Origin of the sequence: Streptomyces sp. NBC_01017 (genome assembly GCF_045162795.1) — a bacterium.
GTDB lineage: Bacteria > Actinomycetota > Actinomycetes > Streptomycetales > Streptomycetaceae > Streptomyces > Streptomyces machairae.
The window spans coordinates 11,047,774-11,105,444 of the sequence record NZ_CP108683.1 but is presented as its reverse complement, the minus strand read 5'-3'; the positions used below and the strand labels follow the sequence as shown (position 1 = coordinate 11,105,444).

Here is a 57,671-nt window from a genome sequence, read left to right as displayed (position 1 = left end):
CCCTGATCCGGCAGTCCGCAGCCTGCGGGCCACTCGAGCCCGGCATCGTCTGCCGACGACGGACCGCGATTCACCGCTTTGCAGGAGCAGTCCGGGCGCCCTGAAGACGGAGCGTCGCAGTGAGGCCGACATAGCGCACCACGACCGCCGGTAACCGCAACGGCCACGCCCGCTTCCCCTGCGCATTCGGGGCGCCTCGGGCCTTACCTGAAAGGCATACTGCTGCTGATGACGAGCCAGCGCATCCTTGACCTCGCTGCGGCGGCACCGGCCAGCCAGGACGAGGATCTGGTGCGGCTCCTGAGCGAGGCGAACGAGTTGTACCAGCGCGGCCTTGAGGATCTGCACCAGGATGTGGCAGCGCGTCTCGCCGGCTGCCCACCACGGATCTAATGCTCGCCGCGCAGACAGCCGGCATGCCGTGTGATGCCTCGCAGGACCGCGACGAGGTAATCCTGCTGCTGGCCCTGGTCGAGTGGGAGATGACACCGGCCGCCATCGCCTACGCGGAGATGGCCAAGGACGCCGCGCGCCGCGGTATCTGCTTGATCCCCGAGGAGTAAGGCGAGCCGCGAGCGCAGCCCCACGGCAACGACCTTGAGCCGCGGGCTGGACGCCCAACCTGAACTCCTGCCATTATTTGCTTTGCGGGTCGGGCTGGCCGGCTCGCTGCTGACAGGACGGACGGTTCTGCCGTGACCTCGGGCGATGAGCCTCGCCTGGCTGACGCTGCCGAGATCGCGGCTGAACAGGGCCTGACTCCCTCCAGGATCAGCGGCCTCTACACCGGGCAGGAGCAGAACGCGGCCGGCGAGACCTTCCCCGAGCCCGTCGACAAGCGCGGCCGCGCTCGCCTGTGGGACCACGCGGAGGTCACCGAGTGGTTCGCGCACCGCGCGCCGGCACGGCTCGCTGAACACACACCGCCCTCTCTGGACCCGGAGACGCTGCTGAACGCCGCGGACGCCTCGAGGTATCTCGGCTACAAGAACTCCAACCAGGTCACCACCTTCGTGCGCGACCACCCCGGCTACTTCCCCGAACCAGACGTCGTCGAAGTGAAGGGCACGGCCGAGAACCCCTACCGCCGGCAGCTGTGGAAGGTGCAGACCCTCAAGGAGTGGATGGCCACCCGGCCCGGCCGCGGAAGACGCGCCGGGGCCAAACAGTCGCCGCCCCTGCCCGACGTTCCCGTCGACGGCGACCCCGACGAACTCCTGGGAGCGAGCCAGGCGGCCGCCCTGCTGGGGTTCAAGAGCATCGGCTCCTTCTCCAGCAGCCTGTCCCAGGGCAACCTTCCGCTGTTGAAGACCACGGACGGTGTCACCGAAGCAGGGCGCCAGAAGGGACGCCGGCGGTGGACACGCCGGCGCATCCTCCAGCAGGCCGCCCAGCGGTCCAGGAAGTAGAACCTGCGGTGAACGCGCCTGCGCTCACCGCCCCAGATACGCGGCAGCCGGTTTGGGGAGTTGGTCCCTTGCGGGCCGGATGTCGCACGATGGCCGGCATGGCGTGGCTCGCCACCACGCCCCGCAGCAGCATCAGCTGCTGCGGACCGGCCATCGCCAAACTTCCGACATCGCCTCCGTGGGCGCATCCGCCGCGGTCACGATGTCCCATCGCGCACTCTCGTGGCCGGCGGTGGGCACGCCCGACCACCGCCCCGACCACGCGATCGTTCTTGTGTCGTAACCGTGGTCGGGGTCTCTTGGTCGGGGCTCGGGTCGCAGTGGACGGGTTGCCTGCTTCCCATGACTCGTTCCCCATCACGTGCCCCGGCCGCAGAGTTGGCCCCCAGCCCTGCCGAACCGTTGCGCCTGCAGGTCCTGACCGCGCTCGCCCTGCACCGCATGGCCACGACCAGCCAGCTGCGCCAGATGCTCCGGCCGGACAGCTCCCGCCAGCTGTTCTCCCGCGTGCTGAACAAGCTGCGGGATGCGGGCTTCGTCGACCTCACCCCGCTGTCGGGCAAGGACCGTTCACGTACGCACGCCTGGTACCTCACCCCCGAAGGGGCACGCCTGACCCGCGACCTCCCTGCCCTGCGGGGCCGCCCGCCCTACCCCATCACCTCAACCACCGCAGCATCGCTGAAGACGCCCCACACGCTCACCGTGGTCCGCACCCATCTGCCCTTTGCAGCAGACGCCCGCAGACTCGGACACGAACACGGCCCGTGGGACTGGACCCCGGAAGTAGCTCACCCCATCGGCGAAGGAGAACGGCTCGTAGCCGACGCCGTCATGCACTACACCGTCACCGGCAGCGAACACCGGCTGAAACTGCGCGCGTTCGTAGAGGTCGACCGCACCACCATGAGCAGCGAACGCCTGGCCGTGAAACTGATCGAGTACGCCAGACTGTTCCGGTACGAAGCCCAACCCGTCGGCCGCCACAGGCAGGCTTCCGCCGGCCCGGCGTGGCTGCGCTGGTACCCCGTCTACCCCCGCGTCCTCTTCATACTCACCGGCGCCCCCCGGCCCAGACTGAGGAACCGGATCAGCGATCTACAGGCGATGACCGCTCAGCACCCACTCGTCGCCGCCCTCGCCCGCGAAGTCCCACTCGGAGCCACCGTCCTCGAAGACATCGAACACCACGGCCCCTCGGCGAAGATATGGGTACCGTTAGCTGGGGGCCAGCCCCGCCCCTGGACCCACTTGTGATCACAAGGCCCCACGCCAAGAAGGCCACCGACGGTTTCGGATATGCCTCACTCCTGCTCGGGAGACGACGACTCGTCCTGCAACAGCCACTCCCCACGCCGCCCGCTCCTCATCCGTAAGCCGCCCGCCCGGATGCGGCCAGAGCGCGCGAACGTCCTCGTTCACAGCCGCAGCAGAGCGCAAGACGCCCGGGCGCTGAGAGGAGGGGGACATGGCACAAGGCTCTCGCCCCGGGCACCGGATCACTTACGGCTGTCATGGCCTTTCCGCAATCCGTTCGGCGGCGTCCAGCGCCAGGTGCCACGGGTACGCATTCGGCTTCCCCGAGCCCGGCTGGTTCGGCACGAACCCGCCCTCCCCGAACAGGACTTCGACGCCCATCTCCCGCAGCTCGGCGACGCTCCGCTCGAAACGACGGTGCTGCACGTAAGCGGCATTCACACACGGCATCGCCACCATCGGGATGCCCTTGCCGATCCCCTCGGCGACAACCCCGACGACGAAGTCTCGAGTGATGCCGAGCGCCCACGCGTTGACGGTGTTGAAGGTGGCCGGCGCCACCAGGATCACGTCCGCCTTCGGCCACACGTCCGGCTCACCAGGCTGCTTGTACTCCCACCGCACCGGGTTCCCCGTCAGAGCGGCCAGCCCGTCGAGGCTCTCGTCCAGCCAGCTCGCCGCGGTCGGCGTCAATCCGAGGCACACGTCGAAGCCGCGACGCTGAGCGTCCTCGACAACCTTCGCCACGTCGAAGACGGGGGGCGCAGCCGAGCCGAACAGGTACAGAGTCCGTGAGGTCATGCGGGCAGTGGATCACATGCAACCGCCCCCGATCCAGATGGAGTCGAGGGCGGACGCCTGCCCCGCGCCCTGCTGCGCGGGTACCGTTCCAAGTGGCCTTAGGAACGGAGACGAGTATGCCCAACCGGGACGACGACAGCACGGGCGCCCGCATCCGCGAACAGCGGAAACTGGCCAGGCTCACGCAGCGCGAACTCGCCGACCGCATCCCCTATTCGTATGGCCTGCTCAACTCGGTCGAGTGCGGCCTGCGCCCAGCAACCAGCGACTTCGTTGCCGCCGTCGCTCACGCCCTCAAGATCGACGTCACCACCCTCACGGGGCAGCCCTACGTGACCGAATTGCAGCGCGACCGGCTCGCCGAGCTCGTCCGGCCGATTCGTGAAGCCCTCGACCTGTACGACCTCGGAGTGAACCCAGACCTGAGCACCCGGCCGACGCCCGCGCTCATTAAGGAGGCGGACCGGCTGTGCTCCGAAGTTCGGGCCACACATCTGCGCAACGCCGCACGAGCACTGCCGGGAACGATCGCCGAACTCACCTACACCGCCTGGGCGCAGCCGTCCACGGAACTGTGGCAAGCTCTCGCGTCGACGTACCGCACCGCCCACGACATCACCGTCAAGCTCGGCTACTACGACCTATCTGCCGTCGCCCTGGACCGGATGGCGTGGGCCGCCGAACGCGCATCCGATCCCTGCCTGGGCGCGGTCCGCCAGTACATGCGCGCGCTCGTCTACTTCCGGGAGGGCGAGTACACGATCGGGCAGCGCCTGATCTCCTCAGGCCAATGCATCGTCGGTGCCGCGGACCCCACCCGCGAGGCGCTCGCCGTCACCGGCCAACTGCACCTCGGAGCGTCCGTCATCGCGGCGCGGGCCCGGCAGACGAGCACCGTCGTCGACCACATCTCGGAGGCCCGGCAGATCGCGACGCGGATCGGCGACTCCTCCGACGTCCACTGGCTCAGCTTCGGCCCGACGAACGTCGCGCTGCACAGGATGTCTGCCGCGGTGGAGATGCGCCACTACGACGCCGCACTGAAGCAGTCCCGGAAGATCAAGCTTCCGCCGTCGCTCGCCACCAGCCGGCGCGCCCACTTCTTCATCGACCGGGCGCGCACGGAGATGGAGACCGGACATGCGGAGGCCGCGCTGCGGTCCCTTGTAGACGCCCGGCATGCGGCACCGGAGCAGACCCGCTATCACCCCGGCGCCCGCGAGACGATCAGCGGCCTGGTGCATCTGTCCCGGCGGACGCCGGACACGCTCCACCACATGGCTGCCTGGATCGGTTTGTAGGTGCGCCTACAACGCCTACATATGTGTAGGCGTTGTGCCCCATGCCAGCCCCTACGGTCACAGATGTTGAGACAGACCACGCGTGACCGGGGAGACGTGCGCATGAGCGACCACAGCGAGCAGGCGTTACGGCCGGTACAGACCGCGCCCGGGATCCTCGTTCACCCTGCATCAGACCGACGCCTCGCGGTCGAACACTGGCTGCTTTCCACGCTCCCCGCCACCGGCCGCGCTCGAGCCCGTGTGGCATGGCGAGAGCAGGGCGTCGCCATGCTGCCGCTCGGATGCCTTTTCTCAGCCGTCCGACTCCCGGGCCCCCTCGTCATGGCCCTCGCCAACACCGTCGTGCCCCACGAAATCGACGCCTTCCTCAACAGCGCGCTCGACGGCGGCCCGGTCATCTGCGACCCGCGCAACCCCCGCTACTACGCGCTCGTGCCCGCCAGCACACCCCGCACGTACCGCGAGAAGGCAGACTTCGACGACTGGCGCGCCATGGACGTCGACGTCCTCGGCAGCGGCACACTGCTCGGCGTACCACCCGTCGATGCTGAAGAGTTGGACGCTGCCACCCGCGCCTCGTACTGGTCGGTGCCGATGGAATCGGCCTCAGTGCTGTGCCGGCCGCTCCTCGTCGGCCGTCTGATCGGCGCAGGCCGGGAGAAGCTCGACGAGGGGCTGGACGCATGAACCGCCCTACGGCGAGCGCCACACGGTGCGCACCGAACAGTCCGCTGGACGGACCGCGGGCTACTGCTGGGCGGAGCAACCGACCGAGCCATTGCGGTGCACGCAGCCACCTGGCCACGAGGGCCACCCGCACTGGCACACGTACACCAAGACGAGTTGGTTGTGACAGCTCAGCCGCTGTGCCATGCAGCGCAGGCGTCTATACGCCACTCCCACCGGCCTCGATGTGACCGAGGCTGCCACCGACGAGCCCCAAAACCCCAACAGAATCCAGGTAATCGAATGACTGCGATTGACGACTCGACTGTTCGCGAGCCCGACGCACTACGTGCGGACATGGTCCGGGCGCTCCGTGACCAGGACGCGATCACGTCCGAGCCTGTCGCCGCCGCCTTCGCCGTGGTTCCCCGGCACCTGTTCGCACCGGCCGCGCCCCTCGGCCTCGCCTACGACCTCCACAGCACCGTTGCGGTCAAGAAGGACGAACACGGCCTGGACATCAGCGTCATGTCCGCCGCTCATCTCCAGGCCGTGATGCTGGAGCAGGCCGGCATCGAGCCCGGCATGAAGGTCCTGGAGATCGGTTCCGGCGGCTACAACGCCGCGCTCATCGAGGAACTCGTAGGCAGCGACGGCGTGGTCACCACAGTCGACATCGACCATGACATCGTCGACCGCGCCCGCCTGTGCCTGGACGACGCCGGGTACGGCCAAGTGAAGACGGTCCTCGCCGACGGCGAGACCGGGGTGCCGGACGGCGCCCCGTATGACCGGATCATCGTCACCGCGGCAGCGTGGGACATCCCTCCGTCGTGGATCAGCGAGCTCAAGGACAACGGCCGGCTCGTCGTCCCGCTGACCGTACGCGGCACCACCCGCTCGATCGCGTTCGACCGCGACGGCAAGGACCTGATCAGCCACTCCTACCGTCTGGCGCGCTTCGTACCCATGCAGGGTGAAGGAGCCGCCAAGGAAGAACGCAAAGCAATGCTGCGGGACGGCGTCGCCGTCCAGACCGACGACGAGCAGGTACTCCTCAACACGCAGGCACTGAACCGCGCCCTGGACACTCCCAGGCTGGAGCACTGGTCGGGCGCGGCCTACGACCTGCCCGACGAGCTGGAGCTGTACCTCACGCTCAACCTGTCGAGCACCGCCCGGCTGCACGCGTCCAAGGACGTCGTCGACAGCGGGCTCGTCGACGCATCAGCCCTGCTCGGTGTGCCAGCCCTGGTCAGCCAGGACAGCATCGCGTACCGCACCCGCCGCGAGAACCAGGACACCGGGGGCTTCGAGAGCGGCGTGGTCGCCCACGGCCCGCAGGCCGAAGCTCTCGCGGCCCAGTACACAGGCCTACTCCGGTGCTGGGCCAAGAACCACCGCCGTCGGGGAGCAGCCACGATCAGGTACCTGCCGGGTCCTGCCCCGTCATCTCCGCTCCAGGTCACCGTGCAGAAGCGGCACGGCATCCTCGCGGTGTCCTGGCACTAAGCCTCCGGGGCCCACTCCCGGGCCCCGGCACGCACCATCCCCTAATGCCGAGGAGGCATGCATGACCGTTCAACTGGACCACCCGATTGCTCCGCCGGTCGCCGGACAGATAGCGCCCGGACCAGACCCCTTCGAGCTGGACATCACGATCGTCGAAGGCGGCCCCGCCGCTGACCAGCTCATCCGTCTGACCAACGACGGCTGCGGCTCGACGTGCGCGTCCGCATGCACGAGCTGCCCGTAACAGCACCAGACCGCGATTCTCGCGGTGCCCGGCCGCGCCTCAGTCATGGGCGAGGCCGGGCACCGCTCACCCACAGGAGGGTGTGTGTATCGCTTCGTTGATGCAGCAGTGATCCGGGCGGCTGCGTGGAACTACGACCATCCGGTGGTCTGGCCGGAGCTGACCGGCCCGTCGGCGAACACGGAGACGTGGCGGGCGTGGCTGCAACAGACCTGGCAAATCGCCGACTTCGCGACCGCCGTCGAAGCCGCAAGCCCCGACCTTGCGAGGCGAGTGGGCCAGATCTGTGCCGGCCAGCCGCTGGCGGGCTCTTCTGTACGCCGCACCGTGCTCGCGGCCCTCCGCTACCTGCTGCGGGCCCACACGCGCGCCACCCCGTTCGGTCTCTTCGCCGGGGTTGCAGCCGCACGAATAGGCACCACCACCGCGCTACGCATGGGAACCGAGCACCAGGCATCTACCCGACCCGACGCGACATGGATCACGGCCCTCGTCGACCAGTTCGAGGAGCACAGCGGACTGCGGCCCCACCTAATGCTGCTCGCCTCCAGCCTCATCGTCGAGCGCGACGAGTGCGTGGTGATCGAGCATCGTCCCAGCGGCACACGCGACGGCGTTCCGGAACACGTGCAGCTACGGGTGACAGCACCGGTCCTCGAAGCCCTGAACAGCGCGCGGACTCCGATCCTCTGGAGCGACCTCGTCGCCAAACTCTCCGCCAGTTTCCCGACCACGCCGCTCGCCACGATCGAAAAGCTCCTCGGGGGCTTGGTCAGGCAACGATTCCTGATCACCAGCCTCCGCCCGGCAATGACGGACACCGACCCGCTCGCCACCCTCCTCACCCACACACGGCGTCTCGCGCCCGATGAGACAGCAAATTTACGCGAGGCCCCAAAGACCGCGCTCGACCTGCGGATGGACTGGGACCTGGTCGTCCCGGAAACGGTGGCCCAGGAGGCGGCAGCGGCAGCCAAGGCGCTCACCCGTCTCGCGCCCCGCCCGGCGCTGACCGGATGGGCCGAGTGGCACGGCCAGTTCCTCGAGCGGTACGGGCCAAGGGCGGCCGTCCCCGTCGTGGACGCCATTGACGCGCTCGGGTACCCCTCCGGGTATCTCGGTTCCACCTCCACGCCAGCACCTTCCCCCCTGCCCGACCGTGACAGACGACTTATCAAGCTCGCCCATGCCGCCGGGATGCAACGCCGCCTTGAAGTCGAACTCGACGATGCCGCGATCGAGGAGCTGGCCACCACAGATCCCGGCCACGCCGTCCAACCGAGCACAGAGGTGACCGTCCGCATCGACGCAGCGAGCGTTCCGATGCTGGAGCAGGGGGAGTTCACGCTTCACGTCGTCGGGGTGGCACGCTCGGCTGGCGCGACCACCGGCCGCTTCCTGGGCCTGCTGGACGACGAGGACCTCCGCCGCATGACCAAGGTGAGCGCCGGACTGCCCGGTGTACACAAAGGTGCGCTCGTCGCGCAGATCAGCTCCACCCCGCTGTCCGTGCGTGCTGAGAACGTCGCGCGTGCCCTGCAGGCGACCGAGTTGGTGATCTCACTCGGTGACTACCACGGCTCGGACACCAACCTCATCCCGGTAACAGACCTCGCGGTGACCGCCGACACCGAACGGCTTCACCTGGTCTCGCTCTCCCGCCGGCGCCCGGTGCACACGCTGCTGCTGAACGCCGTAGACCTGGGCTACCACTCGCATCCGCTGGCCCGGTTCTTGACCGAGGCACCCGTCGCACTGGCCGTCCCGTGCACCGGGTTCGTGTGGGGCACCGCCGCCTCCAACCTGCCGTTCCTGCCCGCGCTGCGCTACGGACGCACGATCCTGTCCCCGGCCCGCTGGCTCCTCGCCAGTGACGACCTCCCCGCCGCGCCGACACCCTGGCCGCAGTGGGACGAAGCCCTGGCCCAATGGCGCCGCGACGTGCAGCTGCCTGAGCGGGTGTACCTGAGTGAGGCCGACCAGTGCATGGCCCTCGACCTGATGGAGCCCTCACACCGGGCCCTCCTGCGCACGCACCTGGACCGCGACGGCACGGTAACGCTGCGCCCCGCGCCGGCCCCCGAGGATCTGGGCTGGACCAGCGGTCACGCCCACGAGGTCGTCATCCCCCTGGCCACAGAGCAAAACGTGGTCCCCGTCCAGGCAGGGGGCCACGTTGTCAGCCGAGAGCACGGCCACCTGCCCGGCTGCGGCAACCGCATCTACCTCCAGCTCCACGGACACCGCGGCTGGCAGAACCCTCTCCTGACCCGGCACCTGCCGACCCTGCTCAAAGAACTGGGCCACCCCCGCTGGTGGTTCGTCCGCTACCTGGACCCCGACGACCACCTTCGCCTCCGTCTGATCTGCGCGCCCGGCACCGTCGGCTCGGCCATCGAGCGCATCGGGGAGTGGACCCAGCAGCTTCGGCACAGCGGCCTGATCACCCACGCAGGCGTGGAGACCTACCACCCGGAGACCGCGCGGTTCGGCGGCCCCGCAGCGATCGACGCGGCCGAGCAGTATTTCGCCGCCGACTCCGCGGCCGCTCTGGCCCAACTCGCCGCCCAAGCCGGAAGGGACGCCCCGGACGTCCGCGCGGTGACCGCCGCGAGCATAGTGGACATCGCGATCGGCCTGCTCGGCGACGACGCCGCGGCGATGCAGTGGCTCATAGACCACACACGCACCGATCGGGCCGCTCCGCCCCGCGCCATCTACCGGCAAGCCGTCGACCTGATGAACTCCGACCCTCCGGTCCTGGACGAGCGTGTCACCGCGGCCTGGTCCGCCCGGCGCGCGGCACTGGCTGCCTACGCCCACACGCTCACCGTCACGGCCACACACCCCCACGACGTGTTGCCGGATTTGCTGCATCTCCACCACGTGCGGATGAGCGGGCCCGGACTGCCCGAGGAACGCACGCACCTGCACCTGGCTCGAGCTGCCGCCCTGAGCTGGACGGCACAAGCAAGGAGGACAGCGTGACCACGACAGCCCCCATCCCGACTGTGCTGGCGACCGCCGACGAGCTGGCCGGCGCACTATCCGCCCCGAGCGCTGTGTGGCCCGGTGGCCGGCCCGAAGGCGTGCGGGCTTGGCCGCAGTCGCTCGCCGGCGGAGCCTCGGGGATCGCCCTGCTGCACGTCGAGCGTGCCCGGACCGGCCGCGGCGACTGGGAGACCGCGCACACCTGGCTGGCCACGGCCGTGCACGGCGAAGTCAGCGCAGCGGCCAACGCGAACCTGTACTTCGGCGCTCCCGCCCTCGCGTTCATCACGCACCGCGCGGCCAGCGCATCGAGCCGGTACCTGCGCCTTCTGCAGAAGCTGGACCAAGCGACCCTCACCGTCACCCGGAACCGCCTGACTGAGGCTCACCGGCGCATCGACCGCGCTGAGCGGCCTCCCATGGAGGAATTCGACCTGATCCAGGGCCTGTCAGGGCTGGGCGCGTATCACCTGAGTCGGCACCCCCACACTGAGATCACCCGGGACGTCCTGACTTACCTCGTGCGCCTGACCGAGCCCCGGCGCGATCCGGCCGGACTACCGCCATGGTGGATGAACGTCGCACCCACTGGTTCACCCCACGCCGACTACCCCGGCGGGCACGGGAACTTCGGCCTCTCCCACGGCATCGGCTCCGCCCTGTCCGTTCTGTCCCTGGCACTGCTGCGCGACCTGGCCGTGCCCGGCACGGTCGATGCGGTTGAACGGATCTGTGCTTGGACAGACCAATGGCGTCAAGGCGACGAGACCACCTCTTGGTGGCCGGGCTATATCTCAAGGCAACAGGCGGCCGACAACCACGTCCATTCCGCCCTTCGTCCCCGCTCCTCCTGGTGCTACGGAGTCAGCGGTACGGCTCGCGCCCAGCAACTGGCGGGACTTGCCCTCGAGGACTCAGCCCGCGTGTGGGCTGCGGAGAACGCGATACTGGCGACCCTACGCGACCCGCTTCAGCTGGACAGACTCCCCGAGATCGGGCTGTGCCACGGCATGGCCGGCCTGCTGCAGGCCGGGTGGCGGATGGCCACCGAGACGGGTAACTCCGAGATCACTGCGGAGCTGCACCATCTGGCCGACCGTCTGATCACCGCGCTCGGCAAGGACGACCACGACCCGGAACTCCTCGACGGAGCTGCCGGAGCGGCCCTCGCCCTGCACACCGTCGGCACAGGCAGCGCGCCGGCACCGCACTGGGACACCTTCCTCGCCCTGGCGTAAAACATCACGGAGACCCGCCTCATGAACTCATCGACCTGGTGCCAGGCCAACGTGGCGTTCCCAAACTGGGAACGCGCCGAGACCATAGCCTTGGCCCGACTCGCCCCGCTCCTGCTCACGGCCGAGGACGAAGGCGCCCTCACCTCGTGGTTCATCATCCGTAAGCGCCCCTGTTGGCGCGTGCGCTACGCGTCCGCTGCCGGCGGGCTGGACCGCATCGGCCAGGGCCTTGGCGTGCTGATCGCCGAGGGGGACATCACAGCGTGGACGGAGAGCATCTACGAACCCGAGGTCCACGCCTTCGGCGGAGCCGAAGCCATGGCGTCCGCCCACCGTCTCTTCCACCGCGACAGCCGGTGCCTCGTCGATTTTCTCCGGAGCGACGCCGGCGAACATCGACGCGAGACCTCCCTGATGCTGTGCAGCCTCATGATGCGTTCCGCCGGACTGGACTGGTACGAGCAGGGCGACGTCTGGGCACGCGTCGGCGCGCACCGCGCACTGCCCGCCGATACCGGACAAGCCAACCAACACCGCCTGCACCGCGCCGTGCACCGACTGCTCTCCGTGAACGGAGAGGACATGACGCGCGCGGGTGGACCGCTGGCCCACGCCGCCGAATGGGCAAGCGCCTATACAGACGCCGGAAAAGAACTGGCCCACCTCGCCAACTCGGGGCAGCTGCGCCGCGGCCTGCGTGACGTCCTGGCCCATCACGTGCTCTTCGCCTGGAACCGGATCGGCCTGCCCTACGCCACGCAGGCCACCCTCGTGGCCGCCACCAAGTCCGTCATCTTCGGCCCCGACCCCACCGCCGAGAGGAGCGCCACAGACCGTGTGGAAACTCCCTGACTCCGTTGCCCAGCGCTTCCCCCTCGTTGCTCGTCCTCGTCCGGCCTGCCGCTCCCTGCACCAACGAGTACGTGACCTGGCCGAAGCCGCCGACATCGCAGCAAGGCGGAACGACTCGACCATGGCCTCCGTGGTCTACAACCAGGCCGCATTGATAGCCTCCGATGCCGGAGAGCCGGACACCGCCCGCGCCATGTGCCACCAGCACGCCGCCGCCTACCTACAGGCCGCCCCCTTAACCGGCAGGGCCGCGATCCGCGCACTTGAACCGGCCGTTAACCTCGCGCGCCTACACATCCGCGCCGGCCAGGCCCACGAGGGTCATCAACTCCTCCTGACATTGTTCGACGCGGTCAGTACCGACTCCCCCACTCACGTCGAGGACATCTCCATACCGGCCGGCCTCACCAAGACGGCCGAAGACCGCCACGAGGTCCGCGCCTGGCTGTGGAGCGTCCTCCTCGCCGACGGCACACGCGCCCTGACCAGTGCTGGCCGGTGGGCCGAAGCGCTCGCCCACGCCGAAATGCACCACGGTGTCGGACAGCGCATGCTCGACGGCCGCCAAGTTGCCGTCCTCGCCGCACTCACAAGCGGAAACACCCTCCACGCCAGCAGCCTCCTGGCACATACAGTGCCCGGAGAGTCATGGGAGAAGGCTGTCACGCACTGCCTGACCGTCCTATGCCAGCGCATATCGGGGCGTCCCTGGCGGCGCGCGCTCCAGGACCTGGTGGCCGCCTACCTCGAACGCCTGGACCCGGACGGCATGGCCGTCTTCAACACGCGGCTCGGACTCACGGCGTTGGAGCTGATCGATTCAGCCGAAGACCCAGCGGCGCGCCTGGTGGCTGCAGAACTGCACCGTCGGACGATGAAAACCGCCGACGGCTACGCCGCCCGAGAAACCCTGGCACACCCGCTCTTCACGGCACTCGCCACCGACCGAGAGGCAGAAGACTGCTATGCCCTTCTGCGCGACTGCGCACTCGAAGCGGGGGAGCTTCCTGGGGAACTGAGTGCCCAACTCGCGGCGGCCTTGCGTATGAGTGACCGCACGATACGCCGGAGCCTCGCCACCCGGAGCGGGATCACACGAACGAAGCAGAGCGATCTTGAACAGAAGGTGTCACAACTGACCGCCCGGCCACGCTCCGCACTGTGAACAGAGTGATCACTCAGGCCAACCCAGCAGTGATCCGCGACGGGCCCTCCACACGTGACCGGCCGTCGTGAAACCTTGCCCCCCTTCCTGCTCCCCGTCCTGCGGGGATGTCCTTGTAAGAAAAGCCTGGGTGAAGCCGGACTTGACGGTCGTCGAGCGCGAGGCGCGCCCTCGGGGCGGTCGGCGATGTTGAGGTGAACGACCGTGCCATCGTCGTTAAGGGACTGGACGAGCCGCCCCGCTACTACCTGCAGCACGGGTTCGGCTACCAGTGCCACGACCGCGCCAAGCCCCACCACTACCGCCAGCACGGCCGAGCCCGGATCGGCTGGGAGGCGGAGAACGGACCCGACCCCGCATGAACTTCAGCACCTGGCCTGCGCTGCTCGTCGTCGACGTCGAAGGCAACGGAACCGCTCCGCCCGACCTCGTCGAGGTGGCCGCACTGCCCATCAGGGACGGCCACCCCGACAAGAGCACCGCGAAGGCGTGGCTGACGCGCCCGAACCGCCCGGTCACCTCCTTCGCGACCCGGGTGCACGGCCTGTCCAACGATGACTTGGGGTCGTGTCCCTTCTTGTGGTGTAGCCGATCATCCGGTGGTCGTGTTGGTGGTGTTGGGTAGTGCGGGGCGCTTTCGGGGCGCTCGGCGGGGTAGATCGTGTCCATGCTTCCCTCGGGCAGGTAGCGGCGGGGGAAGGCGATCCATTCGTCGTGGAGTTCGAAGAGCACGGCGGTGACCAGTCGCAGGAGTGCGTCGTCGTTCGGGAAGACCTGGACGACGTCGGTGCGGCGTTTGATTTCGCGGTTGATCCGCTCCAGCGGGTTGGTGGACTGGATCTTCTTCCAATGTCGTTCGGGGAATACGGCGAAGGCGGTCAGGTCGCTCTTCGCCTCCAGCAGCATCTCCTTGACCTTGGGGAACTGTGTGCCGAGCATGTCGGCGACGGTGTCCAGCTGGGTGCGGACCGCATCGGCGGTGGGCTGGGCGAAGATGGTGCGAATGGTCGCAGCAACCATCTCCGCTGAGTCCTTGCTGATCACGCTGAACACGTTGCGCAGGAAATGGACCCGGCAGCGCTGGTAGGCCGCGCCGAGCATGACCTTGCGGATCGCCTTGACCAGGCCCGCGTGGTGGTCACCGAGCACGAGCCGGACACCGCCCAGGCCGCGTTCACGCAAGGAACGCAGGAACTGGGTCCAGAACACTTCGGTCTCGCTGTCGCCGACCATCACGCCCAGTACCTCGCGGCCGCCGTCCTCGGTGATGCCGGTGGCGATCACCACGGCACGCGAGACGATCTGGTGGGCGACCCGCGCCTTGCAGTAGGTGGCGTCCAGGTAGATGTAGGGGAAGCGGACGTGGTCCAGGGGCCGGCCACGGAACGCCGTCAGCTGAATGTCCAGGTCGGAGCAGATCCGGGAGACCTCGCTCTTGGAGATCCCGCTGTCCGCACCAAGCGCCTTGACCAGCTCGTCGACCGATCGTGTGGACACGCCGTGAACGTACGCCTCCATGATGACCGCGAAGAGGGCCTGGTCGATGCGGCGGCGTCGTTCCAGCAGGCTCGGGAAGAAGCTGCCCGCGCGTAGCTTAGGTATCGCCAGGTCCAGGTCACCGGCCTGCGTGGTCAGCGTCTTGTCGCGGTGCCCATTGCGCAGCGCGGTGCGTGTCTCGGTCTGCTCGTTCCACTGCGCACCGATCCTCGACGTCGCCTCGGCCTCGATCAGCTCCTGCAGCATCCGCTCGGCCACGGAACGGACGAGTTCGAGCCCGTCCGCCGAACGCAGTGACTCCAGCAGCCGAAGTAAGTCATGCTGGGACAGGGCCACCATGCACCTCCTGGTCGAATTGGCCTTCTACCAGGGAGAATTGCATGGTGGCCGTCTGCCAGGCAGGGAGCGCAATCCAGGCGGCCGTACGCCCCCAGGCGCACACCCTCACATTGATCGGCTACACCACAACAAGGGACGCCATCTGACTTGGCAGACAAGCCAGCGTGGGCGGAGATCGCGGGCCAGGTGCATACCTTCATGGGCACGGCATGGATCTGCGCGCACAGCGCCCATACCGACTACCGCGTGCTGAGCGCGCACCTCCCGAGCTGGCAGCCCGTCGGCGTGCTGGACACTCTCCGGCTCGCCAAGGCCACCTATCCGGACCTGGACAGGTACAGCTTGGACGCTCTCATCGAGCACGTGAGGCCCGACCTGAGCGAGGCCCCCGCGCAGCGGCATCGGGCCACGTTCGACGCCTTCGCCACGGCACAGCTCCTCATCGCCATGGCCTCCCGTTACGAGACCTGGGGCCAACTGGTCGCAGCGGCCGTGCCGCCCGGCCTGCCCGGCGCCCCCGACCCAGAAAAGGACCCGACCCTGTGGTGACCCATTCACAGCCCATCCGGATCGGCGTGCTCGGCACGCACTCCACCGGCAAGACGACGCTGGTCAAGCGCATCGAGATGGAGCTGCGCGGGCACGGCCTTACCGTGGCCCACACGGTCGGCTCGGCAAGCGGGCGGCGGAGGCCGGGCTGCCGAAGATGCAGCCACACGGAGCGGTCCACCGAGTGGATCATCACGCAAGGCATCGCCAACGAGATCAGCGCCGTCACCCTGGGCGCCGAAGTCGTCCTCGCCGACCGTGCCTCCTACGACGCGCTCGCCTACTGGCACGCCGCGCTGGAGTGCCGCGGGGAAACCGTCCCCCGACTGGAGCGTGAACGCCTGCTGGCACTCGCCGCCACACAACTGCCGTAGTACGACCTGCTGTTCGCCACCGTGCTCGACGAGGAAGTACCCGTCGACACCAGCCACGACTACGACCCCCGCTACCGCAAGCTCGTCGACCCCGACAGCCAGGCTCACGCCGTCGACGTCGCCGTTCAGCGCTGCTTGAAAGAGGCGCTGGTATAAGTTCGCCCACAGGCACCATCGCCATCGCCGAGAAGACCGTGTCCCGGCTCGGAACGCATGGCGGACCTGCGGGGGAACATCCCCGCGGGTGCGGGGAGCTCGCACCATCCCAACCACAGCGGTCCAAGCCCCGGCCTTGCACGCCTACCTGCGCCGGGCGTCCCGGCGTCTTATCTGCGCGTTGACGTCGGCAGCCGGAACGGTTCATCCCGGATCCCAGTGGCCGCGAGGGAGCGGCTCCTTTCAACTCACCCATGACGAAAGGGCGTTGGCAAGCGCCTGCCCGCCCTGTTGAACCGCGGTGCCGGCCACCAAGGCGGGCAGGGCTTGGGCGACTCCCCTCAAGGCACCAGCCTGCGCCTGAGGGTCAGTCGCGCCCAGCGAGGTGTCGACGGAATCCGTCATGGCCAGCAGCACTGCCGCGTTGGCTAGACCTGTCTCGTTCTGCTCCACGTCGGTGCGGAAGGAGGTGAGGAGGCCACGTACGATCTCAATGTCGACGGCGCCCTGGACGGACGCGGACTGGTACACGTTGGAAATGTTCTGCCCCACGACGTTCTGGTTGGGGGCGTTGTTACTGCCACCGATACTGATGCCCGAACCTCGCCCCTGCTCCTCTTCGCGGCGACCGCGCTCGAAGATCATCACTTGCCTCCCTGGGTGCCGTTACTCTGGCCCACCCCGCGGATGTCGCTGCCCGCGACGTTCTGGATGGGCGCGTTGTTGTCGCCGTAGACCTGAATGTTGGTGATGACCGCGGCGACCTGGCGCTCATACGGGGCGGTGTCGACGCCCACTTCTTCGAGGTACTCGGAGACGGTCCGGAAGATGCAGGTCTGCATCAGCACGACGTGCCGCTTGGCATCATCGCTCTGGTGCATGTCGATGACTTCCTCGGATGAGTACCGATCACGCAGGCTGACCGGGTCCTTCTCCTCGGCCCTGGCCTCCGCACGCTGTCCACCGAGCCCGAGCCGCGTCACGTACCGCCACAGCGTGACCGGCCCCGCGACCGCGTCCAGTATCGATTGGGCCACGAGCCAGCCGAGTAGACGGGGCCCACGCTTGGCGACCGGCGTGCCAGCGACCCGCAGCTCGTTGTACACCGGCGTGATCACCTGTGGCCGGATGGTCAGCCGCAGTTCTCCGGCTTCCAGCGCAGCGTGCACGAACACGCTGACCACGACCTGTCCGTCCCAGCTGACGCACTGCGCGCGCAAGTACAGCCGGTCCGGCATGCTGGACGGGGACCGGCGCCCCCGTCCCCGCAGGTCGGGTACTTCCAGCTTGGCCGCGCGAGTGCGTTGGAGCCACAGCGCTGCCGGCAGAGCCTGCACCTCTGTGACCGAGAACCCGGGCAGCGGATCGGTGATCTCCCTCGCTCCGCGCCCCAGTTCTCGGAGAGCGGCGCCTATTCTGCGCAGCAGTTCCCATTCACCGAACGGCTTGACCGACTCCTCTGGGTCTCTGGGCTTGAGCGGGATACCGATGTCTGCGGCACCCCATACGTCGCGCCCGGCTCCGACAAAACGCTCCGGATGGTCGTACGGCAGCTCCTGCCATGTCTGTTCCCGGCCGATCTGTGCCATCCGGCGCCCGCCCTTCGCGGCCGCCCAAGGCGACCGGCCGGGCGCGACTCCTTCGCGCATGATCCCGCCAAGGGCAGCCCGGGCCACGAGCCGGTCCCCGGCACACACCAGCGCGACACCGGCCAACAACGCGAAGGGCAACAGCAGAAGACCAACCCGGAGGCCGATTGAAGTTCCCCCCGGGTCCTGGACAGCGGGTGTTTACGCTGCGGGGGTGAGGTCTTGCCTGAGCAAGGTTCTCGTTTCGAGTGGGGTGACGTACCCGTACTCGGGGTGTCTGCGAAGTCGGCTGCGGTTGTACTCGATCTCGATGTAGCGGAAGACGTCGGCCCGGGCGGCCTCGCGGGTCTCCCAGACGGTGGTTCCGATCTCCGCTTTGAGGACGGCGAACCAGCTTTCCGCAGCAGCGTTATCGTAACAAGAGCCGACACGTCCCATCGACTGTCGCATGCGCAACTTGCGTATCTCGGTGCGGAATTCATCACTCGTGTATTCGCTGCCGCGGTCGGTGTGCATGATGCAGCCGTCCTCCAGACCGCCGCGTCCGGCCGCCATCCGCAGGGCGACGACCGGCAGCTCGGCACGGTGGTGGTCGGCCATCGCCCAGCCGATCACCTCCCGCGTCGCGAGATCGATGCAGGTCGCCAGATACAACTTCCCTTCCAGTGTGACGAGTTCGGTCATGTCACCGACCAGCCGCATCCCGGGACGGGGGGCGGTGAAGTCCCGGCCGATCAGGTCGGCGGTGAACACCGCCCGCCTGGCCTGTCTGGTCAGGCCCCGACGCCGGCGGCGGGTGATCCCGACGATCCGGTACTTGCGCATCAGCCGCTCGACCCTCTTCGGGTTCACCGCCCGCCCGGCCCGCCGCAGGGCGGCGTGGATCCGCGGGGCCCCGTAGGCGCCGCGCGATCCGGCGTGGAGCACTCGGATCTCGTCCACCAGGCGTTCCTCCTCGCGCCGCGCGACCCGGCGCGCTGACTCGGCCGCCCGGTGCGCGTAGTAGGTAGAGCGCGGCACTCCGAGCGCACGGCACAGCAGCGCAACGCTGTGACCTGCGTGATTGTCGTTCGATGTCTTCTCCGCGTCGATGAAGCGGCACCGCGTGGCGGTGTCTACCTCATCTTGTCCTGCGCGAAGAAGGCGGTCGCTTTTCCCAGGATGTCGACCGTCTTCTCCAGCTCGCGGACCTTACGCCGCAGCTGGGCGAGTTCTTCCCGCTCGGCGCTGGTCAGAGTCCCGGCAGGCCCCTCGCCCCGGTCGACCTTGGCCTGCTTCACCCAGCCACGCAGACCCTCCGGGCTCACCCCCAGGTCCCGGGCGACCTCGGTGACCGTCTTGTCCGACGACAGCGCCAGCGCGACAGCGTCGCGTTTGAACTCGGCCGTGTACCGCTTGCTCATGTTGCTCTTCTTGCTCACTACCTTGACTGCTTCCTCCGGGACCTTCCGTCCCAGTATCAGGCTGTCCAGGTCAAGGGGGGAGCTTCAGATGAACTCGCCGTCGACCGGCCGGAAGGGAACCACAGCGAGCACCCACGGCACGCACAGCACGAGGTACGCCGACCGAGGAGAGGTCGCCAACCATGACCTCTTCGCCTTCCGGTGCGCACGCAGCGCAGCCCACCGCATCACCAAAGCCACCAGGAAGACCCCACCCCACACAGCCGCAGCCCGGGGTGTCGCATAGGTCACGCCAGCGGCCACGAGCAACAGGCCAACCCACCGGAGCCACCTTCGCCGCCGTGCACGCAGACTGTGTGCGACCACCGGCATGAGGTCGAATCCGTACGACGGCACGGGCACGGGCGGCCCGTGCAGGACATGATCCAAAACCCACTGCGCCATAGCCTCGCCCAAGGGCGGGCAGTCGTCGCTGCCCTCCAGGTAGATGCGCCTGCGCGTGCTGCGGCGGGGTTTGTCCGGCGCCTTGTCCTTGCCGCGGATCCTTTGCCACCACGCCTTGGCAGACTTGACCCGGTCAGGCCGCGCGTAAACGGCCTGACACAGCAACCCGGTCACCTCCGACGCGGTCGGATCCACCTCAGCAGAGGCAGCAGGAGCTGGTTGAACCGGAACCGCCGGCCCCTGGACCACGTCCTCCGCCGCACGTGGCCGCTCACGCAGGCCCCACCCGAACCCCATCCCGCCCCCCGTTCGCCGGTACGGCGGGCATCTTCACGCCGAAATCCGGGAAGCGCCAGATCGCAAACGCGACAAAGAGCGCAACCGTCTTGGCGAGCAGAGAGTTGACCGAATTCTGCCCCCTCAGCACACTCGGCAGCAGGTACGAGAAGTGGTTCGGCTTTTCTCTCAACACAGGCTTCGAAAGTCAATGAACGCGGCACGACCTGCGGTGAATCCGCCGGCCATCCAGTCCGCTCCCCGCACCCGCACAGTGGACGCCGCTGCGGGATCAGGGATGGCGCTGGCTCGGCAGTCTCGGCCGCTAGTAGCGTGTCGCTGCTTAGCTATGGTGTTTCTGGCTGGGATGTTCGTGACGACAGGGTCTTTCCTCCTTACCGGACAGGGTTGTTGTCATGGGTTCGCAGAAGAAGTATCCGGTCAGGTTGACTGCGCGGGATCGCGAGGAGCTGGTCCGGGTGACCACGACGGGTGTGCGCAGAGCCTCGATGATCATGCGTGCGCGGGTGTTGCTCGCGCTGGACACCTCGGTGGGTGAGGTGGACTCCAAGGAGGTGATCGCGACCCGGCTCGGTGTCTCTGGTGAGACATTGCGGCTGGTCGCCAAGCGCTTCACCGAGACCGGTGGCGATGTTCACGCCACGATCGCACGGAAGAAACGCGACCTGCCGCCGGTGCCCTCGCCGGTGACCGGCGAGGTCGAAGCCCGACTGATCGCGATGGCGTGCTCCCAGCCGCCCCCGGGCCATGCGCGGTGGTCCTTGCGGCTACTGGAGAAGCACGTGGCACTCGTCGACGACATCCCCGATCTGGACCACTCCACCATCGGCCGGGTCTTAAAAAAACGGAACTGCGTCCTCACCTGAAGAAGTGCTGGACCATCCCGCCCCGAGCGAACGCCGAGTTCGCGGCGCGCATGGAGGACGTACTGGCCGTCTATGCCCGGCCCTATGACCCGGCGCGTCCGGTGGTGTGCATGGACGAGAAGCCCTACCAGCTCCTCACCCATGTCCGCGACCCCCACGGGCCCGGCCCGGCCGCGACGCGTGCCAGGACAGCGAGTACATCCGCTGCGGCACCTGCTCCGTCTTCGTATGGACCGAACCCCTGCGCGGACGGCGTCGAGTTCAGGCACTGACCCGGCGGACCCGGATCGACTGGGCCGGCCAGGTCAAGCAGCTACTGACCGTGGACCACCCCGACGCCGCGACCGTGGTGCTGGTGATGGACAACCTCAACACCCACACCATCGCCTCCCTGTACGAGGCATTCGAACCACAAGAGGCCTTCGCCCCGGCCCAGCGCCTCGAGATCCACCACACACCCAAACACGGCTCCTGGCTCAACATCGCCGAGATCGAACTCTCCGCGCTGACCCGGCAATGCCTCGACCGCCGGATCGGCGACCTCGACACACTCAACACCGAACTCTCGGCCTGGCAGAACGCCACCAACACCCACCAACGCCAAGTGGACTGGCAGTTCACCACCCATGACGCACGCATCAAACTGCGCCACCTTTATCCCAAGAATTAGCCACGACAGTCTACTAGTCGTGTCCCGACTACCCGCCGTGGTCGTGGTTGACGAGTTCGGAAGGCACCCGCGGCCGTAGACACTCACGCAGAGCGTCGCGCCCCGACCAGCAGCGTGGCCGCCGTGCGCGGCCCGTCACTCGTAGCCGGCCACACCTCCACACCGATGTCCGTGAACCCGGACTGGTCGAGGAGCTTCACCCACACCTGCTCCTCCAACACCCAGCGGGGGCATCGTGGTCGGTTCACCGTCCGGCGTCCTCACGCCGACGTTCCCGGCCACCACGTCCGGCTGCGCTGGCGCTCCCCCGACAGATAGTAGGCCAGCGTTGAGAACACCAGACGGCCTCCGGGCCGCAGCGCCTGGCCGCTGCCGGTAGCAGCTCCCGCGGATCGGTGAAGTCGACCGCCCCGAACACCGAATACAGGACGTCATAGGTACCGTCCAACGCCTGCAAGTGGGCGACCACATCGGAGTCGACGATCCGAAGGCGCGGAGCCAGGTGGCCGAACAGGTCGGTGGCCATCTCGGTCTGGGCGGGTGAGGAGTCCACGGCGATGACCTGGGCCGGCCGGTGACGGGTCGCCAGGTGCGCGGCGTGCCGGGCTGAGCCCGCGCCGAGGTCTCCCACGCACGCCCCGCTCAACTCGCCCAGGGCCTCCGTGCCGGGGCCGGCGTCTTGCTCCCAGGTTCAGTAGAACGAGTCCGGAACGTCGCGGTCGTTGGCGGCACGGTTACGGCCGTGTTTATTCCCCAACGCCGTTCCACAGCGTTCGCTCCTCAGTGACCACGACCGCGCTGCCCCGCGCCGCGCACCTCCACGCGACTTCAGCTCCCGCGTGCGTAGGAATGCGTTTGCTCTGCCCACTTCTTCAGCTGGGACCGGTCCATCTCGGAGATTTCACCTCTCCACCGAACAGACAGAAGCCCGGGAGGCTCTCGCACCCCCCTCGCCGCGATCAGCAAGGACGGCTTGCACTGTCATCCATGCAACTGCCCAGGCGCTAAGCGCCCACTCAGAACGGGTGCGGCTCGGCCAGGCTGGGACAGGGGCGCGTTTTCCGAGTATCGGTCAACCGGTACGCGCCGCGTCGGTATCGTGACTCACAGTACGCACCATGGAGGGACCAGCGTGACCGACTCGGCTCAACTGCCGACCGCCCAGGACCGACCGCTGTCACTCGGCGAGCTCATCGAACGCAGCGCCGATCTGAAGCGGGGGCTGGTCCAGTACGTTCAAGGGCCGCGGTTCGACCGGAAACTGACCGCGGCCTTGCTGGAGGCGGCAGGAGCAGACCGGTCGCTGGAGGAGAGCACCACCATCAGCGTGATCGACCAGTTCGCGCTGCAGCACCGTCTGCCCGACGGACGCACCCCGGTGGAGCGGTACGCGGACGCCCGAAAGGACCTGTCCCCGGTGGAGCGGAAGATGCTGCTGGGCTGGAGAGATGTGGTCGAGGGCCTGTTCGAGATCCGGGCCAGGGACGGTGATGCGCTGGTACTGCTGAACCTCATCGACGAACTGGAGTACCGGACCTACTCCAACATGGGCCGCAAAGTCTTCCGCGGCATGTCCAAAGGCGGTTTCGTCATCGGTCGGCTCGTGCCCATCGCCCCGTATCCGGGGGCCTGGCTCGTCTCCGGCGGCATCGCGTCCTACCGCAAGGCCGACGGCCCCCAGATCGCGCAGATCGCCCTGGAGACAGCCGCGGAACATCCTGCGCTCGTCTTCCGCAACCCGGACAAGATCGCCCAGGGCTGGGAGCAGATGCACCGGGACCGGGAAGCGTTCATCGCCTGCTTCGGCGCGGACCAGGTGGTGCTGCCCCCAGCCGAAGCCCAGGAACGGCTCGACGCCTTCCACCGGCACCGCTGGCTGACCACCCGCACCGCAACGGGCAACCACGACCCCGCCGAGCCCTTCCCCTCGCACCTGTCTTTCCAGCTCCCCGAGGACCTCCAAGCAGCGGACACCGTCGGCATCATCTACGACGCCACCGAGGGCATGAACCTCTACCGCGACTACGGCCTGCTCGACGCCCTCTACGCCAACCCCGCCCTCACCTCCAGCCGCCGCCACACCGACCAGCTACGCAGCTACGTCCGCGACACCTCCATCTCCCCACTGCCCTTCCAACGCCTCGCCGAAGCCCACCCCGACACCGTCGACACCGTGATCAGCAAGGTCCTGCGCAAACCCGCCTTCACCTGGACCGAGCACGGTGAAGCCTGGCTGCGACGCCGAAAGGCGGAGTTCTACGAGCGCGAGCCCCGCCCCGGCGTCTCAGTGATCGGCAACCGGCTAACCGAACTCGCCGCCGCCAGCCGCCGCTGACCCGCGGCTCCTGCCACCCTGGGGCTCCGCCCTCTCGGACATGGACGCCAATAACCAACCACCCCGGCCTCATCACTCTCCGCGATGACCATGGTCCCCCGCCCTGATCGAAGGCCCGGGAGAACAGGCCCGTGGCAGTCGGAGGGGGCATCCGCTCCAACTGCCCTTCTGGAAAGCACGCGACGGTTTGAAACGCACAACCATGAGGACAAGGGCCAGTTGCAGGTCCAGCACCGCAGCTCCCTGGCGGGCCGACGCCACGTGTCATCCGCACCAGGTGTCCCACCATGCGTGGCACACCCTGAACGAAGCCGTCGATGTGGTCCAGGGTGGTCCAAGTGCAGTTCTCCGGCCACGCCACCGTCAGAGCTGTCAGGACTCACCGCTCCACCAGGAGCAAGGTCAGAGATCGTTCAGGAAGTCGTCGGGGCTGACGATGCGCGCGAGGTAGTACGCCGGTCGCCCCTTGGGGTCTGGGTGTCGTGGTATTCGATCATGCCGAAGTCGTTCGGCACGGGTACAGGTAGGCGCCGGGGACGCCAGGGATGGGCATCGCGTCGGGCGGCATGATGCCGAGTTCCAGCACCTCGATCAGTGCGGCCATGGCAACGCTCACGGCATTGAAGAGGCCAACCGGCGCCTTGGCGCCGATGGCCTGATGCATGGCCGGGGAAAGGATAAGCGGGTCTTCGTCGTCGGGGCCGCTGTAATCATACTGAGGGCCGTCGCGGGTCAACGGCCCTCCTACCGCTCGCGCAGGACGGAGGCGGCTCCGCGTCCGGGTGCAGTTTTGGCCTGGACGGCGGCGGCGGTGCGGGCGGTGACCGGGTCGGATGCGACCTGGACCAGGGTCCACCACCGGCGCAGGACGGCACCGATCGTATCGTCTGTGGCTTCGCCCATCTGCCGGTAGAACTCCATGCGTTGTGCAGGCGAGAGGGCAGCGGCAACGGCGTCCTGCGTGCGGGGGATACGACCGGGGCCGGGTGCGGAGGGTACGGACTGAGCGGTCATGAGTGACGCTTCCCTTCGCGGGGCGGGTCAGGCTGCTGCCGTGTCGGGTCAGCGTAGGCACTTCGCACGGGTTCCGGGACGCCCTTGAGGGCGCGGAGCTGACCGCCGGAGGGATCGAACCGGTAGACAACGAGCACGACGCCCAAGGAGCTGGCCAGGGCGGCGTACCGCGTGCCGGTCGGTCCGGTGACCACACGCGACCGAGCGAGGTCAGGTTCGGCCGCGCCAACGGTTCGCAGGTGGGCGAGCGCAGCCCGCGCGATGAGTTCCGTGTCCGTGGCCATGCCCCAACCATACTCCACTGAGCGCTACTCAAAGCAGGCGCTTTTCACTACTTCAAAAAGTAGCTCGGCGCTCTGGGACATACGTGATCCTGCAGGTGCCGAGGTGCCCGCCGCTGTACTCACCAGCACGGAGCTGGAGTGCCCGTCAGCGTTAAGAGACTCACGTCAGGCGCGGAACGGCCCCGGAGACACGGCCCGACCGAGCGGCGGGACGGCGCTCCGGACCGACTTCACGGCTTCCTATGGCGGGACTTCCTGACGAGCTGGTCGTTCCGAACCGCTCCCACACAGCCCTACGGGTGGCGGAAGAGCGGAGGCAGCAGGTCATCGCCTGGCCACAGATCCTGTTCCGCGACGAGGCAAGCGAGATAGGTGTCGATCTCCGCAAGGACAGCGGCGCGTTCCTTCGGGCCGTAGGTGAGGCTCTGGCCGGCTGCGGTGTCGAGAGTGCGCACGTGGTTGTTCGGGCCGGTGCAGATGAGGGCGCGGGCGATTTCAGGCAGGCCGAGGCTGAGGGCGTCGCACTGTGCGGTGCGGACGAGCCGGACGAGGTCGGTGGTGACTTTCTCCCAGTCCCCGACGTACGGCCACTGCGCACCGCCGTCCAGTTCGTGGGTGAGGGTGGCCAGCGGGACAATCTCACCCGGCCTGCGTCCCTGGGTGAGGCGCTCGTGGATCCGGGCGCCGTCGGGCTGGTGCACCTTGGGGTGGAGAAGGGAGGCAGCGGCGACCACGCTGGTGTTGATCTCGTGGGCGTCCTCGCCCGGGTAGTACAGCTCGTGCGCGAAGAGCAGATATACATCGGTGGCGCGGACTGAATCGTCGGACTGGGCCTTGGCCATGGTTCGGGATCCCTTCAGCGGTGAAGTGCAGTGGGCGGACTCTGGTCTCGACGGCGTCACTCGCTCGAAGCCAGGTGGAAGCGGACCCAGCGCGCCTTCATCCCCGTGAGGTTGGCCGGCCTGGCCGGATGCCGGCCTGGCGCGGATGCGCTCGAGATCTCGGGCGACTTGGTTGGCGAGCTGGACCATCAGCCGCTCCCGGTCGATCAGTTGCGCCGAGACCAGGCGGGTGTCCTGGGCATAAGCCTGCAGCAGGTCGGCGGCGTCCCACAGCAGGTGGTGGCCCATCTCGGCCGAGCGCAGCAGTGCGTAGCGGTCGCTGCCGGCGGCAGCGTCGACAAGGCCGGTGTGCAGGTCGGCCAGGCGCTGGAGGTACCGGCAAGCGGCATCACCTTCGACGCTGCGGACGTACTCGCCCGCCCGCTCGTCGAGCCGGTCGGGCAGGTGCTCGGTGAGCAGTGGGGCGAGCAGTACCAGGCCGACGGGGATGCCGCGGCTCGGTGCGTACAGGGCGGCGACGAGGGCGATAGCCGCAACGGCCGTCGTGGTGAACCTCAGAGATACGCGGCTTGCGGGGGCCAGGGCGATGCGGTGCGCGGGACGCCTGAGTAGCCAGCGCGCGGCCAGCCGCTGCGTCCGTGTCGCCTCCGGGGCGAGGACGCCGATCTGCACAGGCAGTTCGGGCGGCGTGCCGTCGCCGGGGACGGTCCAGGCGAGCCAGCCCCACGAGGTGCGTTCGTGCACGAGCACGGGCTGGCACGCGGCCGAGCACGTGCCGTTGCGGACGTGGCCGGCGCGCAGGGCGCGGCTGCTTTCCTTCTCCCACCGGCCCGGGTCGCGGGTGAAGGGGCGTTGGTGGTGCGCGGTCGGCGGCGTGGTGCGGGGCTTTTGCGTCACGGGGTGCTTCCTTCCAGGTGGTCGATGAACGTGGAGGCGCACGTGGTGCAGCTGCCGTCGCCGTCTGGGTGGGCGCGGCGGGGTGTCGGTCCCGGGCAGGTGCGGCATGGCGGCCAGCCGAGGCAGGTCGGGCAGAGGTCCTCGCCGGGGGCGGTTGTGGGGACGCCGCAGCCGGCGCATTCGGTGTGGGCCCGGTAGGTCAGGGCCTCGCTGACCGTGCGTGCAGGCCCGCTTGAGGGGGTGGTCGACAACGGCATCGAGTCGTCCGGCACGGGCACGGGCTCGTTGGGGTAGGCGGCCGTGACGGCGGGCGGCGCGTAGGCCTGGGCGGTGCGCAGGCGGGCGGCGACGATCGCGCCGACCGTCGTGCGCACCGGATGCGGCAGGGGCCGGCCGGCGATGACGTGCCGCAGTTGCTCGGCGCTCCAGCCGGCTTCCAGCATCACGGTCACGACACGGCCTTGATCGGTGAGCGCCTGTCCTGTCAGCAGGAGTTCAGGGTGGGCCGTCCCGATCGACAGCAGCAGCCGGATCCCGGGGTGCATCTCATCGGCCTCGGGCGCAGGGGTTGGAGTCGTCGGCGTATCCGGCCGGCCGGTCCGTCCAGGGGCTCGCGGCGATTCGCTGCGGCGGCACGGACGGACGGGTCTGGTGTTCTGCTGAGTGGTCTTCTTTAGGTTGTTGTTCTTAGTGGGCCGATCAGCCAACGTAGGCTCATCCACTGGTGGAAAACCCGACCCTGGCTGCGACCTGCTGTTTTGTAGAGCGGGTAGGTCGGTGATGAAGTAGGCGGCCGCGCCGAGGGTTCCGTCGACCTCGCGCTCGCGTTCCCGGACGAGGAAGCCGTGTCTTTGAAGTTCCTTCAGCCCGCTCTTGACGGCTGACTCTCCGTCGTGGCCGCTTCGGGCGATGTCGGTGACGGTCATCCGCCAGCCCTCCCTGTGTGTGGAGAGCAGCCCGAACAGCCCCTTGGCCTTGAACGACAGTTCGGTGGTTCGGAACAGCGCGTTGGCGACTTGGGTGAAGGAGTCGGCCGCCATCACGCCCCGGCGGATCCCCGCCCCGAAACCGCCGCCATGCCCGACATCGGAGGCCGCGATCATCAAGTCGGCCTCGCCCACCGCGATGTCCAGGGTGGCCGGGCGGTCCGAGATGCCGTAGACGATCTCGCCGAGGGTGCCGTCCGGCCGGCGCAGGCGCTCACGGATCAGGTAGCCGCGCGCCTCCAACTCCCTCAGCCCGGTACGGACCGCCTCCCGTCCGTCCGGACCGAGGTGGACGAGATCGGCGATCTTCACCTGCCAGCCGTTTCGGTGCGTACTGACGTATCCGAAGATCCCCTTCGCTTTAAACGACAGCTGGGAGTCGCGGAACAAGGCGTTGGCGACTTGGGTGAACTGATCAGCCGCCATCACGCTCCGGCGGATCCCCGCCCCGAACCCGCTCACCAACGTGCCCCTGGCGCCAGGCGGGTACGGTGGCCACGGCGGCACTCCGGGCTCGCCGAGGCGGGGCGGCCAGTAGTCCTGAGCGTGGATGCGTACGTGTGTTCCATGCCGTCAGCTCACTTGCCGACCCCGACCAGGAGGACGGCCACCAGGCCCCACCATCGGTCACGATCCGGCAACGCAGCCCTCTGTCTACCGTGGTCGGGCTCGTGGTCGGGCCGGCCACGCGCCTTCAGCTCCGGCGTGCGCAGGGTGCGCCGCCCGATTGCGCATCACCGGACGGGCGGTGCACAACGGGTCTGCGCAACCGGTCGAGGAGCGTGCGCAGTCGATCGCCGCCATGCGACTGCGCAGTCCACCCGAGGCTTGCCGCTCTTCTCGTGCGCAGGTCCGGTTGCCGCACTGCGCAGGCACTGCCGCGGTCGCCCGTGGCAACCGTCTGCGCACTGGTGCGCGGGCCCGGCGGCCGGGCGGCCGGGCGGCCGGTAGGCCCGTAGCTGTCACTGGTGGGGGACTTCCGGCGGACCAGGATGCGCCGCCCCCACCCGCGCGGCTACCCCATGGTCGGGGTCATGGTCGGGCCGACCATGACCCCGACCATGGACTTCGTGTCCCCATCGTGACCGTGGTCGGGGGTCCATGGTCGGTGGTCCGGTCGGGGCCCGCGGGTTTTCTCAAGGTCAGCAACATTCGTTCTGACCTGGGAGTTTGACCATGTCTCCTGGCAAGCAGGCCTCGGAGCGCAAGACAGCTGCCCCGATGGCGGCAGGGGCCCGACTGGAGGCGATGCGACGCCGAGTGCGTCTGTCGCGCCTGGCGGTCTGGACCGTCATCGGGGCCGGCCCGATCGCTCTGGGTGTCGCCCTCGCCTCCGCCCCGACCACGGTCGAGGCGGCCACCCCGCCCAAGCCCACCGCCGACGTGCGCACCACGGCGGCCGGCGCCGATCCGGCCGGCTATGCGCAGCTGTTCGTCCACGCGTGGCTGCGCAGCAGTGCGGACGATGCGACGAGTGCGCAGTCGCGGGTTGCGCAGTCGATGGCTCCGGATGTCGAACTGCCCGACCCGGCCGCGGATGCGCAGGCGACGCCGGCGTCGGTGACGGCGGTGCGCAGCGCGCAGCGCGCAGACGGCGCGTGGTCGGTGACGGTGGCTGCGCAGTACGCCGACGGCGCAGTGGCGTACTACGCCGTGCCCGTGTCCGCCGACAGCGCGGGCGCATCGTTCGCCGTGACCGGTGCACCTGGCGTGGTGGCGGGTCCGGATCGGGCCGAGGTGCCGAAGTCGTCGTACAGCGTGAGTGTCCCGGAGAGTGATCTGTCGGCTGCAGTCGGGGAGTTCCTTGCCGCGTATCTGAGCGGTGCCGGCGAGGTGGACCGCTACCTCGCCCCCGAGGTGAGCCTGTCGCCTGTCTCCCCCGCCCCGTACGCGGCGGTCACGGTGCGGCAGGTGTCCGCCGTCGAGGAGGCCGCGGCCGCGGAGCAGGTGCCGGCCGACGGCACGAAGGTCCGTGTCCTCGCTCAGGTGGAAGCCCGGGACACCGGCGGGCGGTGGCCGCTGGGTTACGAGCTCGCGCTCACGGCCCGCTCGGGCCGCTGGGAAGTCTCGGCGCTCGAGTCCGGGACGGTCCTGGACGGGGGTGCGCGGTGACCACGGTGAACAGCGTGTTCCTCGCCGGTCAGCTGGACGACCTCGGAGATGGCTGGATCAACATGCTCAGGGACTGGGCGACCAAGGGCCTGCAGGCCGGTCTGCTTGTGCTCGTCGTCGTCATCATGATCCAGAAGTTCAGCCTCAAGGCGGGAATCGGCGCCCTGCTGCTGATGATCATCGCGTTGGGGTTGTACAACTCCCGCGAGGACCTGGCGGTCATGTTCGAGGACGAGGTCAAGAACCCTGCCAAGGGCGCGCCAGCTGTCCCCGGCATGGTGCACAGTTCTGACCCCGCCGTACGTGAGCACTCCACTGGCGTCGGAGGCTGGCTGTGAGCGGCGCGGCGGCCGCGGGCCGGACGGGGCGTTTCTACACCGCCGCCCGTCGCCATCCCTGGGTGCTGGGGAAGGTCGCGGACTGGAAGATCCCCCTCGGCCCGTACACGCCTGCGCAGATCGCGGTCGCCGTCGGCGGCGGCTTCCTCCTGGTCAAGACGATCAACTGGTGGTCGGTGCTGGGGCCGATCCCGATCGCGGCCTGGCTGCTGGCGGTCTGGGCGGTCCGCCGTCCGAAGATCGCCGGCCGTGCCCCGCTGCAGGCGGCGCTGGGCTGGGCGCTGCTGCTGTGGCAGCCCCAGGGAGGCCGCATCGGCGGACGTGCCGCCCGCGACCGGGCTCCCCAGCCGCTGATCGGCGGCTTCACGATCGAGGACGCGCCCGTCCCCGCTTTGGCAGCCACACCGTCCCCTGTGCTGCGGCCGCGTATCGGCCGGTCGCCGCACCCGAATCCGGCCGCCAGCCGCTCGGCCACATGGCACCGCAAGGAGCCGGCTGCTCCCGCGGCGCCGGTGGGGCCGGTGTCGGGTGTTCAGCAGCTCCTCGCTCTCGCCGAGCAAAGCGGGGGTGCGCGGTGAGAGTTCCGGTCCGTCACATCTGCGGGCACCTGGTCTGGTCATCGCACGGCAGCGTGTGGGCCGTCTACCGACTGCACCCGGGCCCGGACACGGAAGGGCAGCATGAGGAGACCGTTCAGGGCACCGTCGTGCCCGCCGCGGTCCGCGACGAACATCTCGCCAAGATCACACATTTGGTGCGCTCTCTGTCCGGGGCGCCGCGGCTGTTCGGGCTGTGCGCGCAGGTTGATCCCGGCGAGGTCGCCCTCAGGATGATCGAGGGCATCGAACCGGCCGCCACGGAACCGGGCACGGGCCGGCACCCGTGGGTGGAGAACGTCGAGGCGACCCTGGATCTGCTGGACGACCAGGAGATGCACCGCCGTACCCTGTGGCTGGCGGTGCCGCTGCAGACCGAGACAGGCGGCCTGCAGGTATCGGCCGCCCTCGGCGCGGCGTGGGCGGAGCTGTCCCCGGTGCTGGGCATGCGGCCCGCGCCGGTGGCGCAGCGGGAGGTGGCCGCCTACCGCGAGCAGGCCTCCCGGGTGGAGGCCGCGCTCGCCGGCGGGATCGCGTTGCGCCCGGCCCGCCCGGCGGAGATCGTGTGGATGATCCAGCACGCCCTGCACCGCGGCCTGGCAGAGCCACTGCTGGCGGAAGCCGAAACCAGCGAACTGTACGGCGGGCACGTGCGGGGCGGGGTGCTGCGCTCCCCCAGCTACGCCGACCTCGGCCAGGTACGCCTGCAGGAAGGCGGTATCGACCCCGGCCTGGACGACGTCGACGAGCTCAAGAGCTCCGGCCGGATCACGCGGTCCGGGCGCAACGCGTGGTGGCGGGTGAACAGCGGCTCGCCGCTCGGGCGGCGCTGGCTGCAGGTTGAATCCGACGCCGGGGTGGGCTACCAGGCGCAGCTCGCTTTGGCCGAGTGCCCGCCCGCGGTCAGTCAGGATGCCGCCGATCTGTTTGCTCAGCTCGAGATGCTCGACTTTCCCGTCGACTACGCGGTCGATCTTGCGCTGGTGCCTGCGGAGAAGGCCCGCGATCAAGTGCGGCGTAAGAAGAACGAGTTGATCGACCAGGCGGACCAGTACGACGCCCGCCCCACCGGCATGCCTGCCTCCCTGACCGACGCCGCCCGCGATCTGGCCGAGCTGGACGCCCGCCTGTCCCGCACCAGCGTGGAGGTCGAGGTGCAGTCGGTGACCGTGCTGACGGTGTGGGGGCAGACCGCGGCCGTCTGCGACGCCCGTGCCCGCGCCCTGGCCGCGCTGCTGGGTGGCGCCGACTACCGCGCGGTGCGCCCGGCCGGCCTCCAGGAGGCTCTGTTCACCCTCGGCCTGACCGGCACAACAAGGCCCGGGGTTGTACGGGAGTTCACCCAACATCAGATCTCCGAAGACTGGGCATTGGGCGGGGCCTTCACCGCCTCGGAGGTCGGCGACCCGAACGGCATGTTCCTCGGCATCGACCTGGACAGCGGCACCACCCGCCCCGTCATGATCAACGTGGCCGACGCTCCCAAGGTCGACGCCTCCGCCTCCATGGGCATCGTCGGCGATCTCGGCGCGGGAAAGAGCGTGCTGCAGAAGCTCATCGCGGAAGCGGTCTGGGCGCGCGGCGGCTGCGCCATCTGCATCGACCGCACCCCCGTACGCGAGTGGGCCGCCTTCGCCCTCACCGCAGCCAAGGGCCGCGTCCAGATCATCGACGCCGCCCAGGCCGAAGTCTCCATCGACCCGCTGCGCATGTTCGACGGACCTGAAGGCCGCCACTACGCCCTGTCCTATCTCACCCTGCAGCTCGGGATCGGGCCGATGAGCACGAACGGCGAAGTCCTCCACCACGCCGTCGAACAGGCCGCCGCCAGCCCGCAGCCGTCCATGCACTGTGTGCTTCAGGTCCTCGAGGAGATGGCCAAGAGCGAAGTGGGAAAGCGGCAAGACGCGGCCGCCACCCTCGCCGGTCTCGTCCGCGTGGTCGCCACCAACTCCCTGGCGCGGATGGTGTTCGACCCCACGCTGGCGCCGGTGCACCTGGATGCCTCCAGCACCTCCGACATGATCGTGATCACGACGGCGGGTCTGAAGCTGCCGCCGAAGGCCGCGTTCGGCAACCCGGAGGTCCTGCACCAGCAGCCGTTGGAGGCACTGATCGGCCGTGCGGTGCTCTACCTCATCGCAGCGATCGCACGGCAGACCGCGTTCGAGGACCCGAACCGGTTCACCGCCGTGGTAGCGGACGAGCTGTACTGGCTGACCTCGTCCGCCGAGGGCACCGCGCTGATCCACGAAATCCTCCACGACGGCCGCAAGCACGGCGCCGGACTGCTTGCTGCCTCCCACGACGCCGAGGAACTCGGCCCCGACCGCGGCCTGATGGCCTACCGCGCGCTCGCCCGCACCGCCGACCGCGAACGTGCCCGCCGCGGCCTGGAGTTCGTTGGCCTCGACCCGAGCGACGGCGAGCTGCTGCGGCTGGTGACCACCGGTCTGTCCCCCGTCGGCCGCAAGGGCCGCGAAGGCGAGTTCCTGATCACCGGGCCCCGGCAGAACACCGGCCGCATCAAGGTCGTCATCCCCCGCATTGCCCGCATCGCCTCGTCCATCACCACCACCCCGGGCCACCGGACCACGACGCCCGCGTCCGCGCCGCTCGCTAGTGCTGGTGTTGGTGACCATCCGAAGGACCTTCGATGACAGCCATCTCCTCCAGCCGCTCACGGCGCCTCGCCGCGGCCGCCGGCATCATCACAGGAACCGCCGTCGCGGCAGGGCTTGTGCTCATGACGTTCATGGTCAGCCTGCCCGAGGCATGGTGGCCGCGGGCCGGAGCAGCGTTCGCTGCGACCGGTGACCGGCACGACGATCCGTGCGACCTGATCGTGGGCCCGGCCAAGGACTACTGCGAGCGCGGCACCACAACCACCCACACAGCACAGGCCCGTGATGACCGCGCCGTGTGGCGGCTTGTTCCTGCAACGGCGGCCCTCGGCGTGCTCGTCATCTGGCGCCGGTCCAAGCCGACAGGGCGAGGGCGGCGCTGACATGCTCCGCCCAGAGGGCGCAACGCTCCGCACAGCCAGCTTCGTCGTGCTGCTCACCAGCGTGTTCGTCATGGTGAACAGCCAGGTCGTGTACGCGGCCGGCAGCAATAGCGAGACCGGTGACCTCCTCGCGCCGCTGAACATCTACTCGTCCGAGGGCGTGCCGATCAACGGGTACGAGCTGAACGCCCAGGGCGGATCCATCATCGCCTTCAAGACGCAGGCCCTGGCCTTCGCCCTGTCCGGGATTTTCACCCTGATCCGGCTACTGGTCGGCCTGGCCGGGTGGGCGATCGAGATGGCCTTCCGCTTCCCCCTGCTGAAAATCCTTGTCCGCCCCGCGCAGAAGGTCGCCGACACCTACGACACTGCGGTGGTCGACACCCTCGGGCTGAAGGGTCTGCTGCTCGCGTGGGCGTTCGTCTTCACCGGGTTCATGATCGTGCGCGGGCGAGTCAGCCGCGGCCTGGGCGAAATGTGCCTGACCCTGCTCATCGGGGCGATCGCCGCCTCGGCTCTTATCCGTCCCGACACCCTTCTCGGCCCCAACGGGCCGCTGGGGCAGTCGCAGCAGGTGGCCGCAGAGGTGGCGCAGCAGAGCGTCAACTCCTACGACTGGGGCGGCAAACTCGCCAGCCTTGACCCGTGCGCTGGCCTGGCGGGCAACGCCGAGATCAAGTGCCTGGAACGGGAGGGCGAGGAACCGGTCTCCTCAATTGATGTGGCCCGTCCCCTCCAGGACTCGGTTACCAACGCGTTAATCGTCAAGCCGTACATGCTGCTGCAGTACGGGCGCATCCTCGACCCCGCCAGGAAGTCCGACCTCAAGGCCTATGCCGTCCACCTGAAATGGGTCACCGGCGGCTACAAGGCAGGCAACGCCCGCGTCACCGACGAAGGAAAGGACGCCTGCAGCCTGGTCTACGGTCCGGCCAAGCAGTACTGCGAACGCGGCCACGTGGAAGGCGTTTCCGACGCTGACGGAAGCGGCGACGGCCTGCCGGCCCTCACTCCCGGCGGCGAACTGCTGGATGCCTCAAGCGCGATCGTCACCGACGAGGACCGCGAGTTCTCTGCCTTCCTCCAGGACATGAAGAAGGCCGGCGACGTCGGCAAGGCGTGTGCCGCCTACGCGCAAGAGCCCACCTGGTGGCGGGTCGGCGGCGCCGGACTGCTGCTGATCGCCGCGCTGTTCATCTGCGGCATGCTGCTGTCCAGCGCCATCGTGCTGCTCGGCACCCAGGGCGTCTGCGCCGCAGCGGCTGCCGTCGGGGGCGTCACCTTCGTCGCGGGCATGCTGCCCGGTCCCGCCCGCCAGTCGGTGTGGAAGTGGCTGTCGATCTGGGGCATCGCGATCCTGGCCATGGTCGGGATCTGCGCCTTCGTGCCGTTCTTCGGCATCGCCGTCGACGCCACCATCACCGACGGGCCCGACCTGATGGTCGAACGGATCCTGCTCATCGACGTCCTGGCCATCGCCGGGGCAGCCGGACACCGCCGCATGCTGACCGGGATCACATCCTTCGGCCACCGCATGGCCATGCGGATGCGATACGCCAAGATCGGCGGCACCCACATGCCCGGCGACACCTCCGACCTCGGAGCCGCCCTCGCCATGAACTCCCCGACGGCGAGGGGAGGTTACGGCGGCGGCCTGCGTGCCTTCACCAGTGGGGGTGGCGGCCGGTTCGGGCTGCTCGGAACCCGGCAGCGGCTGATGGGCGCACTCACCTCCCTGACCGACGGGACAGGCATGCCGGTGGACACCGGTGGCGTCCTTGCCGATGCCACCGCCGAAGCCGGCCGTGGCCTCGCCCCGCTCACCGCCGCGGCCGCCACGGGCGGACTCGGGGCACGGCTCGGCGCGAAAACCGCGCACTGGCTGCTGATCGGCCGCCGCCCGGACAGGGAGCAGCTGGCGAAGTGGCGCAAGCCCACCGCCGACGGCGACCCGGACACGCAAGGCCCGTCGGACGGCGGCGGGTTCGGCGGACCCGGGCCGCGTCGGCCAGGGGGCCCGCCCGACCGCTACCGCGACGAGGACGGCCGCATAGTCGACCGCACCTCCGGCCAGGTCCTGCACGACCAGAACACCGACCGCACCCTGCTGTCCACCCGCGCCCACAACCGCCTGGTGCGCCTGCGCGGCTACCGCATCCTCAACCGCGGGGCCCGCACCGCATACGGGGCGACGGCAGGCTTGCCGGCAAACGCCCGCAGGGCCCGGACCAGCGGCTCGCGCTACGCGCACGACGCCCGCCAGCAAGTACGGGTGTGGGGCAACACCCTGAGCGAGGACTCCCGGGCCTGGGCCGAGACAGGCACTCAGGTGTCCCGCGCCGTCAGCCGTCGCCTGCCCACCCGCCCGACACCGGCTCCGGGGCCGACCGGATCCTCCAGGGGCCCGGCCCGCACCATGCCACCGGCCACTCCCCCACGGCCCGATGAGCCCAGATCGTCGGCCGGAGACAGCAGCGCTGCGCCCGCCGCCGCGCCCGCGTCACCGACGCGGTTGGGGGGCGGTATGTCCCGGCGTCCGGCGAGCCCGGCCGGGCCGGTCCTGGCCGGCGGCGGCGGCGCGAGCAACAGTACGCGGGAGGCGGCGCGTACCCGCTTTGAGGAGCTGAAGCGGCGTACCGAGCCCGCAGCCGAGCGACTGCGCCAGCAGGCGCGAGCCCCGCAACCACCCGACGACCGACACCCCTACGACCCGGACCCGGACAACCCGGACCCCGCCGATGCCAGCTTCTGGGACTGGTGGCAGCGGCACAGTGAGGACTCTGGCCGGGAGGCGGACGAGGGCGGTGGCAGCACATGAGGCGTGCCCGTCGCCGCATAGGCCGCTGGGGATGCGTAGTCGTGCTGCTGCTGTTCGCCGCCGTGTGCTGCGCGGCTCCGGTCGGGAACGCGATCAGCGCGTACGTCGCGCTGAAGACAGGTGCGCCCGGCGCCGGAGACGGCGGGATCGCCGAAGGCGGCGCAGTCGCGGACATCTCGCCACGCATGCTCACCGCCTACAAGAAGGCCGTCCAGCAGGTTGTGAAGCATGTGCCGAAGTGCCGGGGGATGCGCTGGCCGGTACTCGCCGGGATCGCCAAGGTCGAGTCCAACCACGCCGTCGGCCGGAACATCGCCGCAGGCGGGGACATCCGCCCGAAGATCTACGGGGTTCTCCTCAACGGCTCCGGCGCCGGCGGAAACACCACGGTCCTCCCGGACACCGACGACGGCCGCTGGGACGGCACCACGACCGCGGAACGTGCCGTCGGCCCCTTCCAGTTCCTGCCCTCAACCTGGGAAGGCGTCGGGCAAGACGCGAACGGGGACAAAGCCGTCGACCCCCACAACGCCGAAGACGCCGCGCTCGGCGCCGCGATCTACCTGTGCGGCAGCGGCCGCGATCTGACCATGCGCACCCAGCTCAAGTCCGCGGTCTTCCAGTACAACCGCTCAGGCGAGTACGTCGCCAACGTGCTCGGATGGATCGACCAGTACACCGCGGCCGCCAAGAACCCGGACCTGAAGAACGCCACGGGCAAGGTCCGCACCGTCCTCGAGGCGGCGCTCTCCCAGCAGGGAGTCCCGTACTCATGGGGCGGCGGCAACGCCGACGGCATGTCCTATGGGATCTGCTGCTCGCCCAGCGGGAAGAGCGGCACAACGATCAAGGGCTTCGACTGCTCGGGGCTGACCACCTACGCCTACGCCAAGGCCGGCATTCAGCTGCCGCGTACCGCGGCCGCGCAGGCCGGGGTCGGCCGGCGCATCCCCGCGAGCCTCGGCACAGGCGCCCTCAAGGAGGGCGACCTCGTCTTCTACGCCTACACCCCCGGACGCGATTCCACGATCTACCACGTCGGGATCTACGTGGGCGACGGGCAGATGGTCAACGCGCCCCGCCCGGGCAGCGTGGTGCGTCTCCACTCGGTCAACGCGATGTCCGGATACGCGGGAGGGGCGCGCCTGCTGTGACCTCCACCCCAAACCTGCAGGTCGACTGTCCGAGGGATCTGTCAGCAGAGCGCGAACAGGCGCTCTCGGCTGAAGAATCCGACAAGTTCGCTGGACGATTCCGCCGACAAGTCTCGTGGAAAGCCACGCGAACGGGCAGGTCAGCCGAGCGCCAGACGACAAGTCAAATCGGAACCTGCACCCCACGTTCACCCCGGCTGCTGCTCACAAGCACGGTCGTCCTCGCCGTCGTGGGCATCGCCCTCCTCGGCCTGCCGCGCAGTAACGGGCCAACGGCCCCGCCGGCGTCGACGACCGCGCACGCGGCTACGGACCCATCTGCTGCATCGCCACGTCCCGACAGCAAGGCCGCCCTGGAGTCCGCCTCCTCGACGACGCCCTCCGTATCGACACCGCCAGCCCTCAAGTCCGCTCTGCCGCCGCACGGCGAGGGCACGGCCGGTGACCCGGCTGTTCAGCGGTCACTTCGGGAGGCCTGGCCCGCCGACCTTCCCGCCGCAGACGAACGGGAGTTACTCACCGCCGGCCGAGCGCTGCTGCGCGCAGACGCCACCGGTGTCGGCCGCGCGCAGTGGCCCGTCATCTTCCCCGACTCGGGCGAAGGGGTGGCCCCAGCGTTCGCCACCTCCCGCTTCCGCATCCAGGCCGCGATCGCCCGCCGTGACGGCCGCCCGGGCAAGGCGGTGGTCCATCTGGTGTGGGCCGGCACCGACCGCGGCGGCACCTTCACCGACCTGCGCATCACCGACTGGCACTTCACCCGCACCACCTCAAGGAAGGGAGCATCCACGTGGACTCCGCAGCCCCGTACCTGACCGGCCAGGCCTCTGCGTCGCCATCCAGCCAGGTACTCGGCCTCGTCTCGGGCATCGTTCACGCCGTCGGCTGGGTGCTCACCTACTGGTGGGTGATGGCCCTGGCTGCTGTCGCCGTCTGGGCCGCGAGTGAGGCGCTCGTGCGCCGCCTGGCGCGCAAGGCCTCCGCTGAGCGGATGGCTTTGGAGCTCGTCCCGTCGCGGCACTTCGAACCAGGTCTGGAGGAGATCTTCCGCCGGGGTGTGCAGCTCGCTAGGGCCTCGACTTCCATGCCGTGGTGGGCGCCGCGTCGGTCGAAGGCGGTGCAGATCCGGCTGCGCGCCGACGGCTCCAGCCCGCTGCGCTACCGCATCGAAGGCCCCGCCGGCGGCGAACGCCTGCTGTCGATCACACCGTTCGGTCCGGCCGTCACCGTGAACCGGGCCCAACCCACCGTCGACAAACCCCGTGACCATGTGGTGCGGGCCGAGTTCCTGCTGCGCGGCAAGCCGACCGCACCTTTGCGGGAAGTGCCTCTGAATCCGGACCCGTTGCAGCCGCTGATCGACGCCGTCTGCGACCTGCGTGCGGAATTGGGTGACCTTGCCGAGATGCGGCTCGATATCCAGCGCGCCCCCAAGTGGTCGCTGCGGGCGCGCCGTGTGCAGCTGATGACCGACGCGCGGCGCCGGGAACGGCGGGAGGCCCAGCGGGCCGCGCGGTGGGTGCGTCAGGACGCCACCGGTATCGAGGATTCGCTGATCTCGCAGTTGCAGCAGCTGGTCTCGGGCAAGCAGGGCAGTGGGGCTGGGCGTCGGCTGGTCGTGCCGCCGGTCCCGCGCCGCGTGGACCCGCAGGAAGCGCTGGGAAAGCTGGCGGAGGATGACCACCTGGTGCGGGTGCAGCTGCTGGTGATGTGTGCGTCGAACACGTCAGGTCGGGCCGAGGCCAGGCTCGCTCAACTCCAGGCCGCGCTGGATGTGTTCGGCGGCGGCTCCCGCTGGGCGATGCGGGGCTGGAGGATCGGCCCGTGGCGGTACGGGGCGGGTCGCTGGCCCAGCCGGCGTGGCTTCGAACGCCGCTGGAAGCTAGGGCACTGCCAGCCACCGCGCCCGAACTGGGTCCGCTTGGAGGAGCTGACCGGGCTGCTCAAGCCGCCCACCGTGCACTGCCGCCTGCCGCTGCTCGCCTCAGACCTGCCGAGTTTCGAGCACGGGGATCCCGACCTATTGCTGCAGGGCATCTACCGCGCCCCGGACGGCCGCCGTCGCCTGGTCGCCACCTACGCCAAGGAGACCCTGTTCGAGGTCGGGGTGGGCAAAGCCGGCGGAGGCAAAACCGAGCGGGCTCTCGCCCAGGCGATCGGATGGGCCCACACCGGCGGCGGGCTCATGTTCGTCGACCCGCACCGCGATTCCTGGCCGCGCGCCCTGCCGTTCCTCGCCCACGACCAACTGATGCAGCGGATCGCACTGATCGACCTCAACGCAGGCGGCCCTGCCCCTACGCTCAGCTGCTGGAACCCGATCGGTATGCATCAGGGCCAGGTGGCCCACGAGGTCGTCGAGGCGACCGCAGACGCCTACGCGTCCGTACTCGGCTGGGACGACGCCACCGCGCCCCGGGCACTGACCATCCTCACCGCGTGCCTGGCGGTGCTGGTGGCCGTCAACGCAGCCGCCTGCCAGGACGGACGGCAGGGGGACCAGGCCACCGTCTTCCACTTGCGCCCGCTCCTGACCGACCCGGTCTTCCGTACGGCGGCACTCACCGCCATCGAGGGGCGCCTGGACGAGGAGACCCGCTCGTGGTGGCGGACCGTGTTCCCGACACTGCCCACCGACGCGTTCGCCGTCATCCTCAACCCGATCACCCGCCTGGCAGCCAACCCCGTCACCCGTGCCTTCCTCGGACAGGGGGCCGGCGTCTACAACATCCGCGCAGCAATGGACTCACGGATGATCGTGTGGGTATGCCCGGGCGGCAACGGACCCACCGACCGGCTCATCACCGCACTCCTCTCCCACGACCTGCTGCGGGCCGTGCGCTCGCGCAGGGACACCCCGGAAGACCAGCGGGTGCCGTTCCGCCCTTACTTCGACGAGCTGATCACCCTCACCGGCGCCGCCCCGGAAACCATCGCCGCCATGTTCGAGGACTTCCGCAAATACAAGGTCCACGTCCACGGCATGACCCAGCTCCTGGCCCGCCTCCCCACCCCGGTGCGGCTGTCACTGGTACAGAACGCCTCCACTCTTGCCTCGACCACAGGCTCGCAGTCCGCGCTCTCCCCGATCACCGCAGAGTGGGGCCAGAGTCCCAGCCCGGACGTCGTCGCCGCCCTGGACCGGTTCGAGCACTACATGTCGATGACCGTCCAGGGCCGCCGCGTCGGGCCCGTCCGGATCACCGGCCCCCACCTGGACGATGTCTTCGCCGACTACGCCCGCCCGGGCCAGGCCAGGGCACTGGAGAACGCCGCCCAGGCCACAGCGGGCGTTGCCCCGCTGAATGAGCTCACCGACCGGGCGGAAAACCAGCTCACGCGCGTGAACAACTTCCTCGCCCACCACACCCGTGAAGCCCAACCGGCAGTCCTGCGCAAGAAGGGATACCAGTGACCACCACCTTCGAGACCGAGCCGTCCAGGCATACGCCGAGCCCGGCGGAGTGGACGTCGATCAGGTCGCGGACGGCGCCGCGGTCGGCGAGGGCGCGCACTTTGGTGCCGATCACGTCGTCGAGGCCGAGTACGGGTCCATACTCAGTGGCCACCGGTGGAGACCAAAAGGCTTCCTTGAGGATGCCGACCTCGCACTCCTCTCCGGTATCAGGGTCAGTTGCGATCAGCCTGCCGGAGAGCGGGTTCGCCTCGATCTGCCGGATGTCCCAGCCACGCTGGGTGAGGCCGCCGCTGACAGTCCGGACAATGTCGTCCATGGAAGCGGGGTTCTCGGTGGCCACGTCGAGGTCCTGGCTGAGGCGGTTCACGCGGCCGTGAGCCTGGACGGCGTAGCCTGAGAAGCGATTCCTCCCGGGCGCGCTGCACAGCTACCTGTCATCCTTCGGCCTGGTCTTCGGCTGCTTCGACTTCGCTCTGACCGGCGCCGGGGACGACCCCGAGCACTGGACGGCGATCGAGTGCAATCCGAACGGCCAGTGGGGCTGGCTGCCCGACGCGCCGGCCATCACCGAGGCGTTCGCCGACATCCTGAGCAGGAAGGAGGCGGCAGACCATGACGCTGCCCGCCGACTGTGAGACCGACGCCGCACGACTGCGCGAGGCGATGGCGAAGGCCCTCGCCGAGGACGGCGTCCTCGATGACCCGACCTGGCGCGAGGCGGTTCAGACGGTGCCCCGACACCGGTTTGTGCCCGGCTTCTACCTGCCCGCCGACGTACGCGACGGACAGGGCCTGACCATCTGGGAGCCGGTCACCGCCGAGCTCGACTACGACCGCTGGCTGGCCGCCACGTACTCCGACACCACGCTCATCACGCAGTTCGACGGCGACGAACCCGACTGGAAGCAGCCCGCCGCGCGGCACGGCGGGGCGCCGACCTCGTCGTCCACGCTTCCCTCGCTTGTGCTGCGGATGTGGGCCGACGCCGATGTCCAAGAGGGGCACACGGTGCTGGAGATCGGCACCGGGACCGGCTACTCGACGGCGCTCGCCTGCGAGCGTCTCGGCTCCGCCGACATCACGTCGATCGAGATCGACGGCCGCCGGCTGGAGCAGGCCGCGAGCACACTGTACGCGTTGGGTTACACGCCGACCCTGGCGGTGGCGGACGGCCTGTACGGCTACTGGCCCGAAGCATCGTTCGACCGGATCGTGGCCGCCTGTTCGTTCCGCGCGGTGCCCTCGGCCCTGCTCGCCCAGACCCGACCGGGCGGGAAGATCCTGCTCACGCTGTCCGGCTGGCTCTACGGATACGCGCGGGTGCTGCTGACGGTGGCCGAGGACGGCACGGCCGAGGGCCGGCTGCTGGGCGGCACGGTGTCGTTCATGTCGGCTCGTACGCACGCGGCGCCGGTGTTCGGTAACCCCACCCACTGGGCCGCGGGCCTGCCGGAGAGGTCCCGGACAACTTCGCACAGTCCGGAGCGGATCGCCGCTGCCACCGAAGAGGCGTTCCACCTGCGCTTCCTCGCCCAGAGCGCGGTGCCCGACGCGCAGATGACGACCGTGGGCGAGGTGGTGCACTTGGTAGACGTCGTCACCGGCTCCGCCGCCACCCTCATCCCGGGCGACGGAGCATGGCAGGTCCGCGAGGGTGGCCCGGTGAAGCTGTGGGAGCGGATCGAGCGCGTCGTCGACGCCTACGACGCGGCCGGCAGGCCGGGGCCGGAGACCTTCGCCCTGCACGCCTACGACGGCGGCCAGCACCTGCGGCACGAGCAGATGCCCGGCCTGCCGCTGCCCGGGCCCTGACGCGGGCCCCGAGTTGCAAGGCGAGCACGGCGCTCAACTGCCGCCGGTGTGTTCCAGCAGTTGTGCTTCCAACTGGGCGATGCGGCGGTCCTGGAACCTGTTGTTCGTCCGGGCCGCCTGCAGCCGCTCCTCACATCTGCCGCTGGTCCTGGGACAGTTGCTGACTCGCTGCTTGAGTTGCGCGTTTTGCTCGACCAGGCTCGTCACCGACTCGTCCGACCAGCGGGCCTCCAGATCGCGGATCTGACCGAGCAACTGGCCCACGCGGGAGCGCTGTCTTCTGATCTCCGCGTGTGCGCTCTTGAGCCCGTCTTCGGCGTTGAGTACGCGTTCATGCCAGGCCGTCTCGGCCTCGCTGCCGCGATGCCTCTCTGGTCGGCCGGCTCCTTCGCCCCGCTCCCGTGCGGTCTCGATCAGATTCCTGGCCTCGGGGTTTTCGTAGAGGAAGGTGCGGGAGACGCCCGTCTTGCGGGCGACAGCCTGGAAGGTGACTGCGGTTGACGATTCGCGTGCTGATAAACAACTCGCAAGGCTCACCGCGCCGCAGAGCGGCTCCGGCCCTTCTTTGACCTCAGCGTCCACACTCTGTGGGCGCTGCTGGCTGCACGCCCGAGCCTGCTGCGCGCGCGATCGTCAGCCGGGCAGGCCCTGCGCGAACGGCTGCCGGTGATGTTGGATGACTCCCAGCTTTCGCCGCAGGCTCGGCGGGAGCTTGAGGGCATCCGGTACGCAATCCGCCTCGCCGAGGCGTGAAAGGGGACACCCATGGGAGACCAGGACCTGGCGGACGTAGCTCATTTCCTGTGGGAGGCGGGCACGTTGAAGACGGCCCGTCGAACGGGTTGGTGGATGGCGGGCGTTCGTGACCCCGAGAGTGTCGCCGAGCATGCATGGCGCACGTCCGTCATCGCCTCGGTCATCGCCACCCTGGAGGGCGCCGACGCCGCGCGGGCTGCGCACCTGGCGGTGTGGCACGACTCGCAGGAGACGCGCACGGGCGACGTGAACCACCTGGGGAAGAAGTACGCGGCCCCGGGCGACCCCGTGGCGGTGACCGCGGACCAGACAGTTGGCATGCCCGACGTCCTACGCGACGCTGTCCGCGCTGTCATCGCCGAGTACGAGGCGCGCGAGACGCCAGAAGCCATCTGTGCACGCGACGCGGACAAGCTGGAGTGCATGTTGCAGGGCCTGGAGTACAAGGCGCAAGGGTACGAAGCGGCCCAGCGATGGGTCGACAACAGCCGGGCCCGGATCGTCACAGAGTCCGGGCAGCGGCTGGCCGACCAGTTGCTGGCGCAGGCTCCCCTCGACTGGCTACGCGCGGCCATGGGCGAGCCCGTCTACTGACCCACATCCACGGCATGACCCAGCTGCTGGCCCGCCTCCCGGCCGCGGTGCGGCTGTCGTTGGTGCAGAACGCATCCACACTGAGGCTGCGCCATGCTCTGATCCGTCCCTGCCGCTGCCGCCCGCGGCATAGAATCTCGTTCCGTTATAGGGGTGGCCAGGGGCAGGGGTCTCTGCCGGGTCCGGCAGCACCGGGTACCGGGCGGATCTGCCCTGTCCTCGGCCGCCGTTCCTCTCGCATGAAGGCCCCGCCATGTCCCCGGTCTCCCGCAGTCGCAAGCCCAAGAAGAACCGCCAGAACAGCGGCGGGAGGCGTTCGGGTAATCCCGCATCGGCCAGGAACGTCCCGGCACCGCGGGAGTGGTCCGGCCTCGGCTCGGGCAATCCGTTCGCACGCCCTTCCGGCCTGTCGTTCCTGCAGCAGCTCGCGCAGGGACAGCCGACGAGGCTCGACTGGTTCGGGCCTTCTTTCTCGGTGCTCCTGGACGAGGCCGAGGTGCTGCTCGGCGCCGAAGGCCCGCGCCAGCTGGAGGACATGACGGCTGGCCTGCTGGGGGCGCGTGTGCACGAGGCCGTCCAGGAGGGGCGCTCTCTCGCGCTCGGTGACTGGATCGGCGGGCTGATCGACGCGGCGGAGCAGCGCGCCCGAGAGCGCCTGGTTTCTGGTGTGCCCGGTGGCCAGGCCGCCCTGCTCCTGCTGTACGGGCTGTCATCGGTGGGCTCGCCCGCGATCGCCCGGGCGGCCCTGGAGGCGGTGTCCCGGCTGCGTCCGGTGGTACGCGGTTCACAGGTGGCGTCGGCTCTGCCGCAGTGGCGGGATGCGGTGGCGAAGCTGCGGATGACCGGGGACGTCTGGGTGCTGCGTGATGTGTACGGCTCACGTCTGGGCATCATCGCAGCCACGGTCTACCCGGACGGCATGGATCCGGCGGTCTACCTCTTCGACATCGACGCCTGCGGCTTCGTCGTCCTCGCCGGCGGCGGCACGTACGACGATGTGGAGCAGGCCGCTGCGGCCTGGCGTACCGCGGTCGGTACGGCGGCTGCCGGAGCCGGGGCCAAGCCGCTCGCCCAGGCCGGGACGGAGGCGCTGCGCTGTCTGACCGAGGTGGACCTGACCGAGATCACTATTGTCGGGACGGAGCCGCGGGCGGTGTGGGACGAGTGGTTCCGGGCACTGCGGCGTATCCACGATGTCTCCGCCGCCCTGGAGCGGCGGGGAAGTTCACTGCCCGCCGCCCTCAACCTGTACCACGACATCGACATCACCCCGACGCTGAACGCGTTCACCGCGTGGCTGCAGCAGCGGCAGAGCGAGACGATCGATGAGGAGATCGTGGAAGCACTGGTCGGCGAGTGGCTGGCGGGTGTTCTGCCTGACACCGCGGACTCGGTCTCACCGCACCGGATCAACCACAATCTCAGGTTGATTGAGGATTGGGATTCCAGCCACCCGGTCACGATCGGGGTCAAGCGGCTGCTGCCGCACTGGGTGAACTTCCTCTCATGGCGGTCGGGTATTCCCCAGGCCACGGCCGACACGGCCCTGGCGACCCTGGCCGAGGCGTCCGCAGGCGGGCACCGGGCCGCGGAACACTGCCCCGGGGTGCACTGAGACCTGACGGCCGTCCGGGCCACCCGGACGGCCGGGGGAAAATGCCGCGGCGCTCATCGCGTCCGCGGGCCGCGCAGGGGCTCGGCAGTCGCCACCAGGGCCGTGTCTCCTCACAAGGGCCTGGTCAGAACGGAGGGTCCCCTGAGGGGATATCGATGGCGGTGTCCTGGGCGGGAGAGGCGGCCGCAGGGCGGTTGCGGCTTGCGGTGGCCCAGGGGTCGTCGGGTGCCGTCTCACGGGGCGGGATGGCGCGCGTGGTGCGGGCGATGGTGACCGTGGCGAATGTCATCGACGCGCCGACATCGTCGACGTCCATCACCATACGGGAGCGCTTCTCGCCCTCAGGGGTCTCCCACCGGTCGGTCCGCAGGCGGCCGGCGACCACCACGCGCGCGCCCTTGGCCAGCGACTCCGCGAGGTTCTCGGCCAGTTGGCGCCATGCACTGCAGTCCAAGAAGGTGGGTTCGCCGTCCCGCCAGCTGTTGGTGTCGCGGTCGAAGGTGCGGGGAGTGGAGGCCACGGTGAACCGGGCCACCGGTACCCCGGCGGAGGTGAACCGCAGCTCGGGATCGTCAACAAGGTTCCCGATCACCGTCAACGGAAGGTCGTTACGCATGCACGAAGCCTGCCACGTCCCTGTGACGTGCTCGGGGGCTACGCACCAGGGTAGATAACGCCGCACGCGCGCAGCCCCCACACTGGCCGCCGACCGCCGACCCACGCGATCATGGGGTATCCATCGTTCTCACTGGGGAGGAATCCGCTGATGACCCGCAAGTCTCCGGCCCGCAGGCTGGTACGGGGCCCCGAGCGTGACCGAGTCGCCGCAGGGAACTGAAGGCGAGGTACGAGGCGGGCACCTCGATCCGGGCGCTGGCGGAGGAGGCCGGCCGTTCCTACGGCGGGGTGCATCACCTCCTGGCCGATGCCGGAGTGACTTTCCGCTCGCGCGGTGGCGCGACGCGAGGGGGCTCGGCTTCATGATCCCGCTGCCGCCGCACCGCACCAAGGGCGGGTGCCCTGCTCGGTGCCAGCGGCCCCGGAAACAAAGGCCCCTTCGGGCTCTGGGGCGGTCCGGACACAGAGCCCGAGGCAGAAGGGGAGTCCGGCGGCCGGGCGTCGCAAGGCGGCGTCCAGGACAACACTGCCCCGCTATGCGGGCAGGCGATCACCGGCCCGTCCCCGCCGTCAGCCCCGCGCTGAACCCGGGTTCCGCCCCTGCTGATCATGTGATTTAAGGTGAGCGCCGTCACAGCACGGGGAGAAGCGATGGGGAGGGGCGGGACGGGTGGCGTTCCTGACCGACGAACAACGCCGCAACTACGGCGCGTTCACCGCCGTACCGGACGACGGGCAGCTGGCCGGCTACTCCTGCTGGACCGCGACGCGCGGCGGCGGGCAATGGCCTGCCGGGGCGCGAGGTCGCAGCTCGGGTACGGCGTACAGCTCGGCACCGTGCGGTTCCTGGGCACCTTCCTGGACAACCCCGAGCACGCGCCCACCGAGGTCGTCGAGTACGTCGCCGACCAGCTCGGCCACTCCCCGTCGGTGCTGGCCGGGTACGGCGCAGAGCGCACCCGCTGGGACCACCAGAGCGCCATCAAGGACGCCTACGGCTACCAGGACCTGAAGGGCGACGCCTGGTGGAAGCTGGCCCGCTGGCTGTGGGACCGCTGCTGGTCGGGCAACGAGCGCCCCATCGCCCTGTTCGACCTCGCCACGCTGCACCTGGTCGAGAACAAGGTGCTGCTGCCCGGCGCCACCGTCCTTGAACGCACGGTCACCTCCATCCGTGAGCACACCAACCGCAAGACCTGGCGCACCCTGGCCGCCCAGCCGGACGCCGCCCAGCGCGCCGCCCTGGCCGCGCTGCTGCCGGTCGAGGACAGCCGCCGCACCTCCAAACTCGACAGGCTGCGCCGCTCCCCGCGCGACATCACCGGCCCCGGTGCGGGCAAGGCCATCGACCGGTTCATCGAGCTCAACAAGCTCGGCGCCTCCAGCTGGGACCTGGCCGCCATCCCCGCCGGACGGCTGCACGCGCTGTCCCGCTACGCCTCCTCGGTCCGTGCCCGCGCGGTCGCCGACCTCGCCGAACCCCGCAGGATGGCCACCCTGGTGGCGTTCGCCGCAGCGATGCGCACCCGCTCCGCGGACGAGGCGATCGAGGTCTTCGACATGCTGATGTCCGACCTCGCCCGTACCTCCGCGCACCTGGCGGCCAAGCAGCGCATGCGCACCCTGGGCGACCTGGACTCCGCAGCCCTGATGCTGCGCGAGGCGTGGATCACCCTCCCCGCACGCCACAGAGTGCGGCCGTAGCCGAGGCCGCGGTAGTCCGGGCGTACACCGAAGTACTGGGGCAGCAGCCGGGACCGGCCGATGGCGTCGCTCATGGTCTCCATCGGGCCGATGGCGCCAGCCACGGTGCCCTCATCGAGGACGACGAGCACCGGGCCGACGGACCCGGCCTGCATCTGGCCGCAGAGGAACGCGAAGCCGTCTTCCGCCATCAGGTCCGCGAAGATCTCGAACCGCTCAGGCTCTGGCAGTTCCTTGTACTCCAGGCCCCGGGCGCCCGGGGCCTGTCCGGGGCCATGGGTGAAGTCCTTGAGCTGGACTCGAGTCCCGACACCATGGCCGTACCCCTCCGGCTGGTCGGGGCCGAGGAACCAGACGATGCGGACCTGCCGGGCGCCATGGGTGGCGGCGAGCTTGCGAGCCAGGCCGGTGCCGGCCGACAGGCTGTCCGGCGCCGACCCGTAGACGTGCACCTTGACGACGGCCCCGGCGCGCTCGGCGAGGGTAGGGATCAGCGTCCGGTGCCTGTCGTGCACGATGGCGTCCGCCATGACGCGCTCGGTCTTCGTCTCGAACCATCGCTGGTCCTTGTCGTAGGGCAGGAAGCGGTCTGTCGCCGCGGTCTCGACGACGGCCTCGAAGAGGTCGTGCACCGGGTCGTCGGGGCGGACGGGGCCGAGGGTCGGCACGTACGGAAACGGGCATCACGGGCTGAATCAGGTCCCAGGAGAAGCGCATGGCCGCACGCTACTCACGTCGACCAGGAGCCGCAGGCCCCGGCAAAACCACCGCATCCGGTCCGGTGCGGAGAGACGATGATGTCCCGCGGAGCACCGTTAGGTTGGCACAGGATGCTGAACGGCGGGGAGGTCGGGCAGGTCGAGGTAGAGCCACTCGCGCTGTCCCCAATCGCCGGGATGGTGTTCTGCGGGGCCTTGCCGATCGGGCAGGGGGGCCAGGGTGCCGCAGGGGACGCTGGTCGAGGCCGGAGGGGCGTCACCGGTTGAGATCGAGTACCGGAATGCCGTGCCCTGCATAGACCTTCGGCTCCACCGTGGCGATCAACGCGTCCGCTCCCCACTCGGGCAAGTGTCGCGCTGCGTGGATCGCCGCACCGATCCCGACCGGGACGCCATCGTGGAACAGGTCTACCGTCGCGAGTACCGCAGGATAGTCGAGATCGACGGTATGCAGGACTTCCAGTTGCCCAACGTGCTCGGCCATCCCCCGATGTTCCCGGTCGGCCTCCAGGACCGACAGCGCCGGCACCCACAATCGGGTCTCCGTCTCGAAGTGCGCCCGATGGATCAGCGCAGAGACCTGCCGGTTCCCGGCGAGCGCCAGCAGGGTCGGCGCGTCGAGCACCAGGTGGTGAAGGATCACGCGGCCGCGCCGTTCGCCGGCAGGAACGCCTCGCGCAGACGGGCGCCCATCGCGGCGCTCTCACCGTCCGACACCTCGACGCCGAAGTGCTCCGCGAGGTAGGCACGGGTACGTTCGGCCCGCTCGCGGCGCTCTTCGTCCGTCATCGTGGACTCCGCGAACTCCTGCACCAGGGTCCGGATCGACGTGCCGCGGGACTCCGCGATCACTGCCAGCCGGTCACGGACCTCGGCCGGCACTCGAATCATCGCATCAGACATAACCTCAGTATACGCGCATGTATACGTCGAGTGGGCCTGTCCACTGAGCCTGGAGCGATAGCTCCGTAAGGCGCAGACTCCCCCGCGTCCTGGTCGCCCGCGCCGTTGACTGCGTCGCCCCGTCGGCGCATGGCAACGCCAGTCTGCGGCTGCTCAGTCGTACCCGTCGCCGAACCGGAAGAATGCTTGCGGTGGTGCGCGGGTTCCCGGTCGCTGTCGTCCCAAATGCTGGGAAGCCGCACGCTTCTGATCGAGCCGCTCAGAAAATCCGCTGCAAGAGAAGGATGGTGTACCAGGCGTTCACCCCGCCGGCCCGCGCACTCAGGACCGCGTCGGCCTCGCCGCCGCGCTGTTCACCGGCGGCCGAGCCGGGAGCAGGCTGCGGCCGCAGCCCACCAGGCGCTCGACGACGCGGCCCGTATCGACTCCACGCTCGTCACCTCCCGGCTCAACACGCTGCTGGACGCGGTGAAGGACTCTCCGCCAGGCCGACCATGATCGCGGCCTGAGAGCATCGAGGCATGGCCAAGCACAGCCGCCCCGGAGCGTCGAACCAGCCCGCGTGATACCCCGTAGCGAGAAGCATCCCGGTCCGTAGCCGGTGCGATGGCTCATCGAACGCCAGCCACCGCAACACCGACCGGACACATGGCGAACATGTCCGGCACGCAAAGAGCCCGGTCACGCCAGCCTCTCACGAGAGACGGTCGGAAAACTGGAGCTCACGACGGGCGTTGCGGGAGCCTCCGGTGCGATCGTCACGGTTGTGTCCCTTCGTCAGGTTCCGGTGGGGACCCTGCCGGGGCTTCCAGCATGGCGTGACGTGTGCGGCCCCGGCAGGGGCAAGGTGTGGCTGCCCGCTCTGGGGCGGGCAGCCGGTGGCGACGGGGGCGTCTCCGGGCCTGTCCCGCCGCTTTGGCGGCGGGAGTGTGGGACGGGTGTGGGCTACGCCGTGAGGTCGTCGGCGGTCTTGGCCAGGAGAGCAGCGTTCGCCTCAGTGTCGTGGCTGAGCGTCAGCGACCGGTGCGGGAGACGGCCGAGGTGGTCGACGAGTGTGGACGCGGCCGGGGTGGTGGCCGGGGCCAGGTGGAAGATGTCGGGGTAGCGATCCTCAGTCGCACGTGTGAAGACGTCCGCCTCGGTCAGGGCGCGGCCGTCGTCGAGGAGCGTGGGGGATGAGTCGGGGTTCATGTGGGGGAACAGCAGCGCGGCCGCGGTGGCTTCTGTGGCCAGGGTGAGGCCGAGCCAGGTGGAGAGCTGGTCGGGGAAGAACTGCGGCTTGAGTTCCTTGCCGATGTCCTTCCACAGGGGCGCACGGCGGCCCTCCCGGAGGGCTTCGGTCACGCTCGGGTGCTGGGTGGGGTGGAGTAGCCCGCCGGCGAGCACCTTGTCGCGCACCTGGTCGTACAGGCCGGTCGCCTCGAGCAGGCCGAGACCGATTGCGGCGGCCGACGGCCAGGGCAGCACCCTGACCGTGCCGTCCGGCTCGGCGCGGGCGAACACGCGGTCGTTAGCAAGGAGCCCCCACCCTTGGCGGGCCAGCAGAAGAGCCGTGGTCGTCTTCCCGGCGCCCTTCTCGCCGAGGGTGAGCACGGTGCGGCCGTCCTTGACGGCGGCGGACGCGTGCAGGACGGTCCAGCCGTCGGCGAGGAGTTGGGCGCGTACGAGTTCGCGGGCGAGGCGGGCAGCTGCGACCGCCACGGGTTCGGGGTGTTCGCCGACGATAGCGAGACGCCCCCGGTCCGCCTGGTAGGCGAGGTGCTCGTCCGGTTGCACGGCGTAGGTGATGCCGTCCTGCCGTGAGACGAGCGTGCGGGCATTCGCGTAGTCGGTCTCCTCGAACCCGTAGTCGGTGACGAGGGTGCGGACGTCCTCCACCCGCCCGGGGTCGGTGTCGGCGAGGACCAGGCCTGCGCCGTTCTCGGCGATGCTGCCGCCTGAGTGGGCCTGAACGGTGATGGCGTTCCACCAGGGGCCGAAGTAGCGGCGGGACCAGTCGGCAACCTCCTGCCACTGGGAAGCGACCGTCACGGTGGCGGTATCGGCGGTGATGTGGGTAGCGGTCAGCGGCACGCGGATGCTCCTTCACGGTTGATCGTGCGGTAGGCGGCGCCCAACTTGGTGCGGGCGGCGATGAACTGGGTGGTTTCCCGCTCGTTCAGGGTCAGGGGGGTGACGGCGGGCTGGCCGGCGGTGATCTGCAACCGGATTCCGAGCCATACACCGCCACGGTTGACAGACAGGACGTCCGTGCCATCCTCTACGGCCAGGAGCTTGCGCAGGGCAGACACCACGGCAGCGGCCGGGCCGTTGCGTACGCGGCCGATCCCGGTGTTGATCCGGCGTGGCCGGTCGCGGAGCTCAGCCGTCACGAGGTCGAGGGGTACCGTGGCGGGCCGTCCGTTGATCGTGGTCGACGACGCGCAGATCACCGCGCTGTCGCCGTGCTCGCCGATCACGTAGCCCTCTACGGTGTCGACCGGAACGCGGTGATGATGGGCGAGGGCGAGCCGGTAGCGGACGGTGTCCGTGGCGGATCCGATCCCGTACACCTGGCGCGTGCGGGACAGCTCGGCGAAATAGCGGGCCAGCACGTCGACCGGATTGGTGACCATCACGACCACGCCCGGATAGCCGGTCAGGACCTCCGCCCACTCGGCGATGGTGGGGGCGTTCGCGGCGAGTCCGGCCATGCGCACATCCGCGGTGCGGGTGTTGGTGAACGTCGCGCGGGGGCAGACGACCAGCGCGTCGGCATCGCCCATATCGGCGCGTGTGGCGGTGAACGTGCGGGCGCCTCCGGTCAGTTGCCGGGCGTCTTCGAGGTCGGTCACCAGACCGCGCGCGGCCTCGGATGTGCGGGAGGTGACCAGCAGGCGGGTGCACCAGGGTTCGACGGCCAAAAGCGCGGCCGTTGTCTGGCCGACGGCGCCGGCGCCGATGACGCCGACCGTGTAGCCCCGGGTCATCGAGTGGCCGCCCGGGTCACGCAGGCCAGGGCAAGACGCCATGCCACCTCGGGCTCGGTCCCTGCGGCCAGGGTGGCGCTGACGGAGTCCAGGACCGTGCACAGAGCGCGGGTGGACTCGACGACCGCTAACGCATGCTCGGGCAGCGGCAGTGCGGACGGGGCCGCCAGGTACGTCGACAGGATGTTGACGCTGTCCATCAGCCAGGTGACCATCAACCGGCGCAGCCACATCCCGCGCTCAGCACGTCCGATGTGCCGGGCCTGAAGGTGGACGAAGGCATCGATGCCCTCCACCACCAGCACGGCGCCGTCGGGCGGCGGCGTTGCGATCACAGCGAGGAGCGCGCGGGAGGCGAGTTTCGCGGCGTCCTGGTGGTCGCCCCCGCGCGAAAGACCCGGGTCGATGAACACCGGCTGTTCGTCGGGGCCGTCCGGGAACAGGACGTGTTCGGGTTTGAGGTCCCCGTACACGACCAGGCGGGGGCCCGGCGCCGGAAGGAGGCGGAGTTTCAGCAGCCGGGACACCACGACACCGAGGACGGCCACTGCACCCCGGCGGGCCCGCTCGTCGAGCCGGTCGACGCCGAGTCGGGTCACGTAGGCGCGGCCGGAGATGCCGTTGAACTTCCGGCGGAACGTGGTGTCAATCCCGCGCTCTGCGATCGGTGTCGTGTCGGCCACCGACGCGACCATCGGGGACTGAAGCGCTGCGAGGCCGCGTAGGGCCCCGCTCATCAAGTCGGCGGTCCGGCCGGGGTCTTTGGTGATCAGGTCGAGCAGGCTCGGGCCGCTCACGGCCTCGGTGAACAGCACCCCGCTCCGGTAGCCGACGCACCTGCCGACCCGGATACCGGCGGCGTCCAGGGCGCGGAGCTGGGCGGCCTCCCGCGCCAACAGCGACGTCGGCGACGAGGCATAGGCGGACTGCGCCGCACGGACTTGGTCCCCACCCCCGGCGACACCACGCAGCACGGAGACCAGGGAGAGGCCAAGGACTGAGTCCTTGGCGAACAGCTCACGTCCGCCCAGGTGCACCCGGTAGACGAAGCCGGTGACCGAGGGGACGTGAGCGCCGAGCGTCACGGTCTCGCCGGGCCACTGCTCGGCCGCCACGCGGCGTATCCGGGCGGCGGCCAGTTCGAAGAGTGCTCCCGGTTCGGGCTGAACGTGCGGCATGTGGAGTCTCCTCAACGAGGGGAGCGGGACAGGGGAAACGGGAGGGCCGGCGGTCGGGCGGGAAGGGCAAATCACCGCCCGGCCGCCGGAGATCACCAGTCGGCGCCGCCATAGGCGAGCTGGATACTCGCCCCTGCGCCGGGTGTTGGGCCTTCCTGATGACTCGGGCGAAGCCTCAAGGGCCGTTGGGAAGGGGTCTACACAGCCGGCTCCAGCTCTTGCAGCAGCTCCTCCATGTCGAGGACGCGGAAGGAACTGAGCCGGCGGATGAGCTGCGAGGCCAAAAGGGTGGGGATGTTGGGATGGCCGAAGGGCAGGGGGTGGCCGGGACTCGCGACGACGTGCACCTCGCCCTGCGCGTTGACGCCATAGAGGGTGCCGTGGACGCCGTACAGGGGTGCGCTGCGGGCCAGAAGAACCATCGGGTTCTTCTCCAAGTGCGGGCAGAGCGCGGCAGCGGCGCGAGCGTGCTTGACGCATACCGGGGGCTGGTTGGTGTAGATCGTGGGCTGTTCCGGGTCTTCGTCCTCGGGCCCGGCGAGGAAGATGAAACCCAGCCGTGTCCGGGCCTGTTCTGCGCAGACCTGGCAGCGCAGGGACTGCATGGTGAGCATCTGCCGGTAGGGGTGCATGAACTTCCACTGCGGGACACCCGCCGGCTTGCCGCGGCCGTCCACGCGGTTGAATCCGCACCGCGCCCACAAGATGCCGCGCATAGGCCGGTCTCTGGGATCCTCGTCCCGGTAGTACAGCCGCGGGCCGGAAGAATGCCGCTGGATGATGAGGTTGGCTGGCGCCGCCTCCTCCCCCAGCCGCTGGGTGATGTAGGGGACCAGGCCGGGCTCGGCCGAGAGGCGCACGGGAAGCTTCGTCTCCCTGGGTCTTGGGCGTGGCGAGTACGGGAGCGGAGGAGTGATCACACCGTCTCCTTCAGGCACTTCGTAGCGACCAGGCGTTCCAGCAGCCCGTTGGTGATCCAGCCCATCCGGCGGAGGTGCCCCACGGCCCTGCAGTGGTCGCCCGGCACCTCCTCAGAGGGCAGCGTGCGTGCCTGCTCTATGAGCCGGGCTGTTGCGGCGTCCCGCTGTTCCTCCTCGGCGGCAACAGCGATAGTCACGAGCCGCACCAGGTGACCTCGGAGCCGTTCCGCAAGCTCGTCGACCTGCTGCTCGGCGGGTCCGACGTCGTCGAGCACAGTCGCCAGGTCGTCGAGTAGGGCCTCACCGTCAAAGACCTGCCACCTGCGCACCTTGCCCGCGAGCATCGTCAGTGCCTCGCCATCGAGCTGCGGTGCCCACCGCTCCAGAGGGTGATTCCAGCGCTGCACGACAGCAGTCACCACCCCCTCCCCTAGTAAGAGGAACCGACGCCTAGCACACCTGGGCGATCTCGCCGCTTGGCAGTCGGGCATGCAGGCACAGAACCGAAATGGCAGGTTCCGGTGGCGTACCTCGCTCCGCCGCCGGCCGATCACGCTCAGCGAACGCGCGCAGAGGGCACTCTCCATGGCCAACTGTTGGTGGGGGTGAAGGAGGGCTACATCTGGAAGGGGCAGGCGCGCGAGGGGCATCACGCACCGTCCTTGATGCGGAGTTCGGCCCAAACTTCTTTACCCCATGGGCCCGTTCCCGAGCTGTGCATGTCATAGCCCCAGCGGTCAGCAACTGCGTTGATGAGGAGCAATCCGCGGCCCGACTCGTCATCGTCATCGGTCCTGCTGAATGCCGGCAAGCGCGTCGGCGCCCGGTCCAGGACCCCGACACGGAGCCGTGTTGGACTCGGCAGCTCGACAATGAGGCGAATCTTGTGGCACGGGGTGTGCCTAGCGGCGTTCGCGATCAGCTCGGTGACGATCAGCAGGGCATGGTCAACAAGGCTGTCGAGGCGCCAAATACCGAGGACGTCCCGGAGGAGCTGGCGGCCGATCTCGGCCGTGGACGGCTCGCAGGGGAAGGTCTGGCTATAGGCGGGGCGACCGACGGAAGCGATGTGAATTTGCTTAGTGAGAGTCGTCATTGGGGTGGAGGCCTTCGTGTTGTCTCGGCGCCCGGCCCGCCCTCGCGGAGGAATCGCAGGGGCCGGCCAGGCCATCAACAGCCGCCCGCACTATGTGGCTTGGAGGGCGACCACCAACTAGACAACTCCCTTTGCAAGCAGAGTGATTAGGGCGATCAATGGCTTTCACGACGGAACGACCTAGGGCGATTTGACCTTCCGTTTACCTGGCGGGTGCGGGGTCACGGGAGCTACCGTGCGGACATGGACACCACGCGCAACACCGTTCTTGAGGCGTGGATGGACGAACACGGCTACAGCTCCAACAGCCTCGCTGACGCTGTGAACAGGGCGTTAGAGCAACTGACCGGAAGGACCGGCGGCCTCGACGGCTCATCGGTCCGGGACTGGAAAGCGGGCCGGGTCACGTGGCCAAAATCTGCTACCCGCAAGGCACTTGAGGACGTCAGCGGCCTGCCCGCCATCGCTCTAGGGTTCGTGCCACGGGGCCGGACTCCGTCCAACCCAGCGCCACCGCAGCAGGAGGACCCCGATATGAAGCGCCGCACTCTCGTCGGCGGGATCGCTGCGGCTGCCGCCGCGGCAGCTGCCGCTCCCGGCACCACATCCCCGCGTCGCATCGGCATGAGCGACGTCGACCGTCTGCAGAAGCGCTTCGCCGAGATCATCGCCAGCGACCACCGCCATGGCGGCCAACTCGGCATCGAGGAGCGGGCCGCCGCGCTCGCCGACGAGGCCCTGAACCTCCAAAACGCCGGTAGCGCCAGCCAGCGGGTACGCAGCAACCTCTACGCCTCCGCAGCGGCGTTTCGATCCTCGGCGATGTGGGCCGCCATCGACGGCCGGCGCTACGACGTCGCCAAGGCCCACATGCGCGAGGCCCAGACCCTCGCCGAGATGTCCGGCGACCAGGCGATCAAGTTCCGCATCTGGAGTCACGCGGGCACCATGTACCGGCACATGGGCCGTCCCGCCGACGCGTTCGCCGCCAACGACGTCGCCCGCAACCTGCACCTCCCCCGCCGTGACCCCCTGTTCGCCTCCCTCGGCCTGGCCCGACAGGCTGCCATCCACGGGGCGGCACAGGACCGCACTGGCACCCGCCGTGCCTTCGAGCAGGCGCAGGACGCCATGCTGCGCGCAGACCCTGCCGACTATCGGCCGGTGTGGATGCTCGCCTTCTACGACCAGGCCGAACTGGACTCCCTGGCGCTCTCTGCACACTTGGCGCTCGGCGACTACTCGACCGCCGAGTACCACGCCCACCGCTGCCTGTCCGCTCTCCGGCCTCACATGATCCGGTCCCGAGCCATCACCACGACCCGGCTCGCACACGCCCAGCTCGCCCAGGGCGCCCCTGAAG

The 57,671-nt window shown here is 69.3% G+C and carries 51 protein-coding genes and 6 pseudogenes (1 of these 57 running past the window's edge); 33 read left to right on the top strand and 24 right to left on the bottom strand.

All coding sequences use genetic code 11. The annotated features are described in order from the left end of the window. The first annotated feature begins 228 nt into the window (after positions 1-228). The 4 genes from OG331_RS50925 to OG331_RS50910 all read left to right on the top strand — a co-directional run bounded on the left by OG331_RS50925 (position 229) and on the right by OG331_RS50910 (position 2,666). Positions 229-393 carry a hypothetical protein gene (locus OG331_RS50925; protein ID WP_406190813.1) on the top strand — a complete coding sequence of 55 codons (165 nt, stop codon included), beginning with the start codon at positions 229-231 and terminating at the stop codon, positions 391-393. Between the two features lie 23 nt (positions 394-416). After that, positions 417-563, top strand: a complete 147-nt coding sequence (locus tag OG331_RS50920) for a hypothetical protein (RefSeq protein WP_406190815.1) — start codon at positions 417-419, stop codon at positions 561-563. A gap of 132 nt (positions 564-695) precedes the next feature. Beyond that, positions 696-1,409 (top strand): hypothetical protein, encoded by a 714-nt coding sequence (locus OG331_RS50915; RefSeq protein ID WP_406190818.1) that lies wholly within the window; start codon positions 696-698, stop codon positions 1,407-1,409. A 342-nt stretch (positions 1,410-1,751) separates the two neighbouring features. After that, a complete protein-coding gene (locus OG331_RS50910; RefSeq protein ID WP_406190820.1) occupies positions 1,752-2,666 on the top strand; it encodes a replication-relaxation family protein in 915 nt (304 codons plus the stop codon). 255 nt (positions 2,667-2,921) lie between these two features. On the opposite strand, the gene OG331_RS50905 is transcribed toward OG331_RS50910, so the two are convergent. Then, entirely contained in the window at positions 2,922-3,467 is a 546-nt protein-coding gene (locus tag OG331_RS50905) for a flavoprotein (protein ID WP_406190823.1), read from the bottom strand. A gap of 116 nt (positions 3,468-3,583) precedes the next feature. Between OG331_RS50905 and OG331_RS50900 the strand changes: the two genes are divergently transcribed. The 8 genes from OG331_RS50900 to OG331_RS50865 all read left to right on the top strand — a co-directional run bounded on the left by OG331_RS50900 (position 3,584) and on the right by OG331_RS50865 (position 13,439). Beyond that, positions 3,584-4,768 carry a helix-turn-helix domain-containing protein gene (locus tag OG331_RS50900; protein WP_406190826.1) on the top strand — a complete coding sequence of 395 codons (1,185 nt, stop codon included), beginning with the start codon at positions 3,584-3,586 and terminating at the stop codon, positions 4,766-4,768. A gap of 102 nt (positions 4,769-4,870) precedes the next feature. Continuing rightward, entirely contained in the window at positions 4,871-5,458 is a 588-nt protein-coding gene (locus OG331_RS50895; RefSeq protein ID WP_406190829.1) for a hypothetical protein, read from the top strand. 282 nt (positions 5,459-5,740) lie between these two features. Beyond that, a complete protein-coding gene (gene fxlM / locus OG331_RS50890) occupies positions 5,741-6,949 on the top strand; it encodes a methyltransferase, FxLD system (RefSeq protein WP_406190832.1) in 1,209 nt (402 codons plus the stop codon). A gap of 61 nt (positions 6,950-7,010) precedes the next feature. Then, the gene (locus OG331_RS50885) at positions 7,011-7,193 is read left to right on the top strand and encodes an FxLD family lanthipeptide (protein ID WP_406190835.1); all 183 of its coding nucleotides are present in this window, start codon (positions 7,011-7,013) and stop codon (positions 7,191-7,193) included. 84 nt (positions 7,194-7,277) lie between these two features. Continuing rightward, positions 7,278-10,181, top strand: coding sequence for a lantibiotic dehydratase (locus tag OG331_RS50880; protein ID WP_406190838.1), 2,904 nt, complete (start codon positions 7,278-7,280; stop codon positions 10,179-10,181). Further along, positions 10,178-11,422, top strand: a complete 1,245-nt coding sequence (locus tag OG331_RS50875; RefSeq protein ID WP_406190841.1) for a lanthionine synthetase C family protein — start codon at positions 10,178-10,180, stop codon at positions 11,420-11,422. The genes OG331_RS50880 and OG331_RS50875 overlap by 4 nt, the downstream gene beginning before the upstream one ends. A 21-nt stretch (positions 11,423-11,443) precedes the next feature. After that, positions 11,444-12,274 (top strand): thiopeptide-type bacteriocin biosynthesis protein, encoded by an 831-nt coding sequence (locus tag OG331_RS50870; RefSeq protein WP_406190845.1) that lies wholly within the window; start codon positions 11,444-11,446, stop codon positions 12,272-12,274. Positions 12,275-12,395: 121 nt separating this feature from the next. Further along, positions 12,396-13,439, top strand: a complete 1,044-nt coding sequence (locus tag OG331_RS50865; protein ID WP_406190848.1) for a hypothetical protein — start codon at positions 12,396-12,398, stop codon at positions 13,437-13,439. A gap of 630 nt (positions 13,440-14,069) precedes the next feature. On the opposite strand, the pseudogene OG331_RS50860 reads toward OG331_RS50865, so the two are convergent. Continuing rightward, positions 14,070-15,275, bottom strand: a pseudogene (locus OG331_RS50860) (IS256 family transposase); the annotation flags it as partial. Positions 15,276-15,422: 147 nt separating this feature from the next. Here OG331_RS50860 and OG331_RS50855 point away from each other — a divergent pair. From OG331_RS50855 to OG331_RS50845, 3 genes are read left to right on the top strand one after another with little or no spacing between them, the layout of a single operon-like run. Beyond that, positions 15,423-15,824: a PolC-type DNA polymerase III gene (locus tag OG331_RS50855; RefSeq protein WP_406190851.1), complete on the top strand. Its 402-nt coding sequence runs from the start codon at positions 15,423-15,425 to the stop codon at positions 15,822-15,824. Beyond that, complete coding sequence (locus tag OG331_RS50850; protein WP_406190854.1) at positions 15,821-16,198, top strand: AAA family ATPase; 378 nt, start codon at positions 15,821-15,823, stop codon at positions 16,196-16,198. Before OG331_RS50855 ends, OG331_RS50850 begins: the two co-directional genes overlap by 4 nt. A 21-nt stretch (positions 16,199-16,219) precedes the next feature. Beyond that, positions 16,220-16,354, top strand: a complete 135-nt coding sequence (locus OG331_RS50845) for a hypothetical protein (RefSeq protein ID WP_406190857.1) — start codon at positions 16,220-16,222, stop codon at positions 16,352-16,354. A 243-nt stretch (positions 16,355-16,597) separates the two neighbouring features. Here OG331_RS50845 and OG331_RS50840 read toward each other — a convergent pair whose 3' ends face one another. The 5 genes and pseudogenes from OG331_RS50840 to OG331_RS50820 all read right to left on the bottom strand — a co-directional run bounded on the left by OG331_RS50840 (position 16,598) and on the right by OG331_RS50820 (position 19,964). After that, positions 16,598-16,999, bottom strand: a complete 402-nt coding sequence (locus OG331_RS50840; RefSeq protein ID WP_406190860.1) for a hypothetical protein — start codon at positions 16,997-16,999, stop codon at positions 16,598-16,600. Then, on the bottom strand, positions 16,999-17,943 hold the full coding sequence (locus OG331_RS50835) for a hypothetical protein (protein ID WP_406190864.1): 945 nt from the start codon (positions 17,941-17,943) through the stop codon (positions 16,999-17,001). The genes OG331_RS50840 and OG331_RS50835 overlap by 1 nt, the downstream gene beginning before the upstream one ends. Positions 17,944-18,144: 201 nt before the next feature. Further along, positions 18,145-19,047 (bottom strand): annotated as a pseudogene (locus OG331_RS50830) (IS3 family transposase); the annotation flags it as partial. A gap of 11 nt (positions 19,048-19,058) precedes the next feature. Next, on the bottom strand, positions 19,059-19,346 hold the full coding sequence (locus OG331_RS50825) for a transposase (protein ID WP_030596003.1): 288 nt from the start codon (positions 19,344-19,346) through the stop codon (positions 19,059-19,061). A gap of 84 nt (positions 19,347-19,430) precedes the next feature. Continuing rightward, positions 19,431-19,964 carry a hypothetical protein gene (locus OG331_RS50820; protein WP_406190868.1) on the bottom strand — a complete coding sequence of 178 codons (534 nt, stop codon included), beginning with the start codon at positions 19,962-19,964 and terminating at the stop codon, positions 19,431-19,433. A 518-nt stretch (positions 19,965-20,482) separates the two neighbouring features. Between OG331_RS50820 and OG331_RS50815 the strand changes: the two genes are divergently transcribed. Together OG331_RS50815 and OG331_RS50810 are read left to right on the top strand one after the other, a co-directional pair. Beyond that, positions 20,483-20,953, top strand: a complete 471-nt coding sequence (locus OG331_RS50815; RefSeq protein ID WP_406190871.1) for a helix-turn-helix domain-containing protein — start codon at positions 20,483-20,485, stop codon at positions 20,951-20,953. 106 nt (positions 20,954-21,059) lie between these two features. Beyond that, on the top strand, positions 21,060-21,623 hold the full coding sequence (locus OG331_RS50810; RefSeq protein ID WP_406190874.1) for a transposase: 564 nt from the start codon (positions 21,060-21,062) through the stop codon (positions 21,621-21,623). 83 nt (positions 21,624-21,706) lie between these two features. Here the strand turns inward: OG331_RS50810 and OG331_RS50805 are convergent. Further along, a pseudogene (locus OG331_RS50805) lies at positions 21,707-22,380 on the bottom strand (class I SAM-dependent methyltransferase). A 375-nt stretch (positions 22,381-22,755) separates the two neighbouring features. Here OG331_RS50805 and OG331_RS50800 point away from each other — a divergent pair. Then, positions 22,756-23,958, top strand: a complete 1,203-nt coding sequence (locus OG331_RS50800; protein ID WP_406190878.1) for a hypothetical protein — start codon at positions 22,756-22,758, stop codon at positions 23,956-23,958. A gap of 493 nt (positions 23,959-24,451) precedes the next feature. Here the strand turns inward: OG331_RS50800 and OG331_RS50795 are convergent, their stop codons facing one another. The 4 genes from OG331_RS50795 to OG331_RS50780 form a co-directional block, all read right to left on the bottom strand. Continuing rightward, positions 24,452-24,694 carry a hypothetical protein gene (locus tag OG331_RS50795; RefSeq protein ID WP_406190881.1) on the bottom strand — a complete coding sequence of 81 codons (243 nt, stop codon included), beginning with the start codon at positions 24,692-24,694 and terminating at the stop codon, positions 24,452-24,454. An 8-nt stretch (positions 24,695-24,702) separates the two neighbouring features. Then, positions 24,703-24,972, bottom strand: a complete 270-nt coding sequence (locus OG331_RS50790) for a hypothetical protein (protein ID WP_406190885.1) — start codon at positions 24,970-24,972, stop codon at positions 24,703-24,705. Positions 24,973-25,549: 577 nt separating this feature from the next. Beyond that, a complete protein-coding gene (locus OG331_RS50785) occupies positions 25,550-26,995 on the bottom strand; it encodes a hypothetical protein (RefSeq protein ID WP_406190888.1) in 1,446 nt (481 codons plus the stop codon). Next, complete coding sequence (locus OG331_RS50780; protein WP_406190890.1) at positions 26,992-28,407, bottom strand: hypothetical protein; 1,416 nt, start codon at positions 28,405-28,407, stop codon at positions 26,992-26,994. Before OG331_RS50780 ends, OG331_RS50785 begins: the two co-directional genes overlap by 4 nt. Before the next feature lie 750 nt (positions 28,408-29,157). On the opposite strand from OG331_RS50780, the gene OG331_RS50775 reads away from it, so the two are divergent. From OG331_RS50775 to OG331_RS50735, 9 genes are all read left to right on the top strand, one after another. After that, complete coding sequence (locus tag OG331_RS50775; RefSeq protein WP_406190893.1) at positions 29,158-30,093, top strand: conjugal transfer protein; 936 nt, start codon at positions 29,158-29,160, stop codon at positions 30,091-30,093. After that, entirely contained in the window at positions 30,090-30,431 is a 342-nt protein-coding gene (locus tag OG331_RS50770) for a hypothetical protein (protein WP_406190897.1), read from the top strand. The genes OG331_RS50775 and OG331_RS50770 overlap by 4 nt, the downstream gene beginning before the upstream one ends. Next, positions 30,428-31,009, top strand: a complete 582-nt coding sequence (locus tag OG331_RS50765) for a hypothetical protein (protein WP_406190900.1) — start codon at positions 30,428-30,430, stop codon at positions 31,007-31,009. Before OG331_RS50770 ends, OG331_RS50765 begins: the two co-directional genes overlap by 4 nt. Further along, complete coding sequence (locus OG331_RS50760) at positions 31,006-33,687, top strand: ATP-binding protein (protein WP_406190903.1); 2,682 nt, start codon at positions 31,006-31,008, stop codon at positions 33,685-33,687. The genes OG331_RS50765 and OG331_RS50760 overlap by 4 nt, the downstream gene beginning before the upstream one ends. After that, a complete protein-coding gene (locus OG331_RS50755; protein ID WP_406190905.1) occupies positions 33,684-34,034 on the top strand; it encodes a hypothetical protein in 351 nt (116 codons plus the stop codon). Before OG331_RS50760 ends, OG331_RS50755 begins: the two co-directional genes overlap by 4 nt. 1 nt (position 34,035) lies before the next feature. Next, a complete protein-coding gene (locus OG331_RS50750) occupies positions 34,036-36,852 on the top strand; it encodes a hypothetical protein (protein ID WP_406190908.1) in 2,817 nt (938 codons plus the stop codon). After that, positions 36,849-38,006: a C40 family peptidase gene (locus tag OG331_RS50745; protein WP_406190911.1), complete on the top strand. Its 1,158-nt coding sequence runs from the start codon at positions 36,849-36,851 to the stop codon at positions 38,004-38,006. Before OG331_RS50750 ends, OG331_RS50745 begins: the two co-directional genes overlap by 4 nt. A gap of 230 nt (positions 38,007-38,236) precedes the next feature. Continuing rightward, positions 38,237-38,821 carry a hypothetical protein gene (locus OG331_RS50740; protein ID WP_406190913.1) on the top strand — a complete coding sequence of 195 codons (585 nt, stop codon included), beginning with the start codon at positions 38,237-38,239 and terminating at the stop codon, positions 38,819-38,821. Beyond that, positions 38,797-41,421 carry an ATP/GTP-binding protein gene (locus OG331_RS50735; RefSeq protein ID WP_406190915.1) on the top strand — a complete coding sequence of 875 codons (2,625 nt, stop codon included), beginning with the start codon at positions 38,797-38,799 and terminating at the stop codon, positions 41,419-41,421. The genes OG331_RS50740 and OG331_RS50735 overlap by 25 nt, the downstream gene beginning before the upstream one ends. 43 nt (positions 41,422-41,464) lie before the next feature. Here the strand turns inward: OG331_RS50735 and OG331_RS50730 are convergent. Beyond that, positions 41,465-41,818 (bottom strand): annotated as a pseudogene (locus OG331_RS50730) (nucleotidyl transferase AbiEii/AbiGii toxin family protein); the annotation flags it as partial. Between the two features lie 218 nt (positions 41,819-42,036). On the opposite strand from OG331_RS50730, the gene tgmC reads away from it, so the two are divergent. Beyond that, a complete protein-coding gene (gene tgmC / locus OG331_RS50725) occupies positions 42,037-43,236 on the top strand; it encodes an ATP-grasp peptide maturase system methyltransferase (protein WP_406190917.1) in 1,200 nt (399 codons plus the stop codon). 33 nt (positions 43,237-43,269) lie between these two features. Here the strand turns inward: tgmC and OG331_RS50720 are convergent, their stop codons facing one another. After that, the gene (locus tag OG331_RS50720) at positions 43,270-43,818 is read right to left on the bottom strand and encodes a DUF6262 family protein (RefSeq protein ID WP_406190919.1); all 549 of its coding nucleotides are present in this window, start codon (positions 43,816-43,818) and stop codon (positions 43,270-43,272) included. A 183-nt stretch (positions 43,819-44,001) separates the two neighbouring features. Here OG331_RS50720 and OG331_RS50715 point away from each other — a divergent pair, with 183 nt between their 5' ends. Together OG331_RS50715 and OG331_RS50710 are read left to right on the top strand one after the other, a co-directional pair. Beyond that, positions 44,002-44,586 carry an HD family hydrolase gene (locus tag OG331_RS50715; protein ID WP_406190922.1) on the top strand — a complete coding sequence of 195 codons (585 nt, stop codon included), beginning with the start codon at positions 44,002-44,004 and terminating at the stop codon, positions 44,584-44,586. Between the two features lie 253 nt (positions 44,587-44,839). Beyond that, on the top strand, positions 44,840-46,201 hold the full coding sequence (locus OG331_RS50710; RefSeq protein ID WP_406210887.1) for a hypothetical protein: 1,362 nt from the start codon (positions 44,840-44,842) through the stop codon (positions 46,199-46,201). Positions 46,202-46,325: 124 nt separating this feature from the next. On the opposite strand, the gene ssb is transcribed toward OG331_RS50710, so the two are convergent. Continuing rightward, on the bottom strand, positions 46,326-46,817 hold the full coding sequence (ssb, locus tag OG331_RS50705; protein WP_406190925.1) for a single-stranded DNA-binding protein: 492 nt from the start codon (positions 46,815-46,817) through the stop codon (positions 46,326-46,328). A 150-nt stretch (positions 46,818-46,967) separates the two neighbouring features. Between ssb and OG331_RS50700 the strand changes: the two are divergent. Together OG331_RS50700 and OG331_RS50695 are read left to right on the top strand one after the other, a co-directional pair. Continuing rightward, positions 46,968-47,185 (top strand): annotated as a pseudogene (locus OG331_RS50700) (helix-turn-helix domain-containing protein). A 285-nt stretch (positions 47,186-47,470) separates the two neighbouring features. Then, positions 47,471-47,977, top strand: a pseudogene (locus tag OG331_RS50695) (DUF4158 domain-containing protein); the annotation flags it as partial. A gap of 275 nt (positions 47,978-48,252) precedes the next feature. Here the strand turns inward: OG331_RS50695 and OG331_RS50690 are convergent. From OG331_RS50690 to OG331_RS50650, 9 genes are all read right to left on the bottom strand, one after another. Further along, entirely contained in the window at positions 48,253-49,191 is a 939-nt protein-coding gene (locus tag OG331_RS50690) for a GNAT family N-acetyltransferase (protein WP_406190927.1), read from the bottom strand. 307 nt (positions 49,192-49,498) lie between these two features. After that, positions 49,499-49,885, bottom strand: a complete 387-nt coding sequence (locus OG331_RS50685; protein ID WP_406190930.1) for a hypothetical protein — start codon at positions 49,883-49,885, stop codon at positions 49,499-49,501. Beyond that, the gene (locus OG331_RS50680) at positions 49,882-50,145 is read right to left on the bottom strand and encodes a hypothetical protein (RefSeq protein ID WP_406190932.1); all 264 of its coding nucleotides are present in this window, start codon (positions 50,143-50,145) and stop codon (positions 49,882-49,884) included. The genes OG331_RS50685 and OG331_RS50680 overlap by 4 nt, the downstream gene beginning before the upstream one ends. Before the next feature lie 945 nt (positions 50,146-51,090). Further along, on the bottom strand, positions 51,091-52,218 hold the full coding sequence (locus OG331_RS50675; protein ID WP_406190935.1) for a hypothetical protein: 1,128 nt from the start codon (positions 52,216-52,218) through the stop codon (positions 51,091-51,093). Next, positions 52,209-53,156 carry a lactate/malate family dehydrogenase gene (locus OG331_RS50670; RefSeq protein WP_406190937.1) on the bottom strand — a complete coding sequence of 316 codons (948 nt, stop codon included), beginning with the start codon at positions 53,154-53,156 and terminating at the stop codon, positions 52,209-52,211. Before OG331_RS50670 ends, OG331_RS50675 begins: the two co-directional genes overlap by 10 nt. Next, positions 53,111-54,292 carry a phosphotransferase gene (locus tag OG331_RS50665; RefSeq protein ID WP_406190940.1) on the bottom strand — a complete coding sequence of 394 codons (1,182 nt, stop codon included), beginning with the start codon at positions 54,290-54,292 and terminating at the stop codon, positions 53,111-53,113. The genes OG331_RS50670 and OG331_RS50665 overlap by 46 nt, the downstream gene beginning before the upstream one ends. A 197-nt stretch (positions 54,293-54,489) precedes the next feature. Next, positions 54,490-55,152, bottom strand: a complete 663-nt coding sequence (locus OG331_RS50660; protein WP_406190943.1) for a hypothetical protein — start codon at positions 55,150-55,152, stop codon at positions 54,490-54,492. A 56-nt stretch (positions 55,153-55,208) separates the two neighbouring features. Beyond that, the gene (locus tag OG331_RS50655; RefSeq protein WP_406190946.1) at positions 55,209-55,631 is read right to left on the bottom strand and encodes a DUF6415 family natural product biosynthesis protein; all 423 of its coding nucleotides are present in this window, start codon (positions 55,629-55,631) and stop codon (positions 55,209-55,211) included. A gap of 230 nt (positions 55,632-55,861) precedes the next feature. After that, on the bottom strand, positions 55,862-56,308 hold the full coding sequence (locus OG331_RS50650; protein WP_406190949.1) for an ATP-binding protein: 447 nt from the start codon (positions 56,306-56,308) through the stop codon (positions 55,862-55,864). A gap of 243 nt (positions 56,309-56,551) precedes the next feature. Between OG331_RS50650 and OG331_RS50645 the strand changes: the two genes are divergently transcribed. Further along, positions 56,552-57,671 carry the 5' portion of an XRE family transcriptional regulator gene (locus OG331_RS50645; protein ID WP_406190952.1) on the top strand. 167 nt of this gene lie beyond the right edge of the window, so only the first 1,120 of its 1,287 coding nucleotides appear in the window; it begins with the start codon at positions 56,552-56,554; its stop codon lies off the right edge, out of view.

What these genes read in the sequence shown, in the direction of transcription:
- OG331_RS50925 (WP_406190813.1), top strand. Translation starts at nt 229, where the DNA reads ATGACGAGCCAGCGCATCCTTGACCTCGCTGCGGCGGCACCGGCCAGC.
- OG331_RS50920 (WP_406190815.1), top strand. Translation starts at nt 417, where the DNA reads ATGCCGTGTGATGCCTCGCAGGACCGCGACGAGGTAATCCTGCTGCTG.
- OG331_RS50910 (WP_406190820.1), top strand. Translation starts at nt 1,752, where the DNA reads ATGACTCGTTCCCCATCACGTGCCCCGGCCGCAGAGTTGGCCCCCAGC.
- OG331_RS50905 (WP_406190823.1), bottom strand. Translation starts at nt 3,467, where the DNA reads ATGACCTCACGGACTCTGTACCTGTTCGGCTCGGCTGCGCCCCCCGTC.
- OG331_RS50900 (WP_406190826.1), top strand. Translation starts at nt 3,584, where the DNA reads ATGCCCAACCGGGACGACGACAGCACGGGCGCCCGCATCCGCGAACAG.
- OG331_RS50895 (WP_406190829.1), top strand. Translation starts at nt 4,871, where the DNA reads ATGAGCGACCACAGCGAGCAGGCGTTACGGCCGGTACAGACCGCGCCC.
- fxlM (WP_406190832.1), top strand. Translation starts at nt 5,741, where the DNA reads ATGACTGCGATTGACGACTCGACTGTTCGCGAGCCCGACGCACTACGT.
- OG331_RS50885 (WP_406190835.1), top strand. Translation starts at nt 7,011, where the DNA reads ATGACCGTTCAACTGGACCACCCGATTGCTCCGCCGGTCGCCGGACAG.
- OG331_RS50870 (WP_406190845.1), top strand. Translation starts at nt 11,444, where the DNA reads ATGAACTCATCGACCTGGTGCCAGGCCAACGTGGCGTTCCCAAACTGG.
- OG331_RS50865 (WP_406190848.1), top strand. Translation starts at nt 12,396, where the DNA reads ATGGCCTCCGTGGTCTACAACCAGGCCGCATTGATAGCCTCCGATGCC.
- OG331_RS50840 (WP_406190860.1), bottom strand. Translation starts at nt 16,999, where the DNA reads ATGATCTTCGAGCGCGGTCGCCGCGAAGAGGAGCAGGGGCGAGGTTCG.
- OG331_RS50835 (WP_406190864.1), bottom strand. Translation starts at nt 17,943, where the DNA reads ATGGCACAGATCGGCCGGGAACAGACATGGCAGGAGCTGCCGTACGAC.
- OG331_RS50825 (WP_030596003.1), bottom strand. Translation starts at nt 19,346, where the DNA reads ATGAGCAAGCGGTACACGGCCGAGTTCAAACGCGACGCTGTCGCGCTG.
- OG331_RS50815 (WP_406190871.1), top strand. Translation starts at nt 20,483, where the DNA reads ATGGGTTCGCAGAAGAAGTATCCGGTCAGGTTGACTGCGCGGGATCGC.
- OG331_RS50790 (WP_406190885.1), bottom strand. Translation starts at nt 24,972, where the DNA reads ATGACCGCTCAGTCCGTACCCTCCGCACCCGGCCCCGGTCGTATCCCC.
- OG331_RS50780 (WP_406190890.1), bottom strand. Translation starts at nt 28,407, where the DNA reads ATGGCGGCTGATCAGTTCACCCAAGTCGCCAACGCCTTGTTCCGCGAC.
- OG331_RS50775 (WP_406190893.1), top strand. Translation starts at nt 29,158, where the DNA reads ATGTCTCCTGGCAAGCAGGCCTCGGAGCGCAAGACAGCTGCCCCGATG.
- OG331_RS50755 (WP_406190905.1), top strand. Translation starts at nt 33,684, where the DNA reads ATGACAGCCATCTCCTCCAGCCGCTCACGGCGCCTCGCCGCGGCCGCC.
- OG331_RS50750 (WP_406190908.1), top strand. Translation starts at nt 34,036, where the DNA reads ATGCTCCGCCCAGAGGGCGCAACGCTCCGCACAGCCAGCTTCGTCGTG.
- OG331_RS50745 (WP_406190911.1), top strand. Translation starts at nt 36,849, where the DNA reads ATGAGGCGTGCCCGTCGCCGCATAGGCCGCTGGGGATGCGTAGTCGTG.
- tgmC (WP_406190917.1), top strand. Translation starts at nt 42,037, where the DNA reads ATGACGCTGCCCGCCGACTGTGAGACCGACGCCGCACGACTGCGCGAG.
- OG331_RS50715 (WP_406190922.1), top strand. Translation starts at nt 44,002, where the DNA reads ATGGGAGACCAGGACCTGGCGGACGTAGCTCATTTCCTGTGGGAGGCG.
- OG331_RS50710 (WP_406210887.1), top strand. Translation starts at nt 44,840, where the DNA reads ATGTCCCCGGTCTCCCGCAGTCGCAAGCCCAAGAAGAACCGCCAGAAC.
- ssb (WP_406190925.1), bottom strand. Translation starts at nt 46,817, where the DNA reads ATGCGTAACGACCTTCCGTTGACGGTGATCGGGAACCTTGTTGACGAT.
- OG331_RS50680 (WP_406190932.1), bottom strand. Translation starts at nt 50,145, where the DNA reads ATGTCTGATGCGATGATTCGAGTGCCGGCCGAGGTCCGTGACCGGCTG.
- OG331_RS50670 (WP_406190937.1), bottom strand. Translation starts at nt 53,156, where the DNA reads ATGGCGTCTTGCCCTGGCCTGCGTGACCCGGGCGGCCACTCGATGACC.
- OG331_RS50665 (WP_406190940.1), bottom strand. Translation starts at nt 54,292, where the DNA reads ATGCCGCACGTTCAGCCCGAACCGGGAGCACTCTTCGAACTGGCCGCC.
- OG331_RS50650 (WP_406190949.1), bottom strand. Translation starts at nt 56,308, where the DNA reads ATGACGACTCTCACTAAGCAAATTCACATCGCTTCCGTCGGTCGCCCC.